Raw genomic sequence first — 57,671 nt, 5'->3', positions numbered from 1 at the left:
TAATTTTAAGTTTGCGTTTAGTGCGCTTGTCGCCCGACATATTTTGGAACATGCCTTGCAATTGATTGGTCATTTCTTCCATACCAGGAGGTGCCATGATTTCAACATTGGGCTGTGCTTGCGCTACATCAATATCGATTTCTTTGTCATCTAACTGACCTTCACGTAATTTTTTGCGAAAAACTTGACGAGTCGACGAGCCTTCATCACGCTGGTTTTCACCAAATGAATCTTTTGCCGGTGGCAGTAGGGCATCTAAAATGCGTTCTTCTGCGGCTTCTTCAGCGCGGTGCTTAAATTTTTTGGTTTGTTGTTCACGTGTCATTTTGATTGATACGTCAACTAAGTCACGAATAATCGTTTCTACTTCTTTACCTACGTAGCCCACTTCAGTGAACTTCGTTGCTTCCACTTTAATAAAAGGTGCGTTGGCAAGTTTAGCTAAGCGACGTGCTATTTCAGTTTTACCTACGCCGGTTGGGCCGATAAGTAAAATATTTTTTGGTGTTACTTCAGCACGCAAATCTTCATTTAATTGCATGCGGCGCCAGCGATTACGAAGTGCAATAGACACGGCTTTTTTTGCTTTTGCTTGGCCAATGATATGTTGGTCAAGTTCATGGACGATTTCTCTGGGAGTCATAGCAGACATAGCAGTTCCTATTACAATTCTTCGATGGTTTGGAAGTTATTTGTGAATACACAGATATTGCCGGCAATTGTTAGGCTTTTTTCTACAATTTCATGGGCACTTAAATCGGTGTTTTCTAATAATGCGGTGGCGGCGGATTGAGCAAAATTACCACCGCTGCCGATTGCTATTAAGTCATTTTCTGGCTGCACTACATCACCGTTACCTGTAATGATCAGTGAGGCGGTTGAATCTGCAACAGCAAGGAGGGCTTCTAATTTTCGCAGCGCGCGGTCACTTCGCCAATCTTTAGCCATTTCTACTGCGGCTTTGGTTAGGTTACCTTGGTGCATTTCAAGTTTGCTTTCAAAACGTTCGAATAGGGTAAAGGCATCAGCAGTGCCGCCAGCGAAACCAGCGATCACTTTGCCATTATAAAGGCGTCGAACTTTGCGGGCATTGCCCTTCATTACGGTGTTGCCAAGCGAAACTTGGCCATCGCCACCAATGACGACTTTATCGCCGCGACGTACACTTACAATAGTGGTCATGTTATTCCTCATCATCGAGCCGCAGGGGCGACTCGTTAAAAGCGATTGATGATGAGTTAATATGGGTTAATGGGCTAAATTCAAGTCCAAAGCCAAATTCCGCAGCCAGTTATTTTGCTACGCTTGAGTTTGTTTTTGTCGCTTTCAGCTAAGCGCTTGGTTTTATAGGGGCCTAAACGTACTTTATACCAAATACCATTGGTGCCAGTGGTTTCACGTATCTCAGCAATTAAACCTGCAAAGGCAATTTTAGCTTTGAGGGTTTCAGCTTGACCATGGGTTCTAAAAGATCCGCATTGCATGACATAAGGACCTTTTTGCTCAAGCTCTTTTACTTCAACTTGAATTTCGTGTTCTTTTATTTCTTTAATAAACTCAGGCGGACGCGGTTTTGCGGGCTCAACTTTTACTGTGGGTTGCGTTGGATTTGCCTGCTGCTCTACAAGTTTTGGATCTGCATTATTTTTTACGTACCACAGGCCAAAACTAAAACCACCAACAAGAAGCATAGTTAGCAATACTAACAATACTGGAAATGGCTTTTTTGGTGGGGCTTGTTTTTTACTGGAACGTTTGCCTGGTTCTTTATTGATAAAATCGTGTCGTGCCATGGCTTTTTGTTTCTTACCTTAAATCATATCTATTGGGTCTACATCTAAGCTCCAGCGCACCTTCTGTGCTAATTTACTGGTGCTTAAATAATCGACCATCTGCGCGAGATATTGGTGTAAAAGAGGGCGATCGTGCGCTTGAATGTGTAATTGAAAACGATACTTACCTGCTACTCGCTCTAATGGAGCAGGAATTGGACCTAGCAATTGTATACCAGTTAGACCATGCACTGGAACTAAATCTGTTAAAAAATCGACGACTTGTTTTATGCTGTGTCCTTCTGCTCGCACAATTGCCATGTTGGTAATGGGGGGCAATAGTGCGTCCTCACGTTCTTGTATCGCAAAGCGGGCAAAATCTTGATAACCATTGTTTACCAAATCTTGTAATAGTGGGTGTTCAGGAAAATGAGTTTGTAGTAATACTTGCCCAGGCTCCCCGCTGCGTCCAGCTCGCCCAGCTACTTGGGTAACTAGCTGTGCCAAATGTTCTGTAGCACGAAAATCACAGGAATATAAACCGCTGTCTACGTCTAAAATCAGCACTAAGCTTACATCCGGGAAATGATGCCCTTTAGCGAGCATTTGTGTACCAACCAAGATGCGTGAGCCGCCTAAGTTAATTTCATCAAGGGCTTTTTCTAGGCTGCCTTTTCGCCGTGTTGAATCGCGATCGATGCGGCTTATCGGTGTATCTGGAAATTCACCTGTTAAAAATTCTTCAATTTGTTCAGTGCCTTTACCGTTAGGGAATATTTGTGTACTCCCGCAATCAGGGCATTGATGGGGTACTGGATGTTGTTCACCGCAGTGGTGGCAAATCATCTGACCAATTGCTTTATGAAAGGTTGCGCTAGTGCTACAGCGCGTGCACTCACTTAACCAGCCACATTCATGGCAGATTAGCGTGGGCGAAAAACCACGGCGATTTAAAAACACCATGACTTGTTTGTTGCGCTTTAAGTGTTGGCGAATGGTTGCAAGGCTTGCATGTGCAATGCCTGCTTGATCTGGTTGGCCTTTCATATCAAGCAATTGAAATTTATTATCGGTACTGGTTTGTGCGCGCTGAGTAAGGCTTAGTAATTGATATTTATTATTAATCGCTTTATGCAATGTTTCTAGAGCTGGCGTAGCAGAGCCGAGTATGAGCGGTATCTTATGCTGAAAAGCGCGATACGCGGCTAAATCACGAGCGTGATAGCGTAAGGTGTCTTGTTGCTTGAAAGAGCTATCATGTTCTTCATCAACAATGATCATCCCAAGTTTTAAAAAAGGCAAAAAAATGCTCGAACGAGTACCAATTACGATTGCGCAGCTGGCTTTTTCACAAAACCGCCAGGTTTGCAGGCGTTCGTTATCGGTTAATGCTGAGTGCCATAGCATAATAGGCGTGTCGGGAAAGCGACGGCGAAACCGGTTGACTGTTTGTGGTGTTAGGCCAATTTCAGGCACTAAGACGAGTGCTTGTTCTGCGCGTTTTAACACCTCTTCAAGGCACTGTAGGTAAACCTCTGTTTTCCCGCTGCCGGTCACGCCTTCAAGTAAAAAACTATTAAAGCCAGTGCTTTGATTTATTGCTGTGCAGGCGACTGCTTGTTCTTTATTCAGCGTTGGTTTAGTACCGACTGTTGGTGCTTGCTGCTGCCACAAGTTGTCGTGCTCAATGCTTTGATTAATGAGCTCTTTGCTGATCAGACTATCAATGGTTTTTTTATTAAACCCTAACGCTTTTAATTCTGTTAAGGATGATTTACCTGATTGCGCTAATTGTTTAAGTAAATTTAATTGGCTTTTTGCTTTTAACGAAGGAAGTTTGGCACCTTTTTCAGTTAACGCGACCATAGAAATACTCGTTTTATCAGGGCAATGGCCTTGGCGTAGTGCACTTGGCAACGCTATATGGATTGTTTCACCTAGTGGGTAGCAATAATAACGAGCAGTAAATCGTAATAGATCTAGGTGGCTTGTGGTTAATATTGGCGCGTCGTCAATAACTTCAAAAATACTTTTTATTTTATTTAAAGGCACCTCGGTTGTGTCTTTAAGTGCTAAAACCACCGCAACCTTTCGTTGATTACCAAAAGGGACTAATACGCGTGAGCCAACATGTAGCTGTGAATTCAACCCATCAAGTTGCTCAGGTAGGCGATAATCAAAGGTGCGATGTAATGGCACCTTTATAGCAACTTCAACAAAACTCATAACAACTCAAATAAAAGCAAGTAAGAGTGATAATGTACTAAAATTGCAGAAAAAAGCCTACCAGCAAATAGGCTGTTTATTTTTTTTGTTTATATTATTAGCAAATAATGTATTTAAAGCTTGTCGTAGGCAGGGTTGTTGCTTAGAATACGCGTCCTAATTATTTTGATTTTAACGACGTATGGTGCCAGACTTCGGGTTTGGAGAGCGATGCGGCCTTAACTAGAGGTTTCTATGAAAGAAGGTATTCACCCTAAGTACGAAGTAATTTCAGCATCTTGTTCATGCGGAAATAAGTTCGAAACTCGTTCTACTTTGTGTAAAGACATTCACCTAGACGTATGTTCTGCGTGTCACCCGTTTTACACTGGTAAGCAAAAGATTTTAGACACTGGTGGCCGTGTTGATCGCTTTAACAAGCGTTTCGGTGCACTTAGCAGCAAGTAATTATTGCTGTTGTGTCGGAAAAAGCACCTTAGGGTGCTTTTTTTATGCCTGCAATTTAATTAAAACTGGTTAGGGCGTGTGACCTTTCGTGATTAATTTTGCAGACTGTTTGGTATTTAAGCAAGGCAGCGCCTATAGTAGTGTGGTGTTCCCCACAAATAGGCGATAACGCAGTATAAATGCCAAACATGCGCTGCCCAAAGAGTTATTCCTTGGGGCGATTAACTCTTTGTTACCTACATGGGGGTAGGCAAGGGGCGTGAGCAGGACGCGGAAGCTTTGCTCGGTTTTTACTTAGCCCACTCGATTCCAAACCTCGCGCCGCGATTAAATCGCCCCTAGATTGAACAAATTTCAATCCACAAAGGACAACACGCCCAAGTATCAGCGGTTAAATTCACCCTTTTTTACCCCTGCCTAAAGTAACCATCATTTTTAGTTTTTATAGTGACTATAGCCACTAAATAACAGACAAACAGTTAGATTTTAACTATATTCAGTAATATATTTTGTTTAATTAATTGATGTTATGTTGATAAAAAGTCATTTAATGAGCCTAAATGACGCTAACGTCGTATATTTATATCTTTTATAGGGAATGTGTATTTTAGGTGTAATAAAGTACTATTTAGATGATTTTAGAACAGGTTTTTTGATGCTTTCTTGGCGTGTTATTGCTGGATTTTGAGGTTTTTTTACAAAACTGGTCGATAAAACGCATAAAATTAACAGATCTAGCTTATAACAGGATAGACCTGATATTGCTTGAATTTAATTGTAATATAGGTATCGTTCCAAGATACAGACTATAGAATAGAACTGCTTACTCTCACTTTTAACTTACTTGCAGGATAAAATCGCGTTATGTCAGACTTTCGTGAACAAGCTTTACATTACCATTCGCACCCCGTTCCAGGAAAAATCAGTGTTGAGCTTACTAAGCCAGCCGAAACCGTACAAGATCTCGCTCTAGCTTATAGCCCTGGTGTGGCTGAGCCTGTGCGTGAAATTGCCGCAGATCCAGCTAATGCTTATAAATATACTGGCAAAGGTAATATGGTTGCAGTAATTACCAATGGTACTGCTATTTTAGGCCTAGGTAATTTAGGACCTCTTGCTTCAAAACCAGTTATGGAAGGCAAAGCTTTGTTGTTTAAACGCTTTGCTGGCCTTGACTCAATTGATATTGAAGTAAAACACACAACCACAGAAGATTTCATCAATACCGTTGCAAATATTGCTGATACTTTTGGTGGTATCAACCTAGAAGATATTAAAGCCCCAGAGTGTTTTGAAATTGAAAAAGCATTGATTGAGCGCTGTAGTATTCCAGTGTTTCATGATGATCAACACGGTACAGCTATTGTAACTGCTGCGGGTATGATTAACGCACTTGAAGTGCAGGGTAAAAGCATTGAAGATGCGATTATCGTTTGTTTGGGTGCCGGTGCGGCCGCTGTTGCATGTATGGAGCTATTAATTAAGTGTGGCGCATTGCGTGAGCACATTTATATGCTTGATCGTAAAGGTGTTATTCATACGCGTCGTGATGACTTAAATGAATATAAACAGTTGTTTGCTAACAATACAGATAAGCGCACTTTGCAAGATGTTATTGCTGATGCTGATGTATTTGTTGGTGTATCAGGACCGAACCTGCTTGCACCGGAAGATCTTAAGCTGATGGCTGATAGGCCAGTTGTTTTTGCATGTTCAAACCCAGATCCAGAAATTGCACCTGCGCTTGCTCATGGTGCGCGCGATGATTTGATTATGGCAACGGGTCGTTCTGATTATCCAAATCAAGTAAATAACGTGTTGTGTTTCCCGTTTATTTTTCGTGGTGCATTAGACGTACGTGCGAGCAAAATAAATGATGAAATGAAAATTGCCGCCGTTGAGGCAATTCGCAGTATTACTAAAGAGCCAGTGCCTGCTGAAGTATTAAAAGCAGCAGGTGTTGATAAACTTGAATTTGGACCACAGTATATTATCCCTAAACCAATGGACCCGCGTTTATTACCGCGCATTGCAAAAGCAGTGGCGCAAGCGGCTATTGATTCAGGTGTTGCACAAATTGATATGCCTGAAAACTATATGGCGTAATAGGCACTATTTGGCAATAAAAAACCTCAATTCACTGAATTGAGGTTTTTTGTATCCAAATCATTGCCTGAAACAGGTGCACGTTATTTACAGGTGAAGATCAGTCTTCATTCAGGATAGGCACTTCTAAACCCATCTCTTGCATAATCTTTTTAACTTCTTCTGGTACTTTTTCTGGATTATCTTTACGTAAGTCTTCATCGTTTGGCAATGGTTGGCCAGTAAATGCGTGTAAAAATGCTTCGCAAAGTAATTCACTATTTGTTGCATGTCTAAGGTTATTAATTTGACGGCGAGTACGCTCATCAGTTAAAACCTTTAATACATTTAACGGGATCGAAACGGTGATCTTCTTAACTTGTTCTGATTTTTTCCCGTGTTCTGCATATGGGTGAATATATTCACCATTCCATTTAGCCATAAGATGTATCGTTGCCTCAGGTTGTTAATTGTTTGCGCGACCATTTTGTAGCGCAAAGATGCGGAAATTCTATCGTTTTAAAAAAGATAGTCAAATACTAGTTATTTAGCCATCTAGGGGTATAAATGTTTTGACTTCTTAAATTTGATCATCTAACCTTTTAGACGTCTAAACATCCAGTTAATATAGGTGACGGTATGAGCAAAAAAAATAAAGCGACAATCGCAGTACGTAATGGCATTGATGCTGATAAACATCACGGTGCTGTTGTGCCTCCTATCCACCTATCGACCACCTATTCATTTGCCGATTTTGATACTAAGCGCGAATATGATTATGGCCGTAGCGGTAATCCTAATCGTGATCTACTTGGCGAAACACTCGCAAAGCTTGAAGGCGGTGCCAAAGGCATTATAACTGCTACCGGCATGGCGGCAGTACATTTAGCAACACAATTACTAAATAGTGATGATACGTTAGTCATTCCACATGACTGTTATGGCGGCAGCTACCGTTTGTTTACTTCGCTTGAAAAGCGCGGCTTATTAAAATTAGTGGTTCTAGATTTAACAAACGCTGAAAACCATCAAAAAATACTTGAGATTAAACCTAAGCTAATTTGGATTGAAACACCAAGCAACCCAATTTTACGTTTAACTGATATTAAAGCGATTACGACAATTGCAAAGCAGTGCGGCGCTTTAGTTGGCGCAGATAACACGTTTTTATCACCGGCCTTACAAAACCCAATTGAATTTGGTGTTGATATTGTTGTGCATTCAACCACTAAATATATTAATGGCCACTCCGATGTTGTTGGCGGCGCTGTCATTGCAGCAACACAAGAGCTGGGTGACGAGCTTGCTTGGTGGGCAAATAATATTGGTATTACAGGTGCACCATTTGATAGTTATTTAACATTACGTGGCCTGCGGACTTTAAATGTACGTTTACGTCAGCACCAAGAAAATGCCTTTATCATTGCGCAATATTTAGAAAGTTCACCCTATGTGAGCCAAGTATATTACCCTGGTTTAGAATCTCATCCACAACATCAGTTAGCAAAACAACAACAACGTGGTTTTGGTGGCATGGTAAGTTTTGATATTGCTGGTGATGTAAATGATGCAGCAGCATTTTTAACGAGCCTAGAAGAATTCAGTTTAGCGGAATCGTTAGGCGGTGTAGAAAGCCTAATATGTCACCCTGCAACGATGACTCATGCTGGTATGGATGCAACAGCTCGCTTAGAGGCGGGTGTGGGTGATACGTTGATCAGAATTTCGGTGGGTATTGAAGATGTAAAAGACTTAGTTGCTGATTTAGAACGTGTGTTTAACAAAGTTAAGCCAGGCCAAGGTAATTGTAGTTCGACGACTACTAAGAGTAACTCGACGCAGCAAAGTACAGAGCAAACAAATTCATTCAAATTAACGCCTGCACATACGGCTTTGTGGTAATAGAAAATGGTAAATATAGTTCATAAATTTGGCGGTTCAAGCTTAAGCTCCGCGGAGCGTTATCAAGCCGTAGCAAATATTATTTTAGCACACACCGAAGCAGGTGACTGTGTCGTTGTGTCGGCAGCAGGTAAAACAACCAATACGTTGGTTAAGTTATGGCAAAGTTATCAGCAAGGTGATCAACAAGCCGTAAGTGATATTTTATTACAGCTTGATAATCATCAGCGTACTTTGATTGAGCAGCTATTAAGCCCAACAGCGCAATACGACGCAATTGATGTGTTAAAGCAAGAGTTAGCCTTAATAGCACAGCAAGCTCAACAGCAAAGCTTACAGGAAGCTTCATTGCTTGCTCACGGTGAAGTATGGTCAGCCCGTTTATTGGCTGCTTATTTACAGCAACTAGGACTTGAGGCGAAAGATATTGATGCGCGCCAGTTATTTACACTTAATGACGGGCAGTTGCTGCACCAAAAAAATCAACAAGCATGTGCAGACTTGGTTTCGGCTAACTGTATTAATGTTGTAACCGGTTTTATTGCGTCAGATTGTCAGGGCAATACGATTACTCTCGGGCGCAATGGCAGTGATTACAGTGCCACTTTATTAGGGAGTTACTGTCATGCTAATCAGGTGTCAATTTGGACCGACACGCAAGGTGTATTTAGTACTGATCCGCGTAAAGTTAAAAAAGCGCTTAAGTATTCTAAGGTCTGTCGTGGTCAAGCTAATTTACTTGCGCGTTTAGGTAACCCTGTTTTACATGCTAAGACGTTATCACCTTTGAAAAATACCGACATAAAACTAGTGGTACGCAGTAGTTATGATACGGATGCCAGTGCCACAGAAATTGTTAAAGAAGGTTACAGTAAAGCTAAACGGTTTATTACGACGTTGGAGAATATTGATTTACTGCGCATTGATCAGCTTCGTGCTGGTGAAGTGGGAGAGTTAAGTCAGTTAATTCAACATAGCCTGCATCATTTTATTCAAAATGGCGATACATACCTATTAGTACCAGCAGAAGCGACGCATCAAGTCGTCAGCCACCTGCAAGGGCGAGCTAATATTATAGAATCAAATTTACATGGTTGTGCGGTTGTTGCGCCACGCAATGATGTAACTCAGTTACTTGAGCAAGCAACGCAGGTGCTGAGTGAGCAAAGTTTAGCGCCGCGTTTTAGTCATCAAGATAATGATTATTTGCTACTGCTTACCGATCAATCTATTGATAGCGATGTACTTACATTACTGCATGACAAGTTAATAAATAAAGGTCAAGAGCTCGCGATCATTGTTGCTGGTATTGGTAATGTAGGTGAGGTATTTATTGATCAATTAAGTCAGCAGCTTAATCGCTTACAGCAGCATTTTAGTGTCAAGCTCGTTGGTTTATTGCGTTCACGTTCTATGTTATTTAGCCCAAGTGGTATAACACTTGAACAGTGGCAAACGCAATGGCAAAACGAGGCTGTAGACTACCAAGAAGCAGATCTGTTAGCACATATTGGTGAATTAGATTACGAACATAAAGTAGTGATTGATATTACAGCGAGTGAAGCGTTTAGTAAGCTTTACCCTGCGTTTGTTAATTTAGATTGTCATATGATTAGTGCTAATAAATATGCCGGTACAGCAAATAACGACTGGTATCAAAGTTTGCGTCAAAACTTAGCTGAGCGTAACTTATTGTGGCGTTATAACACCAGTGTGGGTGCCGGTTTACCGATTAACTTCGCATTAGCTGATTTACAAAACAGTGGCGATTGTATTACTCATATCGAAGGGGTTTTTTCGGGTACTTTATCTTGGTTGTGCAGTAGCTATGACGGTAGTGTAGCATTTTCAGATTTAGTATTAGAAGCGCAGAAGATGGGCTTTACTGAGCCTGATCCGCGCGAAGATTTATCTGGTCGCGATATGCAGCGCAAGTTGCTTATTTTAGCGCGTGAGCTTGGACTTACGCTTGAGTTAGATGATATCGCATTAACACCGTTAATGCCTACAGAGTTAGCACAAGGGGATTGGCAGTCATTCTTGGATAAAAAACATTTACTTGATAATTTTATTGCTGAAAAAGCGCAAGACGCGGCCAAAGATAATAAAGTACTGCGCTACACTGGCGCATTATCAATTCTTGATGGCAAAGTAACGGCTAAAGTTGGTTTAGCCTATGCAACACAAGGCGATGCACTTGCTAATTTAACACCAGGCGATAATATTTTTGTGATTAACAGCCAGTGGTATAGTGATAATGCGTTAGTTATTCAAGGCCCCGGCGCAGGTAAAGAAGTCACCGCTGCGGGTGTGCATTCTGATTTATATTGGTTAGTACAAAACTTAAAGTGATGCCAAGTTAAGTTATGAGAAACATAACAAAAAAGCGCCAAGTTGGCGCTTTTTTAGTTTAAAAGAGACTATATTCTGTTTAAAATAGCTCTTCTTCCGTTTTCGTGTCTTCTTCAAATATATTTTCTACATCTTGCAGTACATATTTAGTAGGTGCAGTACCTTTATCAAAATATTCAAAGCGGCTAGTGTAGTCATTCTTTTTACTTAATAGTCCTGTTGCTAAGTCGATACGTACCGATACTAGATCTTCAGGCGGTTCGATCGGCGCCTCAGGCTTACCATCAAGCGCTACACGCATAAAATCAACCCATGCAGGCTGTGCTGTTTTTGCACCAGACTCAGCACCGGAGATTTGAGCACTGGATAAGTTATTGTTGTAAGTTGAGCGTCCAAGTGGATTGCCTGGATTATCAAAACCTACCCAAACGGTTGTTAATACGTTTCGATTGAAACCACTAAACCAAGTATCAACAGAGTCATTGGTTGTACCAGTTTTGCCAGATAAATCGCGTCGATCTAATGCTTGTGCGCGCCAACCTGTACCACTCCAGCCTGTTTTATGACTCCAACTGCCACCACCCCATATAGCGCTGTTCATAGCGTCAGCAACTAAGAATGCATTTTGTTTAGAAATGATACGCGGAGCACAGCGAGGGAGGGTGGGTATATCTGCGTTATTTTGTTCGTGTTGATTTAATTGTGTCGTTGTTAACGTTTGATCTGCAAATAGCTCATTTTCTATAGCATCACAGGTTAACAAAGGCTCAGTTTTAAATAGTATTTCACCAGTAAAGTCTTGGATTTCGCTTATAAAATAGGGTGAAATCAAATGGCCACCGTTTGCAAATGCACTCATACCACGGGCAAGTTCTATCGGTGTTATTGAAGCACTGCCTAATGCCAAAGATTCACTGCGATTGATATCTGTATTTTGAAAACCAAACTTAAGTAAATGATCCGCTGTACGCTGCAAACCAACACCACGTAATAAACGCACTGAAATAACGTTTTTAGATTGTGCTAAGGCGCGGCGAATACGAATAGGACCATTATATATCGCAGGGCTATTTTTAGGTCGCCATGCAACACCTAGGCTTTTATCCCACTGATTAATTGGCGCATCGTTTAAAATTGAGGCCAGCGTATAACCACTGTCAAGCGCAGCAGAGTAAATGAAAGGTTTAATATTTGAGCCGACTTGTCGCTTTGCTTGAACTGCACGATTATATTGGCTTTGTTCAAAGCTATAGCCGCCGACAATGGCCTTAATTCGGCCATCATTAGGGTCTAAAGACACTAATGCACTTGATGCTTCAGGAAGTTGGCTAAGTACATAGCTATTGTCTTTATTTTTGCGAAGCCAAATTTGCGCGCCTGGGTTGAATATATCGCTTACTTTTTTAGGCGGAAAACTTTGGCGGTAGCGCGTAATGTATTTACGCGCCCATTTTAAACCATCCCAATCAAGCGTCACTTGTTCGCCATTTTTGAGTAACGCAGTTGCTGTTTTTTCATCAACGCTCAGTACGGCTGCTGCCAGTAATGGGCCAATTTCCTTTACTGATTTGAGTTTATCTATAATATCAGCGTGGCTTAATGCGGTTTGAGTCTCAAAATCCCACAGTAACTGCGTTATACCTCGGTAGCCGTGGCGCATATCGTAAGCATGTAAATTATCAACAATTGCTGTTTGAGCTGCTTTTTGTACATCAGACTCAACGCTGGTATAAACTTTAAAACCAGTGTTGTAAGCGCGTTCATAGCCATAGCGTTCGACCATTTCTGCGCGTACCATTTCAGAGATGTAAGGTGCGTATAACTCAATCTCAGCACCATGGAAACGGGCTGTAATTGGCTCGTTAATCGTACTTTCGTAGAGTTCACGCGTTATGTGTTTTTCATCAAGCATTCGGCCAAGTACAACGTTTCGTCGAGCTTTAGCACGTTCAGGATTACGAATAGGGTTTAAGGCAGAAGGGGCTTTTGGTAAACCTGCTAGCATCGCCATTTGTGCTAAAGTTAATTCCTTCAGTTCTTTTCCGTAGTATACTTGAGCTGCAGCACCAATACCGAAAGCACGATTGCCTAACTCAATCTTATTAAGATACAAAGCAAGTATTTCATCTTTGGTTAGTAAGTTCTCAATATGCAGTGCAATGAAGATTTCTTTAACTTTACGAATATAGGCTTTTTCTCTTGTTAAGAAAAAGTTACGAGCAAGCTGCATTGTAATAGTACTTGCGCCTTGTTTTTTCTCGCCAGTTGAAACAAGCACTAGCGCTGAGCGTACGATACCGATAGGATCAATGCCTATATGATCGTAAAAACGGGAGTCCTCAGTAGCCAAAAGTGCGTCAATTAATGGTTGAGGGATCTCATCTATCGTAACGGGAATACGTCGTTTTTCACCAAATTGGTTGATGAGCAGCCCGTCGCGAGAAAAAACTTGCATCGGTGTTTGCAGTTGTACATCTTTTAAAACTTGCACACTGGGGATGTCAGATTTAACGTAATAATAAAGGCTTAGTAAAGTAATAAGCCCAAGAAATGTGCAAATGATAAAAAATTGTAAAGTTCGTTTGAATAAAATCACGTATATTTTCCCGAAATGGACTCCCAATTAGAATCGTAGACTGATAGTATATATTGATTAAAAAATGAATAATATTTTTTCAGACAAAAATTATAACTTGTTTATTATTAAAACAAAGGCAAAGTTGCAAACATGTTAAGCCAATTCTTTAATAAGTCGTCATCTGTGATGATAGGGATAGACATCGGTTCACACGCTATCAAAGCGGTGTTACTGAATGAAACGGACAGTGGCTATCGGCTAGAGGCGTTAGCAATTGAGCCCATGCCCAAAGGCGCAATGTCCGAACGTAGCATTCAAGATATTGAAGCTATTGGGAACATTATAAATAAATTAAAACGTAAATTGCCTAAGACGGTTCAATTTGCGGCGGTTGCAGTATCTGGGCAAACCGTTATCACGAAAGTGATTTTTATGGATGTTACGCTCAGTGATGCCGAACTGGAATCACAGATAGAAATAGAAGCAGATAGCCTTATTCCCTATCCACTTGATGAAGTTAGCCTTGATTTTGAAAAACTGGCAACTAATGAAGCGGACCCATCAAAAATGAACGTATTGCTTTCAGCAGCTCGAACAGAGAGTGTTGAAGCGAGGGTTGGTGCTCTGGAGACCGCAGGTTTGATTGCCAAGGTTGTAGATGTTGAAAGCTACGCGTTAAGCCGTGCTATGGACGTTTATTATCAACAACTACCAAGTGATGCATTTAACAAATGTGTTGCTGTGGTTGATATAGGTGCAGTGTTGATGTTGGTCAGCGTGGTGCTCGGCGGTGAAACAATCTATACACGAGACCAGGTTTTTGGTGGTGATCAATACACAAATAGTATTGTAGCTTACTATAACAAAAGCTTTGATGAGGCCGAGATAGGTAAAACAACGGGGGATTTACCACCTAATTATACCTTTGAGGTTCTAGCGCCTTTTCAAACTTCGTTGTTACAGCAAGTTCGACGTGCTGTACAAATGTTTTTAACCACCAGTGGCAAAGATCAAATAGATTACATTGTTTTGACTGGTGGCACAGCCATGATAGATGGTCTTGATAGATTGTTAATTGAAGAGTTAGGTATACATACTATTGTTGCTGAGCCTTTTGAGAATATGGATGTTTCACCTAAGGTTGACCGCAATGTGCTCAAGCGTCATCGTACGCAGTTTGCAATTGCAACAGGACTGGCATTAAGGAGTTTTTCATCATGCCACATATAAATCTGCTGCCATGGCGTGAACAGCAACGAAAGCAATCACAAAACAAGTTTGCTACGATCTTATTTTTGGTGGTGTTTGTGAGCTTTTTGAGCATGTATATGCTGAGCACGTATTATGGCAATCTTAGAGATGGTCAAAATATTAAGAATAATTATTTAAGTACTGAAATAACTCAGTTAGACATGCGGATTCGTGAAATACGAGAGTTAGATAAAAAGAAAGAAAGCTTGCAGCAGCGTATGCGACTAATTGAAGAGTTGCAGAGTAACCGAAATCTTGGCACCCAAATTATGGATGAAGTTGCCAAAATTGTACCAGCCGGAGTTTATCTAACGAAGTTAGAGCGCCGCGGTAATACAATTCATGTGGTTGGGCGTAGTGAATCTAATAATCGTCTATCGACCATGCTACGCGAAGTGCAAGGCTCCTATTTATTAGAAAAGCCCACCATGCAAGGTATTGTTGCGGGTGAAACGTCATCACGTCTGTTGAGTGATTTTAATATGGAATTTTATGTAAAAGCCTTTGATAAAATTGGAGAGGTTAAGCAATGAGCCTTGATATCAAAGCATTGACAGAAATCGAATGGAATGAGATCGAATTAGAAAATATTGGTGATTGGCCAATTGTAGTGAAAATAATTTGCTGTGCATTTATTGCTGCCTTAGTCTTGTTTTTTAGCTACAGCTTATTGGTTTCTGATGAGATTGACAGTTATCATAGCTCTGTTTCGCAAGAAGTTGAGCTACGAAGCACTTATCGTGTTAAGTACGCTGTAGCCAGCAATTTAGAAATTTATCGCCAACAAATGGTTGAAATGGAAGAGAAGTTCTCTCTACTTTTAAAGCGATTACCCACCTCGAATGAAACGCCTGGTTTGCTAGATGACTTATCATATGTAGGCACTACAAGTGGTTTAACCTTTTTAAAAATTGGTTGGCTACCAGAAGTTGAAAAAGAATTTTATACCGAGTTACCGATTAAAATTGAAGTGGTAGGGACTTATCATGAATTTGGAGACTTTGTCGGAAAGGTAGCTCAACTGCCGCGTATTGTAAGCCTGCATGACTTTTCTGTTAATAGTTTTAGCTCAGGAAAGCTAATATTTAGTGTTGTAGCGAAAACATACCGCTACGAGAGTGAACCCAAAAAAGTAGGGGCTAAAAAATGAAAAAGTTAGCGCTTATCTTTTTTGCCACCGCACTGATCACAGCATGTAATGATGATACCTCTGAACAAAAAGAGTTTATTGATCAGGTTAAAGCCAGTACAACGCCAAAAGTTGAGGCAATCCCTAAGCTAATTCAGTTTGAGCATTTTGAATATAACTCGCGACAACTACGTAGTCCTTTTGTTGCACCACAGCCTGAAATTATTCAAAATAATATGATACAAGTAAAAAACTGCCTACACCCAGATCCAAAGCGTATGCGTGAACCTTTAGAAAAATACCCTTTGGATAATTTAGCGATGAAAGGAACATTAGGGTCAAGTGGTGAAATGTGGGCATTAATAAGAGCCGCAGACGAAACCCTGCATAGAGTGACTGTTGGGGATTATTTAGGTTTGTATCATGGCGAAGTTCAAAATGTTAAAAGTGATTTTATAGAATTGTTAGAATTAATTCCCGATGGGTCTGGTTGTTGGAAAGAGCGCCTGACGAAGCTTGAAATGTTAGAGGCGCCAAAGAATGACGCGAGTTAAAAATCAAAAAGGTAAAAATAAAATGTATAAGGGAGTATCTTGGAGTCGTCGCATTCATCATGTCATGTTTGTTGTTGTAGCCCTGTTTATAACACAGTCAGCGATCGCAGCACCGCTGTTATATGATATTCGTTATAATCCTTTATTAGCTGGAGAAACGGAATTACAGCTAGTATTTGACGAAGAGTTAAAACAAGCACCTAAAGTTCAGGTGTTTAATAACCCAGCTCGCATTGAAATGCGTTTTAACGCAATGGATGTTGACGATGATCTTGGTGACGTGCAAATCAACCAGTCAGGTATAGTGAAAGTTAGCAGTGTTGCCACTGATGGTAATTTAGTTGTTACTGTTCACTTAGAGCGATTAAAAATTTATCAAACTAAAGTAAAAGATAACCTTTTATCACTGCATGTTTCAGATAACCCTTTAGCAATAGAGGCGACTCCAGAAGGTGAGGCTAGTGACGCCAATGGCAGTTATATAAACAGTATTCAATCGATTGATTTTCGCCGTGGCGAAAAAGGAGAGGCGCGCGTTCTTGTCTTCTTAAAGGATACTCAAGCGGCTATTGATGTACATGAAAGTGGTGGTAAGATTATTGTAGACTTCCATCATACAGATATTCTCGATGAGCTTTTGTATGAATTGGATGTGCTTGATTTTGGTACGGTCGTCAGCTCAATTGAGACATTTAAAGAAGGTAGTGTAAGTAGAATGGTGGTTGCACCTAATGCAGCTTTTAAATTTACTTATCAGCAAATAGAAAACATTCTTACTTTAAGTGTAGAAAAAGATAATACTCAACGTTCATATTTAGATGGTGGCAAGGAATATCAGGGTCGTCCTATGACTCTAAATTTTCAAGACATCTCAGTACGCGCCGTTTTGCAAATTATTGCAGGGTACAACGACTTTAACTTGGTAACGAGTGATTCTGTTGAGGGAAATATTACTTTGCGCTTAGATGGCGTTGCCTGGGATCAAGCCTTAGATGTAGTCTTAAGAGTTAAGGGCCTAGATAAGCGTATGGATGGTTCAATCTTAATGGTTGCTCCATCAGAGGAATTTGCAGAGCGTGAAGCGAAAGAGCTTAAAGCAAAGCAACAAGTTGAAGAGTTAGAGCCGTTATACAGTGAGTACATTCGTTTAAATTATGCAAAAGCAGAAGAGTTTGCTGATTTATTAAAAACGGATACTAACAGTATTATAAGTCAGCGCGGCAGTGTATCTGTTGATAAGCGTACTAATACGCTTCTAATTAAAGATACGGTTGGTAGTATTGAAAGTATTCGCCGAATGGTTGAAACGCTAGATATCCCAGTAAGACAGGTTTTAATAGAATCTCGTATGGTAACAGTGCGTGATAATGTAAAAGAAGATTTGGGTATTCGTTGGGGATTCAGTGATCAGCAAGGCAGTGATGGTATTTCAGGGACTTTAGAAGGCGCTAATACAATTTCTAATGGCACAATACCAGGTGTATCCGATCGCTTAAATATCAACTTACCTATTGCGAACCCAGCGGGCAGTATTGGTATGCACGTTGCTAAACTGGCAAATGGTACTTTGATAGATTTAGAGTTAACGGCGTTGGAAGAAGAGAATCGCGGTGAGATTATCGCAAGTCCACGTATTACGACTGCAAACCAACAAAAAGCGAGGATTGAACAAGGTACTGAAATACCTTATGTCGAATCAGCTTCAAGTGGTGCAACAACCGTAACATTTAAAAAGGCAGTACTAAGTCTCGAGGTGACGCCTCACATCACACCAGATAATAAAGTGATACTCGATTTAGTAATTACCCAAGATACACGTGGTGATACAGTACAGACGGGAACAGGCCAAGCGGTTGCTATTGATACACAGCAAATTAAAACGCAAGTATTGGTAGAAAATGGCCAAACAATTGTACTGGGTGGAATATTCCAACAACAAATCATTAATTCAACCAAAAAGGTACCATTATTGGGCGATATTCCTTATTTAGGCGTATTGTTTAGAAGTACCAGTGAGTTTAATGAGAAAAAAGAGTTGTTGATATTTGTAACACCTAAGATTCAAGTTGATTAATTTCGCTCTCGACTTGTGTTAGTTTAATATTTTTGTAGCGTTTTATTTTTTAGTTGGTGCGTACTTAAATACTCACCAACTTGGATTTTAAACGGCTATAATATGAGAATGTTTTTACCCATATTGAAATGTAAATGTGGGTAAAAATAGAGAGAATGGTGGAAATATTGTGTTATTAAGCCATAGAAAAGTTATGGCTTAGGTATCACACCACAATAAAAGCACTTTGGGTTGGATGTTTTTTGACCGCAAAATGTTAGCCGAACCTATTTTTGGTCGGTTTTTTCTTAATCAATGAGCATTTATTCACTTTAATTGCTCGTTAGTTGGCTTTTTGTTCTATTTGACTTGAAATACCTAATCAATTACTGAGATAATCCCCTCCTTAATTTTGGGGCCAGGTCGTTAGGCGGGGTTTTATTTCAAATTTTAGAGTTCGTTTGTACTAAAAGATATGGCTGAGAAACGTAATATATTTCTAGTTGGTCCTATGGGGGCTGGCAAAAGCACAATTGGTCGTCACATTGCTGACCAATTGCACCTTGAATTTGTCGATTCTGATCAAGAAATCGAACGCCGTACCGGTGCAGATATTGCCTGGGTGTTCGATCTTGAAGGTGAAGAAGGCTTTCGACTTCGTGAAGAAGGCGTCATTGGTGACTTAACCGAAATGCAAGGTATTGTACTTGCTACTGGTGGTGGTTCCGTGATGAGTAAAGAAGTTCGAAATAAGCTTTCGGCTCGAGGTATCGTTGTATACCTAGAGACACCTATCGAAAAGCAAGTTGCACGCACGCAGCGCGACAAGCGTCGCCCATTACTGCAAACAGAAGAAGCACCTCGTGATGTATTAGAGCGCTTAGCTGAAGAACGCGAACCGTTATATAAAGAAGTTGCTGATTTTACTGTACGCACTGATGAGCAAAGCGCTAAAGTTGTTGCTAATCAAATCATTGAGAAATTAGATTTTTAAATACCAATAAGAAAGGATGCTAGCGATGCTTGAATTAACTGTTAATTTAGACGAGCGAAGTTATCCTATCTATATTGGTCAATCTGCACTTCAACAGACTGACAGGCTACTTCATCATATTGGTGATTGTCGACCTATCATTATCACTAATGACACCATTGCACCTTTATACTTAAGTGATGCAATGGCGTTATTAGCTGATTTCAATCCGCTAAATTTTATAATTCCAGATGGTGAGCAATATAAATCACTAGAATGGTTTGAGAAAATTTCAGCATTCCTACTTGAAAATAATTGTGGCAGAGATACCTGTTTAATCGCTCTTGGTGGTGGTGTTATAGGTGATCTTACTGGCTTTGTTGCTGCGTGTTATCAACGCGGTGTTCCGTTTATTCAAGTACCAACTACATTACTATCGCAAGTTGATTCATCAGTTGGCGGTAAGACAGCGGTTAACCATCCTTTGGGTAAAAACATGATTGGGGCATTTTATCAGCCACAAGCTGTGTTTATCGATACTAAATCATTGCATACACTCCCTGCTCGTGAATTTGCAGCCGGTATGGCTGAAGTCATAAAATATGGTTTAATTTACGATACTGAGCTATTTGGTTTTTTAGAGAACAATGTTGCTCAGTTACAAGCTTTGGATGAAGAAACAATTCAGCATGTTATTTTTCGTTGTTGTGAAATCAAAGCGTTAATAGTTACACAAGATGAAAAAGAAGCAGGTCTGCGGGCTTTACTTAATTTGGGTCATACATTTGCTCATGCAATTGAAGCTCAAATGGGGTACGGACAGTGGCTACATGGCGAAGCTGTAGCGACAGGTATGGTATTAGCTGTGCAACTTGCACATACGCGAGGTGATTTAACCGAGCAAGAAGTGACAAGAGTGTGTGACTTGATTACCAAGTATAATTTACCAGTTGTGATCCCTGAGATTATGACTAGTGAGCACTTTTTGCATCATATGCGTAAAGATAAAAAGAATAAAAAAGGGACTATTCGTTTTATTTTACCTACTCAATTTGGCCAATGTGCATTGGTTGATGATGTCTCAGATCAGCAAGTCCGAGATTTAATAGGGCGCTAATGCAATCGCAAATTTTACCAAGCCGTGCGGCTTTGGTTGATCGTATTGCCCTTCAGTTTGAATACGGGCAAAGTCTTATTGCTCTGCTAGGCTCTTCAGGGCTTGGTAAAAGTTACCTTCTAGAAACCTTCATTACAGATAAATATAGCGACTTTAATAAAGCATTTGTTCAGCTATCGGCTCGAATGACCGACGTTCAATTAATGGGTGAATTACTTGAACAGAGCTTTCGTGCACCATTAATAGATCAAAACCTTAGTTTGTCAGAGAATTTTTATCAGCTTGCGAAGCAGCAAAATTGTGGTGCGTGTTTATGGGTTCTCGATGGTGGAAGACACCTGTCAGATGAAATGGCTGAAGAGTTAGTTAAACTTGCAAAGCAAAGTCCCACTACGTTGTATATCTTAGTTGCCACACAGGTTGTGGCACAATTTAGTAGTAGTGTAGAAATTCACCTTGAAGCGTTATCAATTGCTGAAAGTAAGCAGCTTATGAGCTGGTATTTTAAAGATCTCCCGATAAATGAAGATCCTGTTTTTCAAACTTTTTTGCATGAAACTCACGGTAATCCTAGTTTACTCTTAGCTTGGGAGCCGACCCTGCATAGCGCAAAAGTTGAACCAAAAGCGAAGCCATCATGGCCAATTCATTTAGTAACATTAATGCTGATTATTATGTTATTGATTATTGGTTTTTTATACCAGTCAGATATGACCCGTTGGTGGAAAGACGTTTATCAGGTGCAGCCTGAGCAAGCAATTCCTACCGCATTAAGTGTTAACACGTTTAAATCAGGTGCTGAGGATAGACAGAACACAGATGTAATTACATTGGCCGATAATACGGATAGTGAGCAGTTGCTTGTAGATGAAAGTATTGAAACAAAGAGTAGTAAAGTTAATGCTATCGCCAACGATACACCAATTGAGCTTGATGCAATTGAGTCACCCTCTGCCACTCATAAAAATAACGTAGCGGCTATTTTAGATAGTTTAGCCATAAGTGAGCAAAAGAAAGATCCAGTAAATATTGTTGAACAACCAAGCAAGGTAATCGACGTTTCGATTGCAGAATTACCAGCAGATAATGCGTGGTATTTATCACAAACGGACAACAATGTAGTTATTCAATTATTAGCCGTTACTCAGCAGTCTGTTAGTGAGCAATTTATTGCCCAACAGCAATTACAAGCAAATGCTAAAGTGTACCAAACATGGCGTAATGAAAAGCTGTGGTGGGTTGTCACCTATGGTAATTATCCAAGTATGCAAGCAGCGCGCGCTGTGTTACCAAGCCTACCCGAGCAAGTTCGTAAAAATCAGCCTTTTTATAAAAAAATTGCCAAAATAAAACAAGAAATTGCATTACTAGATCAGTAAATTAGTACTGATTAGTGTAAAATTGCGATACACACGTTTGAAGTAAAGAGCCGATGCAGAAAAAGACCAGAGCCTTCCTTAAATGGGCCGGCGGAAAATACAGCTTAGTTGAAGATATTAGTGCCCGTTTGAATCTAGCGAGCAAGCATGCTGACACATTAGTTGAACCGTTTGTGGGTGCTGGTTCAGTATTTTTAAATACTGATTTTAAGCATTATATTTTAAATGATATAAATGCTGATCTGATCAATCTTTATAACGAATTAAAAAGTTCGCCAGATGAATTTATAAGTGATGCAAAAAAACTGTTTGTAGATCTTAATAACCATGCTGATGCTTACTATGATTACCGTGTGCAGTTTAATCAAAGTAATGACATTTATGAGCGTGCTATTTTATTTTTGTACATGAATCGTCATGGCTACAATGGTTTGTGTCGTTATAATCTGAAGGGAATTTTTAATGTTCCATTTGGTAAGTATAAACGTCCTTATTTTCCTGAAAAAGAAATGTACTTTTTTGCTGAGAAAGCGCAGCAAGCCACATTTACCTGTCTAGGTTATGATGATGTGTTTAAGTTAGTACCCAGCAATGCGGTAATTTACTGCGATCCACCGTATGTGCCTTTAAGTAAAACAGCGTCATTTACCTCTTATGCTAAAGGGGGCTTTAATTTAGATGATCAAGCGAACTTAGCGAACTTAGCTGAGCAAGCAGCCTTTGAGCAAAAGACACCGGTATTGATTTCGAACCATGATACTGTCTGGACGCGAAAAATATACAGTCAAGCAACGCTGAATGAAATTCAAGTAAAGCGGACTATCAGCCCAAAAGGTGGTTCACGCAATAAAGTAAATGAACTAATGGCTATGTATTTAGCACCCAAGTCACCACGCCATAAATAGCGGCTACAAAAAATACAAATAAAACAATAGCGATGAGAATAATACTCAATGGGGAGTGTTGTTTGAAGTCAGATTGGCGCTTTTTTTCAGATTGCACACCAAAAAAAGCCGCTACGACACTTTGTAGAGCATCGAGTAGTTGTCGCATTTAATTAAAAGTTCGGGCTAAGTGAGCGTGCTTTTTTTGGTTCATCTGAGCTGGTAAGCAATTCTAATAAATCTAAGTAATGAAATTGTGCACTACGGCTGTCGCCAGTGATCCAAGACATCCAACTAGACTCTTGTTCAAGGTGCATACAGTGAACAGGTACGACAGAGATAACCTCTGCATTGTTTTGGCAATGATTGGCAGCGATGATTACATCATCATTTTGAGAAAAATAGGTTACTGTTAAAGTAGTGACAACAGTAGCAATTAAGATCCCAGTTTTAAAAGCACGCATTTTATCTAACCCAAAGTGGTATGACTTACCCAAGCATACATAAAGAATGCTTAAATAACAACCTTAATTTATACTTAACAAATATAAATGTTTAATATAATTAATAGCTTAAGGTAAATGTAATGTTTTAAAAAAGTTGTTTTTTAATTGCTCTTTAGATATCTGCAATAGAGCATATGTTCTATATTGGGATGATCCTTGGGGATCTTCGCTATTTGGGTTACATTAGGCACATACATGCAATTTAGGCTGTGACTCATAAAGAGTTAGCCACAATCGAATCTATGGGTTTGTTTATGTTAGATACTTTGCCAAAATATTTAATCGCTCCGTCAATTTTATCAGCTGATTTTGCGCGATTAGGAGAAGATGTTGATCGTGTTTTAGCCGCAGGTGCGGACGTGGTCCATTTTGATGTCATGGATAACCATTATGTGCCAAACTTAACCATCGGCCCTATGGTTTGCAAGGCGTTGAGAGATTACGGTATTACAGCGCCAATTGATGTGCATCTAATGGTAAAGCCGGTAGATAGCTTGATCCCGCAATTTGCCGAAGCTGGCGCATCCATTATTACTTTTCATCCAGAAGCAAGTGAGCATATAGATCGCACTTTACAGTTGATCAAAGATCACGGCTGTCAAGCGGGCTTAGTATTCAACCCAGCTACGAGCTTAAGCTATTTAGAGCATGTGATTGACAAACTCGATGTGATCTTACTTATGTCGGTTAATCCAGGGTTTGGCGGACAGAGTTTTATTCCTCATACTTTGGAAAAGTTACGCCAAGCACGAAAAATTATTGATGATTCAGGCCGTGCAATTCGTTTAGAAGTTGATGGTGGTATTAAAGTCGATAATATTGGTGCTGCTGCAGAAGCTGGTGCTGATATGTTTGTTGCGGGCTCTGCAATTTTTAATCAGCCAGATTATAAAGTGGTTATTGATCAAATGCGTGAGCAATTACAGGTTGTTAAATAATGAAATATGAAGCCGCTTTGTTTGATCTAGACGGCACCCTTGTCGATAGTGTGTATGATTTATATATAGCGATGAATCTGACTTTATCTGACTTAGCTTTTCCGATTGTAAGCCAGCGTTTAGTCGAAAGTTGGGTGGGTAATGGCATTGATGTTTTGGTTAAACGAGGCTTAAGTGGCGATATGCAAATAAGTGAGCATTTAGACTCAGCGCTTGCAGATAAAGCGATTGCACTTTTCTATGGTCACTATGAACAGCAGGTCGGCGAGTACAGCGTATTATATCAACATGTAGAAACAGGTCTGGCGGCATTACGCGGTATGCCAAAAGCGTTAATCACTAATAAAGCACGACGCTTCACTGAAAAGCTACTTGATAAGTTGGCTTTAACAAGTCATTTTGATGTAATAGTATGTGGTGATGATATGGCTAAAAAGCCGTCACCTGAGCCACTGTTGTTTGCTTGTCAGCAATTAAATGTACAAGCGAGCCAAGCAATTATGATCGGTGACTCAAAAAGTGATATTTTAGCGGCGCAAGCAGCCAGGATAGACGTGATTGCGTTGACTTATGGTTATAACCAAGGGGAGAGTTTAAGTGATTATAATCCGCAGTACCTCTGCGGTACATTCTTAGATATACTACCGGTGCTTAATCAGCGGTAAACGACATTTAATTTTAGTATTTTAATTTTAGCAATATAAAGGAACATCATGAGTAAACCAGTAGTGTTAAGTGGCATTCAGCCAACCGGTGGTATGACAATAGGCAACTATGTTGGCGCTATTAACCAGTGGCTTAAGCTACAGGAAGACCACGAAAGTTACTTTATGCTGGTTGACTTGCATGCGATAACAGTACGCCAAGATCCAAAGTTGCTTCGGTCACGTGTATTAGATGGCATCGCGCTTTATGCCGCATGTGGTATTGATCCAGAAAAAGCCGCGTTATTTGTGCAATCACAAGTGCCAGAGCATGCACAATTAGGTTGGGTATTAAATTGTTATGCGCAAATGGGCGAGCTGAATCGCATGACCCAGTTTAAAGATAAATCATCAAAGCATGCTAACAATGTGAACGTTGGTTTATTTGCTTATCCGGTATTACAGGCCGCTGATATTTTGCTTTATCAAGCAGATCAAGTACCAGTGGGAGATGATCAAAAACAGCATTTAGAACTTACGCGTGATATCGCGACACGTTTTAATAATTTATACGGCGATGTGTTCACAGTTCCTGAACCTTATATCCCTGAGTTCGGCGCGCGTGTAATGAGCTTACAAGATCCACTTAAAAAAATGTCTAAATCTGATGAAAATCCAAATGGTTACATCATGTTGTTAGATGAACCGAAAAAGATCGAGAAAAAGCTGAAAAAAGCAGTAACTGATTCAGACGAGCAGGCACGTATTTATTTTGATCGTACTGAAAAACCAGGTGTATCTAATTTACTTACTCTTATGTCAGTAGCAACTAAACGTTCAATTGAAGAGTTAGTGCCAGAGTACGAAGATAAAATGTATGGTCATCTGAAAAAAGACACCGCTGATGCTGTTGTTAGCATGATTGAGCCAATTCAAGCGCGCTTTAAAGAAATTCGTGAAGATCAAACATTGCTTGATAACATCATGAGGACAGGAGCCGAAAAAGCCAGCGCACGTGCAGAGGTAACGTTAAAGGCAGTTTACAATGCACTAGGATTTATACCACGCCCGTAATCTCGCTTTAGTCGATAAAAAACCGCTTTCGAATACTATTTCGAAAGCGGTTTTTTATTTTTAAGCAAATCGTATTCTATCTACACTAACATATTGGCTGTGTAGCTTTTATTAAACAGCATTATAGGTTATCGAGCTTATCTGATAATTCTTTGTTTATTTTTTTGTGTATGTCGCTCATTGATTTTTCTAAGCTCATATCTAGTTTTGTACTTAAGCTGCTTTGAAATGCTTGTTCTTTTGTATGTGAGTATTGTGTTATCGATTTAGGGAGGTGAGCACTGCTAAGTTGTTGCATTACTAACTCAGGCTTACCCGCCGCCATTGTCGCAGATGAAGTAAATGCCGCCGTGATAATTAATGCTGATAGTGTTTTTTTGATTAAATTTTTCATAATAGAATCCTATTGTTTATTTAATATATAAGAGCAAAAGTTAACTGCGAATAGTTTAGCGGTTAGGTTTGCTGTTGACGGTGATAAGAATAGCGCTAGGATTTACTAAAGTCGCTTATCTAGATATAAGCAATTAATTGATAAGGTTCTTTGTTTTATTATCATTTAAAATCATGGCGTTACTTTTAAATGTTATATTTATAGATAAGGTTTCACTACATAATTTCTCGTCCCTGTGCTAGGGTTGCAGCATACAAAAAAAGAAATAATGATTATGAATTATCAAATCGGACCTTGGCAATTTATTGAAAGTCGCTGTGTTGTCGTTGCAGAAAATATAGAACGAGAATTAGATCCGTTACTGGTTAAATTACTCATGCACTTTATTAGTAAGCCGCAACAAATTATTGCTCGCCAAGAGCTGGTTGAGCAGGTATGGCGGCAAAGTTTTGTTGATGATAATGCCATCAACCGCGCTATTTCAGAGCTTCGTAAGCAACTATCTCACCCTGTAGAAAAAGCACCTTTATTAAAAACTCACTATCGTAAAGGCTATAGCTTGAGCGTTGCGGTGACATTGTTAACGGCAACGGAATTAACGACAACTGAGCAAGCGAAAATAGGGCTGCCCTCAAAAACAGCTATAAAGGAGTCCTTAGATAGCAAAAACGTAGGATCCACGGTTATAGAAACGCTTACTGAGCACAATAATCTAGAATCACTTGATGTTGTGAAGTCGAATAAAAGTAAGCAATACGGCCTGTATGGCTTGGTGTTAATTATCTTCTTTACTCTTACCGTTATAGGCTGGTTTGTAATACAAAAGCCAGTTAAATCAGAGGATATAGCGCAATTTAGTGTGATTAACACCAACACAAAAATCACCCCAAGTACTTGGAATATAGGGGCGGAATCAGTGCCTTTACTGTCCTTTGATAAGCAGTTTTTAGGTTACAGCAATAGCGATATGATGACTCAGCAATCTCGCGCATATGTGAAGCGGATAACGGATCAACGAGAAATCCAACTTGATTACAAAGATTACGATGTGTCTATATTATCCTGGCAGCATAAGCAGCACAGTGTATTGCTACAAGCGACTAAATTAGCAGAACAACAATGTTTAATGGTGTTAATCGATTTACATGAGTTTCCTAATGTAGGTAGTAAACAAGTTATACGTGACTGCGATTTACGCTATACAGGTTATGCACAGCTTGATGAAAGCGGTAAGTTTTTATATTATTCTGAATATAAAAACAAGCAAGGCGGAGCGGGGCTTTACAGATATAACACCTTTTCAAAACAAGAAACAACGTTAGTGCCAAGTTCTGAAGTGATGTTTGGTGTGCTGATTCCACGCATTTCTCCTTCAGGTAAATATGTAGGCTATATTCAAGCTACGCAAGGACAACCTTTTTCACTTTTTGCCTACAATTTGCAGACAACAGAGACTAAACGCTTGTTCCAAGCAGAGGCGAAAAGTATTAGCTTCGCATTTGATTGGATACCTGATGAAGAAAGTGTACATATCTCTGAAAATGACAGATTAACCACTGTCAATATAGCTGACAATAAAACAACTGTTCGTAAGATATCACCTTATATTTCACCTTATTATATTGCAGCTCAATCTTTAAATAGCTTTTATTTTTCTCCATCACAAACACAGCAATTTTCGATTTTCAAGGTAACCGATTTATTTTCGCAAAAGATGCAAGGACAGCGGTTATATGAATCACAAGGTAATAATTATAATGCGGCTCCCTTTAATAAGGATGGGTATGCAAGTACATTATTCGTCTCTAGTCGTTCAGGAAGCGCCCAGTTATGGTCAGATACACAAGGGCAACAAACCCAACTAAGTGATTTTACTGTTGAGCATGGCACGCCTAGCTTTGGCTTTGTGCGAATGTCAGGGAACGACAAGTTTTTACTATTAAAGATCAATAAAGAGTTAACATTTTTCGACCTTCAGACTAATAAGCTACATGCAGTAGAGGAGTTAAAAGGATTAAAAATTGTTAGCTATGCTTGGTCAGATAATAGCGAGAAAATATGGTTTATTGAGCAGCAGGCTACAAGCTATCAATTATGGCAGTTTAACCTGCTAACGCGTGAGCTAAATAAACGTAATGATATAGCCCCTTACACTTTGATCAATAATAACCAGGGAAAAAGCTTTGCTGTGACGAATGAAGAACTAGTAAGATTAGCAGATAATAAACGTTGGCAGATCCCCAAAGCACAGCAAGCGACTTCGTTTCACGCAATTAATACAGAGTATTTATATATAAGCGATGGCATCTCGCGCGTGGCTCGATTTAATTTGGCGAATAGTGAAACGGAAGAAGTGCACGTTAATTTTAAATCATTTTCTTTTAACGTAAACGACAATAACGAGCTGTTATTTAACCGCCGTGATGTTAAAGACACACAGATAAAGTTAGTGAGTTGGTAGCTCGTCGCCTGCAGCCAGTTTTTACGTGTTTTGCTGCTATGGATACATCTGATTGTTCGACACCTTAAAAGTAAAGTGTCAATGATGAAGCTATTTTTCTTATCTTTTTTTTCATTAAGTATCAGCCTGTTCCTGCTTTTACTTGGTAGTTACTTTGATGTGTTGATACACAATAGTGCACATTCAATTGCTAAATTTATGCGGTTTGGTTTTGAAGTAACGCCGTTTCCAATCGAAATGGCAATAAATTTTGTAATAGTGTTTTTTGCTATGCTTTTATTGCAAGTATCAATGTATGTCGCTGCATTGCCTTTCAAAGCAAAAAGACATGCTACAGAAATTAAAGCTAAAACAAATAGGCCTTAACTTTGACAATAGACAGTTGTGTTCTTTTTGACCGCCTTGCTGTGACGGTCAACTCTCAATCGCCAATTCTAAATAAATAAGCAAATTTGGTTACTTGGCCAACCTTAAGAAAGTAGTTTACTACAAACATAGAGTGATGTTTTCTTATTGTGGCCTGCTTTATGGGCTGTCAAAATAAGACTGCCACAATTTTTAAAACCCTTATTTTAATAATAAGGGCTTTAAGTAATGGCCCGTATGTGAGCGCTCACATTCAGCGACTTCTTCCGGCGTACCAGCAATGAGAATTTCACCACCACCGGCGCCACCTTCAGGACCTAAATCAACAATCCAATCTGCTGTTTTTATCACATCTAAGTTGTGCTCAATGACAACAATCGTATTGCCATGGTCACGTAAACGATGCAAAACGACAAGCAGTTGTTCAATATCGGCAAAGTGTAGCCCTGTGGTTGGCTCATCAAGAATATACAAGGTTTTGCCGGTATCACGCTTTGATAACTCTCGAGCGAGTTTAACTCGCTGTGCTTCACCGCCAGAGAGTGTGGTAGCAGCTTGACCTAAACGAATATACGATAAACCAACATCCATCAATGTTTTTAGTTTGCGTGCAATTGCTGGTATTTTATCAAAGTAGTCATGCGCATCTTCAACAGTCATTTCAAGTACTTGATGAATATTTTTGCCTTTGTATTGTACTTCTAAAGTTTCGCGGTTATAACGCTGCCCTTTACATACATCACATGGGACATAAACATCCGGTAAAAAGTGCATTTCGACTTTGATTACGCCGTCACCTTGGCAAGCTTCACAGCGTCCGCCTTTAACGTTAAAGCTAAAACGACCTACTTTATAACCACGAGAACGTGACTCTTGTGTGCCGGCAAACAACTCACGAATACCTGTAAATATACCGGTATAAGTTGCAGGATTTGAGCGCGGAGTACGGCCAATTGGGCTCTGGTCGATATCAATGACTTTATCAAAGTGTTCAAGGCCGCTAATTGATTTATATGCAGCGGCTTCTGCGGTTGTGGCACCATTGAGCTCAGTATGTGCAAGCTTAAATAAAGTGTCGTTTATTAGCGTTGATTTACCTGAGCCAGACACACCCGTAATACAGGTCATTAACCCAAATGGAATTTTTAAATCTACATTTTTAAGATTGTTGCCTGTAGCGCCAAATAACTCTAACCACTTATCATTAATAAGGTGGCGTTGTGCGGGTACTTCAATTTTACGTTTACCAGATAAAAACTGGCCAGTGACAGATTCTTCGCTTGCTAAAATATCATCACGAGTACCTTCAGCTATAACATAACCTCCATGCACACCAGCACCTGGACCAATATCAATAATATGATCAGCCGCACGAATAGCATCTTCATCGTGTTCTACGACAATAACTGTATTGCCTAAATCACGTAAGTGAATAAGGGTTTGTAATAGGCGGTCGTTGTCGCGTTGATGTAAACCAATTGAAGGTTCATCAAGTACGTACATAACACCGACAAGACCTGCACCAATTTGGCTCGCTAGGCGAATACGCTGTGCTTCACCACCTGATAAGGTATCGGCGCTGCGCTCAAGTGAGAGGTAATTTAAACCAACATTGATTAAAAATGACAAACGATCGCGAATTTCTTTTAAGATCTTTTCTGCGATCTGGCCTTTTTGACCCGTTAAGCTTAGCCCTTCAAAAAAGGCCATGGCTTCACCAATACTCATTGAAGTAATGGTTGGTAAATTAGTTTGACCTATAAATACGCTACGCGCTTCTTGGCGCAATCGTGATCCCTTACAGCTTGGACATGCTTGGCTTGTTTGGTATTTTGCTAGTTCTTCGCGTACAGAGTTTGATTCTGTCTCGCGGTAGCGGCGGTTCATATTATTGAGCACGCCTTCAAACTCATGGTTACGGGTAATTAAATCACCACGGTCATTACGGTAGTTAAAAGCGATTTTGGTATCGCCAGAGCCTTCAAGAATTATTTTTTTAGCATCTTTAGTGAGTTCTTGAAAAGGGACTTCTAAATCAAATTTATAGTGATCGGCAACGGCTTGCAGCATTTGGAAATAATAAAAGCTGCGTTTATCCCAGCCCTTTATAGCGCCACCTGACAAACTAAGTTCCGGGTTTTGTATAACGCGATTAGGATCAAAGTACTGACGAACGCCTAAACCATCACAGCTTTGACATGCTCCTGCGGGATTGTTAAATGAGAACAGGCGCGGTTCAAGTTCACTCATTGCATAGCCACACGTTGGGCAAGCAAAATTAGCAGATAAAAGCAGCTCTTCGCTATCAGGGTCATCCATTGAGGCAATAGTTGCAACGCCTGATGAAAGTTCTAAGGCTGTTTCAAATGACTCAGCTAAACGTTGTTGTAGGCCATCTTTTACTTTAAAGCGATCAACCACAACTTCTATCGTGTGCTTTTTATGTAATTCTAAAGTTGGGGGATCTGATAGGTCACATACTTCACCGTCAATACGGGCACGAATGTAACCTTGGCTCGAAAGCTGCTCAAGTAATTTTACGTGTTCGCCTTTACGCTCTTTTACTACGGGAGCAAGCAACATTAATTTACTGCCTTCAGGAAACGCTAAAACAGTGTCGACCATTTGGCTCACTGTTTGCGCAGCAAGGGGTAAATCATGTGTAGGGCAACGCGGCTCACCAACACGGGCAAACATTAAACGTAAGTAATCATATATTTCGGTAATGGTACCAACGGTTGAGCGTGGGTTATGCGACGTTGATTTTTGCTCAATTGAAATGGCGGGTGATAAGCCTTCAATATGATCAACATCGGGTTTTTCCATTAAAGATAAAAATTGTCTGGCGTAGGCCGATAAAGATTCAACATACCGACGTTGCCCTTCTGCATATAACGTATCAAATGCTAAAGACGATTTACCTGAACCAGATAGGCCAGTGATAACAATTAATTTATCACGGGGGATGGTTAGGCTGATGTCTTTTAAATTGTGCGTTCGGGCGCCTCGGACTTCAATGTTTTCCATGCTATCTCGTTTCATTACCAAATTGATTTACTGAGTATCTCATAATACGACAGAAGATTAATCCTTGATCAATGAAAAATCATCGCTTAGAGGCGATTATTTATTAGCGAGCTTGTGGTAGAATCCCTGCTCGAATTTTAATAGACAGCAAGAACACGCGAATCATGACAGCATCTTCACTCAATTCACGAGAAAAACGCGCCGCAGTTTCCCTAGCGAGCGTGTTTGCATTTCGTATGCTTGGCCTATTTATGTTAATGCCAGTACTGGCTATTTATGGGCAAGATTTATCTGGTTTTTCACCGCTTTGGATTGGTTTTGCAATTGGCGCGTATGGATTAACGCAGGCTGTATTACAAATTCCCATGGGTTGGCTTTCCGATAAAATCGGCCGCAAAAAAGTTATTGTTGGTGGCTTATGCGTATTTGCTTTGGGCTCTGTTATTGCAGCCATGGCTGATTCTATGCAAATGGTTACCGTAGGTCGTGCATTACAAGGTATGGGAGCTATTGCCAGTTCTTTACTTGCCTTTGCCTCCGATTTAAGCCGTGATGAACAACGTCCTAAGGTGATGGCTGTGATTGGTATGAGTATTGGTATGAGCTTTGCTGTAGCCATGTTACTTGGGCCGATGGTTGCTGCTTCTTGGGGAATTGCGGGGGTATTTTGGCTTACCGCTATTTTGGCTGTTGCGGGTATTTTTATCGTACTGTTTTTAGTCCCAAAAGCCGTAAATAAAGCCCCGAAGGGCGATACATTGGCAAGCTTCACTGATATTAAAAAATTGATTAAACACCCCCAATTAGCTCGTTTAGATTTAGGGGTTATGTTGTTACATTTAACGCTTACGACTATTTTTGTTGCATTACCAGGACAACTAATTGCCAAGGGGTTAGCTGCACAATCACATTGGCAAGTGTATATTCCCGTACTCATATTAGCATTTTTATTAATGGCGCCAGTGATGATTATTGCCATTCGTAAAGAAAAAGAAAAACAAGCGTTTATTGGCTCTATCGCCTTACTGGCACTGAGCATGTTGGCAATGGCGTTTGGCGTAAACTCAGTAATAGGCATGGCGTTATGTATGTTGGCATACTTTATTGCGTTTAATTTTTTAGAAGCCACCATGCCCGCCTTGGTTTCGCGGTTAGCGCCAGCTAATCAAAAAGGATCTGCGATGGGGGTATTTTCATCGGGGCAGTTTTTTGGTGCATTTTTAGGTGGTATTTTAGGGGGTTACGTTGCGCAATCAACAACCCCGCAAGCAGTGTTTGCCGCAGCCGCAGTTGTTGGGGTAATATGGCTTATCCTTGCGTGGAATATGCAAGTCCCGCCAAGAAGTAAAATGATAAGCTTAATGACAGAATTAAGTAACGAGGAGCAAGCGCAATCCCTCGCTTCTCGTTTAGTTGCTTTGCCGGGCGTAATTGAAGCAACAGTAGTTTGTGATGAAAATCGCAGTTATTTAAAGATTGATGACAAAAAATTTGACCTAGACCAAGCCCGAAAAATGGCTGGTTTAATCTAACGTTTATAGGAGAGTAGTCCATGGCACGCGGTGTAAATAAAGTAATCTTGGTTGGTAATTTAGGTCAAGATCCAGAAGTACGTTATATGCCTAATGGCAACGGTGTAGCGAACATTACTTTAGCTACTTCAGATAGCTATAAAGATAAAAATACCGGTCAAATGGTTGATAAAACAGAATGGCACCGCGTAGTATTTTTTGGCAAGCTAGCTGAAATTGTAGGTGAATACTGTCGTAAAGGTTCGCAAATTTACGTTGAAGGTAAACTTCAAACACGTAAGTGGACTGATCAACAAGGCCAGGAAAAATACACGACAGAAATCGTTGTTGATGGTTTCACTGGCCAAATGCAAATGCTGGGCGCACGTGGCGGCGACCAACAAAGTGGTGGCTATCAAGGTGGCCAGCAAGGCGGTGGTCAATCTCAAGGTGGTTATCAGCAGCAAAATGCACCACAACAAGGTGGTTATAACCAACAAGCAAACGCACCAGCAGCACAACCACAACAAAGCTACTCACCTGCTCCACAGCAAGCACCTGCGGCTCGTCCACAGTCAGCGCCTGCAGCAGCACCACAGCAAAGTAATCAATATCAAGGTGGCCAAGGTGGCGGATATGCTCCACAAGGCGGCGGACAGCCGCAAGGTGGGTTTGCACCTAAACCACAAAGTGCCCCACAAGGCGGCGCGTCAAATCCGATGGAACCACCAATCGATTTTGACGACGATATCCCGTTCTAAATGATATAAAGTTATTAGTGTTAAGTTAATCTTAATTTACAATTAGATTTAGTGCTTATAAAACAAAGAATTAGATTGAATTGAAAGCCTCTTTTAAATGTTAAGTTTAGAGAGGCTTTTTTATTATTTAATAAAAAGTAAACTTAAAAAATCGTATAATAAATATATTGTAAAGTTATCTATTTTCTACTATCTTTAGTTTAAAGTTAGGAGAGATTATGAAAGTAGAAATTATTACACATGAATCAGGAGATTTACTCCCATTGCTACTTGATAGTAACGGCATGCCCATTCCTGCACCTAATGAATTTATTATAAGTCGTCGGTCATTAAGCCCAAACACACTTGTTCGTAACCTTCGAGAGTTATCTGTTCTTTATCTTTGGCTTGAAAGTGAGAGCATTGATTTAGAGTTACGTATTACAAGTAAGAAATTTTTTAATGAAGCTGAGATTAAAGGTGGATTGGTTGAGTATTTAAAGCGGGATCATGAAAAACGTAGAAAGGTAAAAAAAATAGTTGTTACACCAAACACCTTCAATCAAAGGTTAACAACAGTAAGGCAATTCCTGTCTTGGTATATTGATGTAGTTATGGGAGCAATTCCTTTTTCATCTAGTTCATACGAACAAACCCTTGCTAATAAGCAAATATTACTAGAGTTCTTAGAGACTTCATTCATAAATGCCCCTCCAGTTAATAGATCACAAAGCAAAGGTTTAAATGGTAGAGAAACTGATTTCTTACTAACGATATTGAGCCCAGATAATAAACAAGCATTTGGCAGAGATCCTGCCGTGAAATATCGTAATTATATACTTACCTCGATAATGCTCTATTACGGTTTAAGGCCCGGTGAGTTACTTAGCTTAAGAGTTGAGGATATTACTATTGGAGCTATATCATCAATTCGAGTGGAGCGAAGACGGCCTGATCCGCAGGATACGAGAAAACCAAGACCACAAATAAAACGTAATGGGCGTATTCTACCAATTGAAGACCCTAACTTCGCTAAAAACATAGATATTTATATAACTGAATGGAGAGATGTACTGGAAGAAAAGTCAGAACAAGAATCTGATTATCTAATATTAAGCGATGATGGAGAGCCTTTATCTCAATCATCTATTACTCAGTTTTTTCAATTATTACGCAAGAAATATTCAAATGATCTTCCTTCTCATTTAACGGCAAAGGCTTTGAGGCATAGTTTTTCATCACAAATGGAAAGAACTCTTCGCTATTCTGGTATGGATGAAGATAAACGAAAGCAAGCATTGGCGTACCTTCGGGGCGACAGTAGTTTATCGTCACAAGATGTCTACATTGCTCAAGAAGTTGAAGAACAGGCTAAAGTAGCCTTACAAAAATATCAACGTGATTTAATAATGGAGGACATACCTTGGTGAGAAAGTTAAATATGCAAGAACTTATAAGCTCTCAAGGTTGGCAAGGAATCCCTTCACCATATTAACTCGGGAAGGATTACCATTAAATGCATCAACGGATAAATGGGATTTACCCTATACAATGAGGGGGAATTCGACTCTCGATTTTTCAAAAATAGTGTTAGATGGAGTTCGCTGGGGTCTTAAATTCTATATTAAAGACCGTATTGAGCGAGTTTCAACGCATGCAGGTTATGCTGCTTTTCACGATGTATGGAGAGAGTTTCTTCGTAATGATACTTTGCTACTTCAATCAGCAGGAAGCAGCTTACAAGATAGGCTAATATCTTTAATAGAGTCATCTATTTCAATTGCAAGAAAAAAACACCGTCTTTGGGCACTTTATAGACCAATACAATGGTACATTTATTGCGCGGAGAATTATCCAGAACTTGGCTTTAGCCCTGCTTATGCATTAGAGCTTGAGGGTATGAGTATTCCCGCTAATCCAAAAGGTGAAGCGGTCAGAATGGAAGATCCTGATAAAGGGCCACTTCATCGTTCACTCGAGTTACCTCTTCTCATAGCTGCGCTGAAAAATGATACAAGCCAAGAGTTAGAACACTTACAGCAAAAAGCAGCGGTTGCATTATCAATCGCCTTTGGTCGAAATCCTGCAAACCTCACGTATTTACGTGAAGAAGACTTTATTGATTTAACTCCTGAATCTAATGAGCGCTGCTGCATCTTGAAAATGCCAAGAATCAAAAAAAGGCAACTAAATCCACGTGATGATTTACTAGATGAGTACCTTGAGCCTTTGTACGGTAATTACATAATGGAGTTAATCCAAAAGAACTCCTCAACTAATGTAATGCTGGAAGACGAGGGTGAGGCTATTCCAAACCCTAGGCCTCTGTTTTTGAATCAAAAAGGTAACAGTGCAGCTATAGCATCCAAAGACTTTGAGAATGCGTACAATGTAACTAGCTCTGATATAACAACTCTATTAAAGAAGTTTGTTATAAGGCATAAAATTATATCTCCTGTTACAAACAGCTTGTTACAAATAAGTACTCGACGATTGAGGTATACACTAGCAGTAGGGTTAGCCTCAGAAGGCATTAGCAAAAAAGAGCTAGCTAGAATATTAGATCATACGGATACCCAACACGTTCTCGTTTATTTTGAAATGGCAGGTAAGATTGTGGAACATTTAGATAAAGCCGCAGCGAAAGGGCTATCAAGTTATTTGCAGCTTTTTAAAGGGCGAGTAATAGATCTTGATGAAGAGGCTGTTAATGGCAACCGTGTTGATAAGCACATTGCTTTCGTTGATGAAGAAAACCCTGAAGAACAAGCTGAAATTGGAGTTTGTGGCGAAGGTAAACTATGTCATTTAGACCCTCCTTATTCATGTTATTTATGCCCTAAATTTCAACCATATCGACATGCTGACCATGAATACGTACTCGAATGCTTACTGCAAAACAGAGAAAAAAGACTCGAAAAGTATGAGAGTTCACGCTTAGGAGTTCAGTTAGATGATGTAATTGCCGCAGTCGCTCAAGTAACTGAGTTATGTTCGGAGGCACAGTAATGGCTGATGGACGCTCAAAAAGAAAAAGTAAAGTAATTGCTTTCATTGACCGGCTTGGACAAGACCGTAATGAAAACTTCAATACATTAATATTAAAAGCAAAAATGTTGGAGTTAGAGGGGTTTGATGCAATAACTTGGAAGGATGACACTTGGAAAATAACAGCTGGAAGACTAACTAAGCTAACAGGAAGGAATACTAAATCATCATCATTTAATTTTATATATTCACCAGCATTAGGCGGGCGGACTATCACTGGTAAATGGGCTGATCTAGCAAAAGCGTTGTTTATCGTGAGGTTTCATCGCAAACACCAATCAGCACCAAATCAAAGAAACTTTATAACTGCTTTAGGTTATATATCTAACTCGGCAAATTTGCTAAATCAAGATCTTCAAACATTGACTCCTGAATCGCTTGATCTCGCTTGTAAAGATATCTCCATGCATTACAGTGATGGGGTTGCATACAATCTTCACAAAGCCGTAGCCGAAATTGCAGGTCATTGTGATGCTAATGGATTGTGTAGAGTAACCTTTAAATATAAATACTCTAAGATGAAACGTCCTGAAAGTACTGGAGGAGTAGGTCATAAAAGGCTTGATGATCCTAAAACAGTAGAGACAAAAAGTGATAAATTAATAGAGCCTGCTGTATTTAAAGTTTTAGGGGAGCTGTACCAAAAGGTTCCAAAGGAACATAAATATCGATTCTACATATTACTACTAACGCTCCTCGCTTGTTTAGGAAGGCGTTTTAGTGAAATTGCACTTCTACCGCATCAAAAAGTTAAAACGGATTCTGACGGTCGAGAGTACATTGAATATTTCCCAAGAAAGATATCGCAAGGTGACGTTTTTACGCCTAGGCGTAAGCTATATATGCCAAGTGACGTGCTACCTATAGTAAGGGAAGTCATGGATGAATTGGATAAGCTCTGCTTTGCTGCTCGTGATACAGCAGCTGAGATACTTCGAGTTAACGGAGCAGACATTAGATTTTTAAGTACACTTTGTGAAGATCAAAAATTATATAAATCGGATCTCAAAGCTTTGGGTATATCACCTACAGTAATTGGTGTTAATGGATGGATAAGAAAAAATGGTTTGGCAGTCAAAGATACACAGAAACTGACAAGCGATGGAAAGGTTGCATCCCGGCAGCCCTTTTATACATTTAAACAAGGAATAAAAAAGTATTGCGAAAAAGATTATGCAAGCGAGCTGATAGTACCAATTCATATAGATCAAAATGGCACAGAGTATTTTCTTAAAGATTTAATGCTCGTAAGGCATCAGGGACTTTCTAGCGGAAGCTATTCTCATTGGTTAGCGACGCAATGTACTCATTCAATGTTGACTACTTTTTTGCGCTACTTTCCTAAATTAGCAGAAGAGTATGCGTCATCAAGTATAGAAGTCGATTTCACCAGCCACCATTTTAGACATACATTAAATACCCTTCTAGATGAAGGTGGTTTAAGCGACCTACTTCAAACTGAATGGTTTGGCCGTTCAAACCCCAAAGATACAAAAGCTTACCAACATACTAGCCGTGAAAAACGTGCATTAATGTTAAGAGAAGATATAAAGAAAGGCCGTGTAGGTGGAAAGCTTGTTGAGCAAATTATGGCTATACCTGTGACTATTCAAGATACGGTTCTCAAAGCTCGTATTCAAGCTGTTCATGATGTTGGCACTGGTATATGTGTTCATAACTTCTCTCAGACGCCATGTGAGCGTCATTTACAATGTTCGGCAGATTGTGGCGACTATGTATGGGCAAAAGATGATAAAGGCAGGTTAGAAGAGCAGAAAAGACAGTTTGCATTGACAAGCTTAGCTAGGGAAACAGCAGAACAGCGCTTAAATACTAAAAAGCCTAAAAAAAGCAGTGATTGGCTTGCGCACAACGATAAGAAAATTAAAACGCTGAAAGCCCAACTTAATGATAATGGGGTGGTTAATTTTGATCCTAAAGAATACCTTGAGGAGTTAGCTGGTGACAAATAAGCGATTTCGAAGAATGAGTGATAGCGATATTAAAGGTATTATTGCAGATTTAGACCGTTGGGCATTAGGACATTTAGGTTCAAAACTGACGTGGTCTATTTTGGAAGAAAGGTTTGGTTTTTCTAGGCAATCATTACAAGCAAAATCTGAGATAAAAGCGGCATATGATAATGCTAAACATGCATTGTCAGGCGGTCTAGTTAAGTCGAGGGAGCAAACAGGTAAAGAAAACGAACAATTAATTTGTGAAATTGAACGTCTAAAAAAAGAAATTGAAGAATTTAAACGTAAGGAAATTAACTGGAAAAAACGATGGCAAAGAATCGCTTTTCATATAAGACAAAAAGGTATGCAGGTAGCTGCGATTGATCAAAGTATTCCAGAAAGTGCTGATGAACCTACAGAAAGAGAAACTACAAATATATTAAGGCCGTTCGACAAGGATATTCCACCTTCAGGGAGAGTTTAAAATGAGTTCAGAGTTAAAGAAACAAAGCAATCCATTTTCTACTGGAGGTGGTGGCGTCAATTTTGAAACAAGGGTCCAAGCCGCTTTTGCGCTCTCACTGTTAACAAAATCTCGTGTGCCTTGTTTATCACAAAATATGAAAGGCAAAGAACTGAAGTTTCAGAACAAATATGATGGTGTAAATACTGATGATTTTGTTTTGGTTGCGACAGATAGAAATAATAACGAAAGTAAACTTTATGCGCAGATTAAGCATGAAATAACTATAAGTGAATCTATTGATTCAATGTTTGCGGAAGTTATTAACAGTGCATGGAAAGATTTTAATAGAAGCGATTTTAGTATTGAAAATGATTCGATAGCACTAATTACAGGAGTGTTACCTAAGTTAGATGTTAATAATACCCTTCCAATATTGGAGTGGGCTAAGTATTCATCAGATTCTGCTGACTTTATAAAAAAATCAAAAACCAAAGGTTTTACCAGTAACGCGAAGATTAAAAGAATAGATATATTTAGGACACAACTAACTAACGCTAACGAAGGGAATGCTATTACTGATGATGAATTATGGCGTTTCTTAAAGATATTTCAGGTTATCTCTTTAGATTTAGATGCTAAATATTCAGTTGTCGCAAACTTACTGTGCTCTTTAATTCAATGTTATTCAGATGAATCACCAGCCCTAGTTTTAGCTAAGTTGGTTACTTGTGTGCAAGAGATTAACCAGAATGCGGGGGTTCTAACTCAAGATAATGCCCCCCAAGAAGTTAAATTATTATTTGGGTCGCCAAGTAAAGTAAATTTTGAAAATGATTTTTTAAAGCTTAAAGAGCGTGGAGACCATATATTTGATGGAATATCGAGCTCTATTAATGGTTTTCATATAGATAGGGCTGAGCAGATAGCAGAAATATCTGAACTGTGCGAGGTAAATGACTTTCTTTTTGTTACTGGCGCTAGAGGTGTTGGAAAATCTGGAGTTGTAAAAGACTTTATCTCAACGAAAGGTAAAGATGTTCCTGTTTTCTATTTAAGAGCTGAAGACTTAGATAAAAACCATCTTAACGATGTATTTACATCTATCGGAATGAGTTCTACGTTAGGGCAGATTGAAGGGTACTTCTCGTTACTTAAAGAAAAAATACTTGTTATTGAGTCTCTAGAAAAAGTTTTAGAGTTAAATTATCAAGATGCATTTATTGATTTACTTCAATACATAAAAAAACAAACGGGTTGGACCATTATTGCAACGGGCCGCGATTATGCATATCAACAACTTACTTTTAATTATCTTCAACCTAGTACTATCCAGTTTGACAGTGTGAATGTGGAAGAGTTTACTACGGATCAAGTTGCACAAGTCAGTGAGCATATTCCTGAGTTAACAGGGCTTATATCTAATGACTCGTTAACTGAATTGCTTAAAGTACCATTCTTTATCGAGATTGCAGTAAGAGCCATTGGTAATGGAGCACTATTTAAATCTGGTGATACTGAAGTCGATTTTAGAAATACTGTCTGGGCAACGGTGATTTCAAAAGAGGCAGATAGAAAATCAGGAATGCCAGATAAGCGAAGAATAACTTTTATTGATATTGCAAAACAACGAGCGAAAAAAATGTTGTTTGGTATCAGAGCTAGTGAGTTTGATCCTGAAGTCGTTGCTAAATTGGAAGAAGATCATTTAATTCACCGTGATCAGAGGTCTGCCACGATCAGCCCAATGCATGATGTATTAGAGGATTGGGCATTAGAAGAATACATTGAGAGCGAATACGTTGAAAATTCACATGATGTAATTAATTTTTTATCAACTATAGGTAATGAACCTGCAATCAGTAGGGCTTTTAGGCTATGGCTATATAGGAAATTAAAAGCTGGTGATATATTTACTGGGTTTGTTGCAGAAGTGTTAACTTTGGATGGTGTAGAAAGCTACTGGAAGGACGAGGCTATAGCAGCGATAATGCAACACAGCTCGCCAGAAGACTTTATCTATCCTCTAAAATCTCAGCTTCTTAAATATGATTGTGCGCTACTAATTCGCTTTTGTTTTATTCTCAGAATAACCTGCCAAAGACCAAACTCATTATATAGCGATTTACTGATTAAAGATGAAAAATCAGGGATGTTAAAGTATTTGTTCTTACAGCCTTATGGTAATGGTTGGGAAGCATTGTTTAATTTTATTTATGAAGTTAAGCATAATTTGAGTAATTCTATGAGTAATCAAATTGTTGAATTGATAAATGAATGGTGTGGTCTCATTAATATATATGATGATCTGCCAAAAGCGTCTCGTAAGGTTGGCTTATTGTGTTTATGGTTGCTTGAACAGGTTAAAGATTCTTATTGTGATAAAGGGGGGAGAAAAAAAATACTTAATGCTCTATTAAATGTTTCAACAGCAGTTAAAGAAGAGTTTGATGTGTTAATGACGCAGGATGTTTTTATATCCAAGGTAAAGTCTAGAAGATTAACCTATGTTGACGAGCTGGCTAGTTTAGCCCTTATAGGCACTAACGTTCCTATGTTATGCAAACTTAATCCTGACTTTGTTGTTAAGCTTTCATTGCATGAATGGCTACTGGAAACACCAGAAGAAGATGAGTTTGGCTATAGTTCTTATGGTCGACTTGATGTTGAAGAATCCTTTGGTTTAGATAAAGAACGAGATTTTTTTCCTGCAAGTGGTTCTAAAGGACCTTTTAAGTACCTTCTCCAATCAAAACCTAGGCTAGCGTTAGATTTTATTATTAAATTATGCAACCTAACAGCGCAAAAATATTCTGAATCTGAATTCGCTAAACCTTATGATAACGAAGAAGACACTATTTATGCCTACGAAACAGTAGCTAAACAAGTCGATATAATCCTCAATGATGGCACAGCAGTGAAACAGTATGCTTCTCCCCATCTTTGGAAGGGCTATAGAGGACAGTCTACGTTACCATACTTATTGCAATGTGCTCTTATGGCATTCGAGGGCTGGTTGGTTGAGTACGTTGACAACTGTAGCGAAAATAATGAAATAGATTGGATTTTTGACTATGTTCTTCGCTCTAGTAATTCAGTAATGCCTACATCTGTTTTATCCTCTGTGGCAACAGGCTTCTCAAATAAAGTAGGAGAAGCCGCCTTTCCTTTACTTAGATCTGCGGCTTTATATCATCTAGATATTATTCGAATGGCACAAGAAATGGGCAGAAACGAAATCCATTTCTTTGGTCATGATAGGGATGCATTGTCGAAAATCTATATAGAGGAGAGAAGAGAGGCTGCACTTAGACCATGGAGAAATGAGTCATTAGAAACATTGTTAACAAGGCTTCAATTCGTAAATGAGCTAAGGGATGAAGCTTTAAAAATTGTTGATGAGTTGATAGGTGAAGCGACTGCTAGTAATGAAAAAAAACTTCGGTATATGGTACACAGAGTTGATACAAGGACTTGGGAGGCTGTTGAAGATAAAGATAATGAGCGAATATTTCTTCAAAGCTCGTCTGAGCTTCCGGCAGATTTAAAGCAAGATCAACAAGAGTTTAATAAAAAGCATATAATTGATAACACCATAACTAGTTTAAATTTATGGGGACGAAAATTATTCGAAGAGAAATTACTCGAAGAAAGATATTTCTCCTCATATCAAGATGCATTAATAGCAGCAAAAGAATTACTCATTTCGCTCCAAAAAGGTGAAATTCGCAACTTTGCCAATATGGCTGTTGGTACAATAACAACTGTTGCTGCCGTTTGTGTCCGTGATGTTCTTTTAAGCTTAAGCGATGAAAATAAAGAGTGGTGCCTAGGAATTATCTTAGAGTCAATACATATGCACGCAGATAATTTGAATGGAACAACAGCCCATGATAAGACTGATTATTATGGCTCTGGAGCGTGTGCATTTGTTTTGCCTAAATTATTTGATTTAGAGCTAGATTTAGAACAAGAAGAGCATTTGAAGTTTGCTTTGGCAACAGCATTAACCCATGAGAACCTTAATGTTAGTGCTTATGCTGCTAAGGGAGTAAGGGAATTTCTTTGGTCAAGAGACGCTGAATTAGCATCCAGTTGTATAGGTGGAATAGTTGAGTATGCCAGATTACGAAGAGAAGATAGTGTGCAGCGTAGGTTTTACCATCTACAAGGTGATGAGTTGCAAGCAGCTATCGAAAAATGGAATGCTCTTATAACAACATTTCGCAATGAATTAGTTGATGGAAAATTTAAGCTTTCGGTTAACGATATTTCTTTGGAAAGCCATTGTTCATGGTTTCTTCATTTACCAATGTTAATGGTTCCATATTGCACTACGGATGATATTCAGATTAAGTTGGTTAACAGGTTAGTGAATTTTGTATTTGATACTGAATATCAAAATCATCATTCAAGTGGTGAAGAAAAAATAAATCATGACATAAAAAAACAGATGCAAGATTGCCTTTCGGAGCATGTTATTTATTCAAGAAATAATAATTTTGTGCCCTTTAAAGAGTTATTGGTCTTGGGGTGTTCAAAAGCCCCCAGCTTTATTTATTCGTTAACACTCTCATATCATGTCGCTGTGGAAAAAGAAGATGATTATGATGCTATATGGACACTTTGGAGCTTGTTAGCACCAGAAGCACATAAGATAGCTTTGAATGATGTTAATGATCGTTATATAGGTTTGCAGAATGATTTAAATCAGCTATTACGTGGAATGATGTATGCTGATTGCCCTTGGCAAGGTAACGAGAATGAAGAAAGTGATATGAAACGAGGAGCACATTATTTATTAGAGTTTGCAAATGAATCTGCAAACAATAGTCATGTATTTGAAGCATTAGCATCATTAATGTATCAATTTCATGGGGTGTTCTTCGATAAAGGTATCCACTTGTTAGCCTCAAAATTTGCTGATAACTCAGGCCTTATAGCTAGGCAAGTCAATACAGCTTATTATTTGGAAATGGCAATAGGGCGCTATTTACAGGTTGAGAATAGAGGAATATTAAACCGAAAAATGTATAGCTCATGCCTTGAGTTACTTAATGGAATTGTAGAGACTGGCTCTGCTAGGGCTTATTACCTTCGAGAACACATGATTCGGTCAAGAAAAATATCAACTTAAAATCAATTAACTATAAAGTGATGAAATAATTTAATGTCAGAAATTTGTACCTACTATTTTTTATTAGATGACGAGCAAAAAAACAATAACGAGTTTTATAAAGCTATTTGGTTAGGTCATGAAAGATCAGAGTATATTTCTGAAGCTTTGATCCCTAAATATGTAGAAGATGGCCCTATCGTTTCTTTTGTAAAAGTCTTTGATAATCATCAGTGTAAACGTTGGAAGGTTTTATTGGTTGAGCGAGATACTAAGAATGTGTACGTATACCTGACGCACCGAAGCGGTTCTTTTAAAGAAGAATACTTATCTACTACTCATAAAAACAATCATTCGGTTACAAGTAGGCTTCAGTTGGGAACATTAGTGGAGGTTGACTTTGGGCATATTCCAGAGGTCTATTGCAGTAATGGTTACAGTAAACAAAATTGGTATTATTTTGATTCAATTCATCCGGGTGAAATGCATAAAAGGCGATTATGCGCAGTAATAAAGGCTCAAGCAGGCTCTGTTCAAGTAGTACCTATTACTTCAAAAGAGCCTAAGTCATCAAGTGATAAATCTATTGTCGAAATTGGCTTTGACTCTTTAAGCTCACTTTCAGGGTATAATGATCCTAAAATAAGAAGTTATGCCATATGTAATATGGTTATGACGGTTGCATCTTCGAGGGTGCTTCCTCCCAACGCATCTCATAATAGTCCTCGTGTTTTTCGGGATATTAAATATCCATCAAAACTATTGTCTATAGACAAAAGGAACCTAACTGAAGCGCTTTGTCACTCTATTGGCTTCGGTGATTACCTTTCATTAAAAGATAAAGTTAGTAGATATTTTATTGATAATGGAGAATTGGTAAGTGAAAATACCCGCTTACAAAGCCTGTGTAATACTCTAGAGTTGGATAACCAAAGGTTAACTGAAGTTGAGAGTAAATATAATGCTCTATTTGAGATAATGGTAGACTGGAAAAGGAGTTTAAAAGATTACTCCGCTGAGGAAGCTGTTGCGGATATAAAGGGTGAAATTGAAGACTACCGAACGATCCTTGAAGAGTAAATCGTGATTGACAAAACATGAATTCATAGCTAGAATTCACTATAACAGGTAAGGGGACTGGAACGGCTTCCAGCCTTACGACGCTGTAAAAAGCTCAGCCGACTAATTCAAATTAGATAAAATAACCGCTTTTAGCGGTTTTTTTATGCCTAAAAAATATTCTATACAGTTACATACCACGAACGGTGGTATGTAACTGCCTATCAAGCTTTAAAATGATTGACGCTCATATTGGGTCATTCTTGAATTATCAATAAAACTAAAAGGGTTAGATAAAAAATCTTCAGGTAATTCAAATAGTCCAGCATACTTGCTCTGTCTTCAGGAAGTTTTTTTAAGCCTTCAATAATACTTTGATCGAAGAACTCTAAATCTACATGGTTTATTAATCCGTTTTTCATTGATTGAATCAATTTACTCTTATCTATTAGTTCAATAACATTTATTAGGCTAGGTGATACAGCAATGTATAAAGTGACATCATCATTACCACTGCGAAGTCTAGAGATACCAGTAGTCAAGTTGATATGTTACTCTTTGAAAATTATACTATTTATCAAAAAGAATCGTAATGAAATTATATAGAGGTTTAGGAAGTCCCAAGGAAGACGGTATACACAAAAACTGGTATTTGGATAAAGCACGTAAGCCAAGAGATTCATATACCAACGTCCATCAAGTTGCTGATGATTGGTTTAATAAAACTTTTGGTATAAAGGCTAGGAGCCAGACTATTTTTTGCAGTACCTATATTGGGCAAACCAAAGATTATACAGGTACGCAAGGGTATACGGTTGAAGTTACAATACCAGATGATGAATATACATTAGTCTACAGTCCTAATGTACACGACTTTTGCGAAATTGAAGACAAGATAAGCAACCTCAATAATGATGATGAAATAATTACGTGGCTTCAAAAGCAGGATTATAGAAGGATAGAAGACATACATGAATTACCTAGTAACTTTAAGGGAGAAGTTATGCTCTATTGTGAAAGATATTCAATTAAGAGGGTCTGAAATGGATGGTAATAGACAGCTCCTTGGAAAACTTGGCTTACTAGAGATTAACGGTTATAACTATGAAAAATCGCTTGGAGGAGGAAGTGCATTAAGTAGTTTGTATGTAAAAGGAGGTGAAAAAGTTGTCTTTAAATTTCTAATTGCTCAGAGAAATGATATTGAACTAGAGAGGTTTAAACTTGAGTATTCTGTTCTTGAAAAAAACAAACTAAATTATGTTCAAGGTGGAGAAGGGTTATCAGTTGAGCAGCTATTCCATGGCCCAATTGAAAGTTATCCATTACCTTATATTGTGGAACCATTAACGCACAAAATATCTAATATGGTGAGTTATTTTGGCTATAAATATGAAGAGGGAGTTTTACTTAGTGATCTTGATACTTCAGAGTATACAATGGAATCAAAAGTAGCTCTTCTGTATCGATTAGCTTCAGCGCTAAACTATTTCAACCTTACAGGCTATTCGCATAGAGATTTACATAAAGAAAATATCTTGCTTTTATCAGAGCCTGATATGTGTAAATTTGACCGGGATACGACAGATAATAATCCAAAAATAAAGTTCTTAGACATGGGGAACTGTCAAAGGATGGATAACGCTCACGGCTTTTATATCCCTATTTTACGAAACCTAGACGAAGAAGCTGTGTTTAAGGATAACAATCGAAGATGTCTGGCTTCATTTGTTTCAATGCCCCCTGATTTTTTAGAAAAAGGAAAAGACATTGAAAATTACGATACATGGGGAATTGGAGTATATGCATATGAGCTTCTGTTTGGTGAACTTCCTTTTGATGCAAATGAAATAAGTGATATTACTTCACTGAGAAATCACAGGCAGTTTTCTGCTAATTACCAGACAAACTTAAATTCTGTAAGTTTAGGTTTAAAGTTAATTTTGAACCATCTTTTATCTCCAAAAGGAGAAGAAAGACCTAAATTAGAAGCCATCGTTCGCTTATTTAGTTGGTTAGTACATAGAAAAGAAGAGTTTATAGATAGAAAGTTTATTAATCAGGTTATACATGGAGAAGGATTCGATCCTAATCATGATCCGAGAGACGATTATTACTAATTCTTTATATGAAAAGTGTAAAGTTAATTGTGTATTTATTACCGAAATAAGATGTAATAACGTGGTTAACTTTACATTACTTTTGATATGCCATTTAAGTTGCTGTAAATAATCGCTTTTATATTTTTTATATGAACTACCGTTCTAGCACACAGTTAAAGTAAGAATGTTGAAAAATTCTCTAGAAAGCCGCTAATAAGCGGCTTTTTTAGTTTTATTAGAAAGTAGTCATACCGTATGAGCTCCGCTTTGCGTAAACCCAAATACATGACTGTGGTTTAACCCCGCAATATAAACCTGCCACAGTATCTCCTAGGAAATTTCTTTAAATCCAGCTGTAGCCTTGTGTTAATAAGGATCTTGAACAACACTTTAGCTATTAAAAATAATAGCGAAATAATAAAAGTGATTGAATCGAGGAATGCACAAATGCGTATGCTGAGCATCTATGTGATTGCTTTTACGCTGTTACTTGGCATATTTAATATTATGCTAGGGGAAGTTTTACATCAAAAAGTTCACCACTCAGGTGGGCAGTTGGCAAAGCAAGTTTATGATTTAAAAATAGATGTTATTACTGAACGAGATGTAATAGCAGCGCTTGCTGAAAATCATGGGTTTATGCTCGAACCACACGAGGCACCACTGCACTTTTCTGCATTCATGGCAGAGGAAAGCGAGGTGTTCAGTTATAAATCAGTGAGCTTAAAGCTATACCATTGGCCTTCATGGATTGTTGAAAGTTATTTATTTATCTTATTGAATCTAATATTAATAGGAGTCGCTGTATGGAGTTATCGCTGGTGGTGTGTTTTATTTAAAAGTAAGCTTAAGCCTGTTTTGAGTGCACCTCAAGATGATTTACCATTTACATTAGCTAAGTCTGTTGAAGATAAAATTGAAGAACCGCATATAGATAAAAGTAATCAAGAGCTTAAACAACTTCCGCCAGAGAACGCGCTCACAACCTTGTATGCTATACAGAATAATTATAATCATCTTTTTGCGTTATTTTACTGTGGTCAGCCATTTCCACATAATATTGATTTAGAAAACCACTTTAAGCTCGTTATTGTAAAAGGCTTTAAAGAACTGTCTAAAATTTCAGTAAAACTTCTGCCTTCAGGCGGTTTGGCTATTACCTTAGAGAATATTTCCCAGACAGATGTTGATAATTATATGAAGCGCTTACATCAAATAATATTCCAAGCTGCGCTGGTATACCGTGGTGACTTGTCCCGTAAAGATGTAAAAGTAGGTGTGTGTAATTACCGTGATGGTGCCGATCAAACGATTGTTTATCAATTAACTAAATCTGCATTAATGCAGGCTAAACAAAGTGCGTGGCAGCATATTCAACGAATTCCATTTAATTATACTCGTTCAATCGAGTTAGCTGAAGGTGCGGATACATTACCTGATTACATAACGAAGAAAAAGTTTATGTTGTTTTTTCAACCTTTGTTTGATTTGGCAACAGGCGAAATGTTACAGCATGAGGCTTTAATACGCATTAGACATAAGTCTTTAGGAATGCTATCTGCTCGACAGTTTATCCCACAGTTAACGAATGAGACAGCGATAGTGCAATTGGATCAGGCGGTTGTTGAGCAGGTAATTAAATTATTGGAAGCTGAGCCTAGCTCGTTAACGGTGAGTATTAACGTGCACCCACTTAATTGGTTTAGTCGTCAATTTTGGTTATGGTTTGATAAAAAAATGCGTAGCTTTAAAGGCTCGAATAAGCTTCAATTCGAGATTTTAGAAGATGATTTTTACCAACATCTCCCTAAACTAACGTCTGCATTGAGCGCTATTAAAGCCATCAGTGGTACTGTATTAATTGATAATGTGACCACCAGTAATAAAATAGGTTTACTGGAGCCTTATAAAATAGTGAAAGGCTTAAAGCTTAGTTTTGAGCTGATCCATAATATAGATAGTAATCTAAAACAGCAAAAAGCTGTTCGTCAAATTGTTTTGCAAAGTACACGTATTAATCTACCCGTATATGGAGTGGGAGTTGAGACACAATTGGAGCTCAATACATTAAAAAAATTAGGCGTAGTGGCGGCGCAAGGCTTTTATTTTACTGAACCACTGCAAGAATTTAATCAAGTAACATCTAGTTAGGTGTTACTTATAGAACACCCTTAAAAGTACATCAATTCGAAAAATGATTTAAATGAGTTTTCGATAGCGCAAACCCTTTAACCCCTGAAGTCCACCAGTATGTATAGCAATAATTCGACTGCCTGCGGGGAAAAAATCTTGTTCTATTAATTGCCAAAGCGCATACATCATTTTACCTGAGTAAATTGGTTCTAAAGGTAGCTGATACCGCACTTGCATCGCCTGGCAAAACTGCCAAAGTTCAGGCGTGAATTTTCCATAACCACCACCATGAAACTCAGTTAGTAATTGCCAGTTATTTTGTTCTCGTGCGGCTTGGCTGAGTATTTTTATCTCATTTATTAAATATTCCGCTTGTTTTAGCACCGCAATACCTAATACTTTAGTGGTTTTATTACTGCCTTCAATGAGCCCCGCTAGAGTGCCGCCACTGCCCGTAGGGCAAATAATATAGTCGGCCACTGGTAGGGATTGTGCCAATTCTTTTCCTCCTTGAAGGGCTGCTTTGTTTGTTCCTCCTTCCGGTAGGATGTAGGCGTTTGGGAACTGTTTTTGAAGTTGGGTAATATAATCTGTGTTATTACGCTCTTTATATTCTAAGCGGGTAACTGCATGTAATTGCATGCCGCAGTGTTGAGCAAACTGCAATGTAGGGTTATTTAGATCGAGTTCAGGACCACGAATAATTCCGCGTGTCTTAAAGTTTAGAAGCTTCCCAGCTGCTGCGCATGCATGGATATGATTTGAGAAAGCCCCACCAAATGTAAGTAATTCGTTTTTCTTTTGAGCCTGCATAGCAGATAAATTATATTTTAATTTACGCCATTTATTGCCATTTATAGAATGGTGCAGCAGATCGTCACGCTTAATACTTAAAAATAAATTTCTTTTTTTTAAGTTATCTCCATCTATTTGTTTTAACGGTGAGTTTTCATTTATCGTGCTGAGTTTTAACATTATTGCCTCTTTATTTCTTTGCAATACTTGCGACCTAGGAAATATATACAATACTTAGAAAATCGTACTAATATTTAAGTAGCTATATGAAAAAAAGGCTTTTTTCATTATTTCCATGGTTGCAGCAAGGGATAGATCCTAACTGCATAATAGGTGTTGCTACATATGCTAAAACCGTGAATGCAGTTTGTTTGAAGCAAATACAAGGCTTGTGGCAAATTGAGAAAACACATACAGAATACGTGACAGACCTTCGTGATTATACAACGGCGATTACTACCTGTACAAACGAAGTAAGTCGCCAAACATGTGCTGTTAATTTGGTAGTACCACATTATTTTTATCAAATCTTGCAGATGGAAAAGCCTAACCTGACAGATGAAGAGATTATTCAGTCACTGCCGTGGACGAGTAAAGATCTAGTTAATATCGCCCCAGAAAATATTGTCGCCGATTTTATTGATTATCCAATTGCTTTACCGATGCAAAGTAAAAAAATGAATGTGTTTATAACTGATAAGCAGCAAATAATACCGCTTATCAATTGTTTTATAGATACAGACGCCGTATTACGTTCGCTCACTTCTGAAGAAATGGTACTGCTTGCTTTATTTGGTAAAAACAAAGATGCACATATGTTGGTGGTTCAACACGCAGATACTGAACCAAGAATACTCATTGTACGAGATGGTCAGTTAGTTTTGGTTAGGCGCTTAAATGGCTTTATTGGTATTACAGATAAAGATAGTGCAGTTGTTGATGCATTAGCTTTAGAAATACAGCGTTCAATGGATTTCTTTGAATCGCAATTAAAACAACCTCCGATCCGTAGTGTGCAATTACAGTGTGACAGTTTGTCTTCATTAGCGGTGCGTGCAGAGCTTGCTGAGTTATTACAAACTAAAGTCGTCGACTTTCAACCTAATTCAGATATGGCTAAAGGTGTTGAAAAGCAGTTCTATTATGCTTTAGGTGCGGCTCTATTGATGACTAATAAGGATTAATCAGGTGAAGAATAGGATTAATTTTTATCATAAATCATTAAGAAAGCGTCGTGACTTGATGCCACTCCAAGGTGTTTTAGTTATATGGACTATTGTTGCTTTTATAGTGACAGCTAGTTGGGGAGGCTTCACATTACAAACACAACATAATAAAACTGAAAAAGATGGAAGCCAGCAACGATTAGATAGTCTGTATGTAGAGCTTGAGGCAATAAAAATTAAGCTGGCAGAAAAACAAAATAAAGACCGGTTAGTTACAAAGTTAAAGTTAATCGAGCAAGAAATAGCTCATAAGCAGCAAATATTCAGTTATTTAAAAGTAGTTAACGAATTATCGGGCACTGATTATAGCCGAATAATGATTGATTTAGCGCGTCACCATGAGCCGAGCATTTGGTTAACTGAACTGATATTTGCAGGGAAAAAAATTACCCTCAAAGGGCAAACCTCCGAATCAAGTCAACTACCTATTTGGCTAAGTAATTTAAAGCAATCACCTTACTTTGCAGGGAAAGAATTCTCAGTATTGGAGTTTAATAAAAAAGAGGATGGCATTAATGAATTTAATGTTTCATCTGAGTTAGTTGTTAAAGGGAATTCGCTATGAAGACGAATAGTAAAAAAAGTCTACGTAGTTGGCCTTTATGGGTGAAATATCAAACACGATTTGAAGCACTACAGTTACGCGAAAAATATGCCGTATTAGCTGTTGGTTTATTTTTGATTATTTATTTAGGTTGTTGGTTTTTAGTGCTTCCACAGCAAGAGTCGGCAAAATTACAGCAAGACTCGTTAAAGGCCATTAAGGTTGAGTTACAGCAGTCTCAAGTTCAGTTTGCAATGTTAGAGGAGGCGTTAAATACCGACTATACAAAAGCGCTTCGTCAACAAATAATCAATGCAGAACAAGCATTAATCGATACTGATGAGAGGTTGAGTGCGTTTAGCCAAGGCTTTGTAGCTGCTGAGAGTGTGCCTGACATGTTAAGAGGATTATTAAAAAGTCATCCGAATGTCAAAGTATTGAGCTTTAAAGTGCTACCAGCAAAAGGGGTTGATGTTGCAAAGCTAGGTGAGCAAGACGCGCAAGTTTTATTTTTTGAACATCAAATGATTTTGACGTTAGAGGGCGAGTACTTTGGTCTGCAAAACTATCTTGAATCACTTAAAAAAAACCAAGAAAAGTTGTTGATCCAAGAGTTTAATTATCAAGTGACAGCATATCCAAATGCTCAATTAACCATACAGTTAGCAACGGTAAGCGCGAATGAAAAATTTCTTTCACTGTAGTTTATGGCTGATATCAATATGCGCCAGTGTAGCTGCGGTTGCACAAACTTTAAAAGATCCGACTAGACCGCAAACCATTACAACAAAGGGAAGCGGGAATGTGTTGACTGGAAATTTGATATTGCAGTCAATAATAAAGAAACAGCAAGGGTATAAAGCAATTATTTCTGGGCAATTATATGCCATTGGCGATCAGATAGATGGCTACAAAGTGCTAGCAATAAACTCTAAAAGAGTCGTACTAGCGAATGATAACAAGCAAATAAAATTAGATTTATATGACTATGACATTAAAAATTAATTTTCCCCACAAGTTGGCTGTTTTATTGCTGTTACCTATTATTTTAAATGGTTGTCACAGCTTTTCACCAGGTAAAGGGATCAAGCCTCATATCGAGCAAGAGTTAAAAGCACTTCCAAATAAGACGCCTACAGTTGCACCGTTAAATGTACCTGAGGAGCTAGCTCAAAGCCTATTATCTTCAGTGGGCCCTCAGCAGAGTTTAAATAACGAGCTTTCGGTGAAGCGTTTTGAAGTATCTGCTAATAATGTTGATATACGAGCCTTTTTTGCAGGTCTTACGGACGATACACCTTACAGTGTTGCAGTACACCCAGAGGTAAGTGGAACAATTAGCTTAACCTTAAAAAGCGTAACATTTGATGAGGTTATTACCGTTATTAAACGAATGTATCCGCTTGATATTATTAACGAAGGGCGAATTGTACAGGTACTTCCCGCAAAAATGCGCACCGAAACTATTCCGGTTAATTATTTAATGATGAAGCGAAGTGGCCAATCTACAGTCAGTGTTGTTGCTGGTGGTGTGAGTCAAATGGCGGGAAATAATAGCTCAAGATCAAGTAACAACTCAAGTGATAGTGACCAGCAAAATGGCCAATCCAGCAATAATCAGAATATTGAATTGAATGGCTCTCGTATACAAACCACAAATCAAAATGATTTTTGGAAAGACTTAGAGATCGCTTTAAAAACACTGGTTGGTACTGGAGAGGGGCGTTATGTTATTGCCAGCCCTCAGGCAAGTTTAGTGACTGTAAATGCCTTGCCAAGTGAAATTATGCAATTGAAAGATTTTTTACGCCAAAGCCAAGAAAACTTGCAACGACAAGTTATTTTAGAAGCGAAGATTGTCGAAGTGACTTTGAAAGATGAATATCAACAGGGGGTTAATTGGAATGAAATTGCAAGCTCTATAGGTAGTACGAGTTTGTCATTTGCAACAACGGCCGCAGGGCAAATTAGTAACAGCATTTCAGCCACGCTTGGTGGTGTTTCAAATTTAGTTATCAATAACGCTGATTTTACAGGTGTGATTAGCTTATTAGAAACCCAAGGCGATGTACAAATGCTATCAAACCCAAGGGTAACAGCAACTAATAATCAAAAAGCAGTAATTAAAGTCGGTCAGGATGAGTACTTTGTTACTAATGTTTCAAGTACGACGGTTACAGGTAATGCAACAACAACAACACCAGAAATTGATTTAACACCATTTTTCTCAGGGATTGCATTAGATGTTACACCGCAGATTGATAAATACGGCTCAGTCATTTTACATGTTCATCCGTCTGTAACACAAACAGAGGAACAGCAAAAAGTAATTACTTTGAATAATGACGAATTTATCCTACCGCTGGCGCAAAGTAATATTCGTGAATCTGATACGGTGATCCGTGCTCAAAGTGGTGAAATTGTGGTGATCGGTGGTTTAATGCAAACGATCACAACGGATGAAGAATCAAAAACACCGCTACTAGGCGACATACCATTATTTGGTAATCTTTTTAGAAGTGTGCGTAAGCGTCAAGAGAAGAAAGAGCTAGTTATTTTATTAAAGCCAACTGTTGTAATGCCTGATACGTGGAAGAAGCAACAAGCTCGCAGTCGCCAATTACTTAATACTTGGTATGAGAATTAATCATGTATTTGAGCTTTTTCAATCTAAGTGAAATGCCTTTCACCTTAACCCCAAATACCGAGTTCTTCTGTGCTCTGGCACCGCATAATGAAGCGATGCAAGTGTTGCTTACGGCGCTAGAAATGGGGGAGGGGTTTATTAAAGTGACGGGCGAAGTTGGCACTGGGAAAACGCTTTTATGTCGTAAATTGTTAAATCAAATAGAGCAAGATTTTACGGTAGCCTATTTACCAAACTCTTACTTAAACCCTGATGAACTACGCTGGGCATTAGCTGTTGAGTTAGGGATGGATCTAAATAAAGAGCTCGATCAGCAAGCCCTAAGCCAATTAATTAATCATCATTTATTAAGTCTGCAACAGGCCGGGAAAAAAGTGGTGTTACTGATCGACGAAGCACAGTGCTTGAGCTGGGATACGCTAGAAGCATTACGTTTATTTACTAATTTAGAAACCGAGAGTGAGAAGCTAATTCAGGTTGTACTATTTGGGCAACCTGAATTGGATGAAAAACTAGCGAATAGCCGTGTTCGTCAGTTGCGTCAACGGATTGGTTTTTCCTATCAATTACGTGCAATGACACCTGCTGAAGTTGTGTATTACATAAATCATAGGCTACAAGTTGCAGGTTTTAATGGGCCACAACTATTTACGCAGCAGTTAGGGTTACGCATAGCAAAAGCTAGCCGTGGGGTCCCGCGTTTGGTTAATGTGCTTTGCCATAAAGTACTGTTGCAAGCCTACGGTGAAGGGGTGAATGAAATAAAGATGCTGCACATTTACAGTGCGGTAAAAGACACTGAAGATTGCCAAAATACGCACTTAATAAATTATTGGAGTTACATAGTTGCCAGCTGCAGTATGTTAGTGATTGCAGGTATTTGGTTTTGGAGGCAGTGGCTATGAGTGTAATTAATTCGATGCTTAAAAGCATAGAGCAGCGTGAAAGTGGTGCAACACTGCCGTTTGCGCAAAAAAGTATTGTCGTTGCCCCCATTTATGATTACCAAACAATTGCACTGAAGTGTGGGGTCGTTTTAATCGCAATCACAGCAATTGTATTGGCTTATATTTATCTACCAACGGCTGATAAAAAAATTAAGCGTGTAGATTCAATTGTAGAGAGATCAGCAACCAAAGTAGCTATCGATCCATTAATTAAGAGTGAGGTATTAGATAAACCTAACACGTTAGTCACCGCTGGTAAAAATAAGCTTATGAATTCGGCATCTTATGTAGAGGAAAAAGCATTAGTTAATGATAGTGGGGCTAATCAGGTTACACGTTTTCAAAAGCCAGCAATAAACCAACAGCCAATGATGGAAAGTAATAGTGAGTCAGGGGGGCCTGTTGCAGCCGTAGTATTGAAAAGCAGTGCACCTGAAATAGTGAATGCTGCAATCAGTAAACCGATGATTAATAGCTCTGAAGATACCTTTAGCATCAAAAAGGCTTCAGTAATAACGACCATGGATCAGCAAAATTCAGCCTTGTTGGCACAAGCCAGAAATGCGCTAGAGTTTGGTTTACAACAAGAGGCTACGGATGATCTGGTACTTATTTTGCAGCGTGACCCTGAGCATATTGAAGCGCGTAATTTATTGGCGGCAAGTTACTTTTTACAGCAGGACATTCTTGCTGCGCAGAGTATTCTAGAAGAAGGCATAGGGTATGATCCTAACGTGTTGCACTGGCGCGTATTGCTCAGCAAAATTTACATTACTCGACGTCAGTACAGTATGGTTTTACAGCTTCTTGGCGATGAGTTTGAACCGCAAGCAGATAATCAATTTTGGACTTTAAAAGGCACTGCTGCGCAGCAACTAGAGGAACATGATGTTGCATTGCGATGTTTTGAAAAACTAACTCGATTACAGCCGCAAGAAAGTAAGTGGTGGTTAGCACTGGCAACCTCTAAAGATGCGCTTGGGGATTACCAAAACGCAAAGCGTTATTATCAAACAGCTCTTAAAATGGGAGGGTTGAGTCCGGTAATACAAAGCCATGCAGAGCAACGCTTGTTAGCGATCAAGGAGGTATCATGAGACCTAGTTTAAGAATGCGTTTGGGGGATCTTTTAGTTGATGAGCAGATGATCACAGAAGCGCAACTAAGTGAGGCTCTTAATGCGCAAGCTGCAACGGGGCGTAAACTCGGTGCAACGTTAATCGCACTTGAGTTTATTAGTGAACCTCAGTTACTACGATTTTTAGCCCAG

The 57,671-nt window shown here is 38.9% G+C and carries 48 protein-coding genes (2 of these 48 cut by a window edge); 37 read left to right on the top strand and 11 right to left on the bottom strand.

The window, feature by feature from the left end; genetic code table 11:
- The 4 genes from hslU to priA form a co-directional block, all read right to left on the bottom strand.
- On the bottom strand, positions 1–652 hold the start of the coding sequence (gene hslU, locus A7967_RS14115) for an ATP-dependent protease ATPase subunit HslU (RefSeq protein ID WP_054204889.1). It extends 677 nt beyond the left edge of the window; only the first 652 of its 1,329 coding nucleotides appear in the window; it begins with the start codon at positions 650–652; the stop codon falls past the left edge of the window.
- Positions 653–663: 11 nt separating this feature from the next.
- On the bottom strand, positions 664–1,182 hold the full coding sequence (gene hslV, locus A7967_RS14110; protein ID WP_054204888.1) for an ATP-dependent protease subunit HslV: 519 nt from the start codon (positions 1,180–1,182) through the stop codon (positions 664–666).
- An 80-nt stretch (positions 1,183–1,262) separates the two neighbouring features.
- Positions 1,263–1,793 carry an SPOR domain-containing protein gene (locus tag A7967_RS14105; RefSeq protein ID WP_054454770.1) on the bottom strand — a complete coding sequence of 177 codons (531 nt, stop codon included), beginning with the start codon at positions 1,791–1,793 and terminating at the stop codon, positions 1,263–1,265.
- 18 nt (positions 1,794–1,811) lie between these two features.
- A complete protein-coding gene (priA, locus tag A7967_RS14100) occupies positions 1,812–3,998 on the bottom strand; it encodes a primosomal protein N' (RefSeq protein ID WP_064435814.1) in 2,187 nt (728 codons plus the stop codon).
- A gap of 234 nt (positions 3,999–4,232) precedes the next feature.
- On the opposite strand from priA, the gene rpmE reads away from it, so the two are divergent.
- Positions 4,233–4,445, top strand: a complete 213-nt coding sequence (rpmE, locus tag A7967_RS14095) for a 50S ribosomal protein L31 (protein WP_054204885.1) — start codon at positions 4,233–4,235, stop codon at positions 4,443–4,445.
- A gap of 864 nt (positions 4,446–5,309) precedes the next feature.
- A complete protein-coding gene (locus A7967_RS14090) occupies positions 5,310–6,551 on the top strand; it encodes a malic enzyme-like NAD(P)-binding protein (RefSeq protein ID WP_054204884.1) in 1,242 nt (413 codons plus the stop codon).
- Between the two features lie 100 nt (positions 6,552–6,651).
- Here A7967_RS14090 and metJ read toward each other — a convergent pair whose 3' ends face one another.
- The gene (metJ, locus tag A7967_RS14085) at positions 6,652–6,972 is read right to left on the bottom strand and encodes a met regulon transcriptional regulator MetJ (protein WP_054204883.1); all 321 of its coding nucleotides are present in this window, start codon (positions 6,970–6,972) and stop codon (positions 6,652–6,654) included.
- Between the two features lie 197 nt (positions 6,973–7,169).
- On the opposite strand from metJ, the gene metB reads away from it, so the two are divergent.
- Together metB and metL are read left to right on the top strand one after the other, a co-directional pair.
- Entirely contained in the window at positions 7,170–8,432 is a 1,263-nt protein-coding gene (gene metB, locus A7967_RS14080; protein WP_054204882.1) for a cystathionine gamma-synthase, read from the top strand.
- A gap of 6 nt (positions 8,433–8,438) precedes the next feature.
- A complete protein-coding gene (gene metL / locus A7967_RS14075; RefSeq protein ID WP_054204881.1) occupies positions 8,439–10,784 on the top strand; it encodes a bifunctional aspartate kinase/homoserine dehydrogenase II in 2,346 nt (781 codons plus the stop codon).
- Positions 10,785–10,863: 79 nt separating this feature from the next.
- Here the strand turns inward: metL and A7967_RS14070 are convergent, their stop codons facing one another.
- A complete protein-coding gene (locus tag A7967_RS14070; RefSeq protein ID WP_054204880.1) occupies positions 10,864–13,380 on the bottom strand; it encodes a penicillin-binding protein 1A in 2,517 nt (838 codons plus the stop codon).
- A 132-nt stretch (positions 13,381–13,512) separates the two neighbouring features.
- On the opposite strand from A7967_RS14070, the gene A7967_RS14065 reads away from it, so the two are divergent.
- The 9 genes from A7967_RS14065 (at position 13,513) to A7967_RS14025 (ending at position 22,723) form a co-directional block, all read left to right on the top strand.
- Positions 13,513–14,592: a pilus assembly protein PilM gene (locus tag A7967_RS14065; protein ID WP_054204879.1), complete on the top strand. Its 1,080-nt coding sequence runs from the start codon at positions 13,513–13,515 to the stop codon at positions 14,590–14,592.
- Complete coding sequence (locus A7967_RS14060; RefSeq protein WP_054204878.1) at positions 14,580–15,146, top strand: PilN domain-containing protein; 567 nt, start codon at positions 14,580–14,582, stop codon at positions 15,144–15,146. Before A7967_RS14065 ends, A7967_RS14060 begins: the two co-directional genes overlap by 13 nt.
- Positions 15,143–15,763, top strand: coding sequence for a type IV pilus inner membrane component PilO (locus A7967_RS14055; protein WP_054204877.1), 621 nt, complete (start codon positions 15,143–15,145; stop codon positions 15,761–15,763). The genes A7967_RS14060 and A7967_RS14055 overlap by 4 nt, the downstream gene beginning before the upstream one ends.
- A complete protein-coding gene (locus A7967_RS14050; protein WP_054204876.1) occupies positions 15,760–16,296 on the top strand; it encodes a pilus assembly protein PilP in 537 nt (178 codons plus the stop codon). Before A7967_RS14055 ends, A7967_RS14050 begins: the two co-directional genes overlap by 4 nt.
- Before the next feature lie 22 nt (positions 16,297–16,318).
- Complete coding sequence (locus A7967_RS14045) at positions 16,319–18,370, top strand: type IV pilus secretin PilQ (protein WP_405633184.1); 2,052 nt, start codon at positions 16,319–16,321, stop codon at positions 18,368–18,370.
- Positions 18,371–18,824: 454 nt separating this feature from the next.
- The gene (gene aroK, locus A7967_RS14040) at positions 18,825–19,343 is read left to right on the top strand and encodes a shikimate kinase AroK (RefSeq protein ID WP_054204874.1); all 519 of its coding nucleotides are present in this window, start codon (positions 18,825–18,827) and stop codon (positions 19,341–19,343) included.
- Positions 19,344–19,368: 25 nt separating this feature from the next.
- The gene (gene aroB / locus A7967_RS14035) at positions 19,369–20,439 is read left to right on the top strand and encodes a 3-dehydroquinate synthase (RefSeq protein ID WP_054204873.1); all 1,071 of its coding nucleotides are present in this window, start codon (positions 19,369–19,371) and stop codon (positions 20,437–20,439) included.
- Positions 20,439–21,818 (top strand): AAA family ATPase, encoded by a 1,380-nt coding sequence (locus tag A7967_RS14030; protein WP_054204872.1) that lies wholly within the window; start codon positions 20,439–20,441, stop codon positions 21,816–21,818. Before aroB ends, A7967_RS14030 begins: the two co-directional genes overlap by 1 nt.
- A 53-nt stretch (positions 21,819–21,871) precedes the next feature.
- Positions 21,872–22,723, top strand: a complete 852-nt coding sequence (locus tag A7967_RS14025) for a Dam family site-specific DNA-(adenine-N6)-methyltransferase (protein ID WP_054204871.1) — start codon at positions 21,872–21,874, stop codon at positions 22,721–22,723.
- Here the strand turns inward: A7967_RS14025 and A7967_RS22430 are convergent.
- Complete coding sequence (locus tag A7967_RS22430) at positions 22,686–22,871, bottom strand: DUF2970 domain-containing protein (RefSeq protein ID WP_082355688.1); 186 nt, start codon at positions 22,869–22,871, stop codon at positions 22,686–22,688. The genes A7967_RS14025 and A7967_RS22430 overlap by 38 nt on opposite strands.
- 4 nt (positions 22,872–22,875) lie before the next feature.
- Positions 22,876–23,166 carry a hypothetical protein gene (locus A7967_RS14020; RefSeq protein ID WP_054204951.1) on the bottom strand — a complete coding sequence of 97 codons (291 nt, stop codon included), beginning with the start codon at positions 23,164–23,166 and terminating at the stop codon, positions 22,876–22,878.
- A 296-nt stretch (positions 23,167–23,462) separates the two neighbouring features.
- On the opposite strand from A7967_RS14020, the gene rpe reads away from it, so the two are divergent.
- Genes rpe through trpS form a run of 3 tightly spaced genes read left to right on the top strand, consistent with a single transcriptional unit; the run spans position 23,463 to position 25,864 of the window.
- Entirely contained in the window at positions 23,463–24,146 is a 684-nt protein-coding gene (gene rpe / locus A7967_RS14015) for a ribulose-phosphate 3-epimerase (protein WP_054204950.1), read from the top strand.
- Positions 24,146–24,811, top strand: coding sequence for a phosphoglycolate phosphatase (locus tag A7967_RS14010; RefSeq protein ID WP_054204870.1), 666 nt, complete (start codon positions 24,146–24,148; stop codon positions 24,809–24,811). Before rpe ends, A7967_RS14010 begins: the two co-directional genes overlap by 1 nt.
- Positions 24,812–24,859: 48 nt before the next feature.
- Positions 24,860–25,864 (top strand): tryptophan--tRNA ligase, encoded by a 1,005-nt coding sequence (trpS, locus tag A7967_RS14005; protein ID WP_054204869.1) that lies wholly within the window; start codon positions 24,860–24,862, stop codon positions 25,862–25,864.
- A 121-nt stretch (positions 25,865–25,985) separates the two neighbouring features.
- On the opposite strand, the gene A7967_RS14000 is transcribed toward trpS, so the two are convergent.
- Positions 25,986–26,258 carry a hypothetical protein gene (locus tag A7967_RS14000; RefSeq protein WP_054204868.1) on the bottom strand — a complete coding sequence of 91 codons (273 nt, stop codon included), beginning with the start codon at positions 26,256–26,258 and terminating at the stop codon, positions 25,986–25,988.
- A gap of 274 nt (positions 26,259–26,532) precedes the next feature.
- Here A7967_RS14000 and A7967_RS13995 point away from each other — a divergent pair, with 274 nt between their 5' ends.
- Both A7967_RS13995 and A7967_RS13990 read left to right on the top strand, forming a co-directional pair.
- The gene (locus A7967_RS13995) at positions 26,533–28,719 is read left to right on the top strand and encodes a winged helix-turn-helix domain-containing protein (protein ID WP_054204867.1); all 2,187 of its coding nucleotides are present in this window, start codon (positions 26,533–26,535) and stop codon (positions 28,717–28,719) included.
- 81 nt (positions 28,720–28,800) lie between these two features.
- Positions 28,801–29,085: a hypothetical protein gene (locus A7967_RS13990; RefSeq protein WP_157601486.1), complete on the top strand. Its 285-nt coding sequence runs from the start codon at positions 28,801–28,803 to the stop codon at positions 29,083–29,085.
- A gap of 201 nt (positions 29,086–29,286) precedes the next feature.
- On the opposite strand, the gene uvrA is transcribed toward A7967_RS13990, so the two are convergent.
- Positions 29,287–32,112: an excinuclease ABC subunit UvrA gene (gene uvrA / locus A7967_RS13985; protein WP_054204865.1), complete on the bottom strand. Its 2,826-nt coding sequence runs from the start codon at positions 32,110–32,112 to the stop codon at positions 29,287–29,289.
- 164 nt (positions 32,113–32,276) lie between these two features.
- Between uvrA and A7967_RS13980 the strand changes: the two genes are divergently transcribed.
- From A7967_RS13980 to A7967_RS13925, 11 genes are all read left to right on the top strand, one after another.
- On the top strand, positions 32,277–33,644 hold the full coding sequence (locus tag A7967_RS13980; protein WP_054204864.1) for an MFS transporter: 1,368 nt from the start codon (positions 32,277–32,279) through the stop codon (positions 33,642–33,644).
- Between the two features lie 20 nt (positions 33,645–33,664).
- A complete protein-coding gene (gene ssb / locus A7967_RS13975) occupies positions 33,665–34,384 on the top strand; it encodes a single-stranded DNA-binding protein (RefSeq protein ID WP_064435813.1) in 720 nt (239 codons plus the stop codon).
- Between the two features lie 218 nt (positions 34,385–34,602).
- The gene (locus tag A7967_RS13970) at positions 34,603–35,793 is read left to right on the top strand and encodes a site-specific integrase (protein ID WP_054204862.1); all 1,191 of its coding nucleotides are present in this window, start codon (positions 34,603–34,605) and stop codon (positions 35,791–35,793) included.
- 37 nt (positions 35,794–35,830) lie between these two features.
- Complete coding sequence (locus tag A7967_RS13965; protein ID WP_054204861.1) at positions 35,831–37,372, top strand: site-specific integrase; 1,542 nt, start codon at positions 35,831–35,833, stop codon at positions 37,370–37,372.
- Complete coding sequence (locus A7967_RS13960) at positions 37,372–39,384, top strand: integrase (protein ID WP_054204860.1); 2,013 nt, start codon at positions 37,372–37,374, stop codon at positions 39,382–39,384. Before A7967_RS13965 ends, A7967_RS13960 begins: the two co-directional genes overlap by 1 nt.
- Before the next feature lie 13 nt (positions 39,385–39,397).
- On the top strand, positions 39,398–39,853 hold the full coding sequence (locus tag A7967_RS13955) for a hypothetical protein (RefSeq protein WP_054204949.1): 456 nt from the start codon (positions 39,398–39,400) through the stop codon (positions 39,851–39,853).
- 1 nt (position 39,854) lies between these two features.
- Positions 39,855–44,969, top strand: a complete 5,115-nt coding sequence (locus tag A7967_RS13950) for a P-loop NTPase family protein (RefSeq protein WP_054204859.1) — start codon at positions 39,855–39,857, stop codon at positions 44,967–44,969.
- A 33-nt stretch (positions 44,970–45,002) separates the two neighbouring features.
- Positions 45,003–46,028, top strand: a complete 1,026-nt coding sequence (locus tag A7967_RS13945; protein ID WP_054204858.1) for a type II toxin-antitoxin system PemK/MazF family toxin — start codon at positions 45,003–45,005, stop codon at positions 46,026–46,028.
- Positions 46,029–46,599: 571 nt separating this feature from the next.
- Entirely contained in the window at positions 46,600–47,049 is a 450-nt protein-coding gene (locus A7967_RS13935) for a hypothetical protein (protein WP_054204856.1), read from the top strand.
- Entirely contained in the window at positions 47,021–48,127 is a 1,107-nt protein-coding gene (locus A7967_RS13930) for a protein kinase domain-containing protein (RefSeq protein WP_167349704.1), read from the top strand. The genes A7967_RS13935 and A7967_RS13930 overlap by 29 nt, the downstream gene beginning before the upstream one ends.
- Positions 48,128–48,487: 360 nt before the next feature.
- A complete protein-coding gene (locus A7967_RS13925) occupies positions 48,488–50,260 on the top strand; it encodes an EAL domain-containing protein (RefSeq protein WP_157601484.1) in 1,773 nt (590 codons plus the stop codon).
- Between the two features lie 48 nt (positions 50,261–50,308).
- On the opposite strand, the gene A7967_RS13920 is transcribed toward A7967_RS13925, so the two are convergent.
- Complete coding sequence (locus tag A7967_RS13920; protein ID WP_054204853.1) at positions 50,309–51,217, bottom strand: 1-aminocyclopropane-1-carboxylate deaminase/D-cysteine desulfhydrase; 909 nt, start codon at positions 51,215–51,217, stop codon at positions 50,309–50,311.
- A gap of 86 nt (positions 51,218–51,303) precedes the next feature.
- Here A7967_RS13920 and A7967_RS13915 point away from each other — a divergent pair, with 86 nt between their 5' ends.
- The 8 genes in view from A7967_RS13915 to A7967_RS13880 are tightly spaced (at most 4 nt apart) and all read left to right on the top strand, a layout consistent with a single transcriptional unit that may run on beyond the window.
- Positions 51,304–52,221, top strand: a complete 918-nt coding sequence (locus A7967_RS13915) for a hypothetical protein (protein WP_054204852.1) — start codon at positions 51,304–51,306, stop codon at positions 52,219–52,221.
- Between the two features lie 4 nt (positions 52,222–52,225).
- Positions 52,226–52,828, top strand: a complete 603-nt coding sequence (locus A7967_RS13910; protein ID WP_152960621.1) for a PilN domain-containing protein — start codon at positions 52,226–52,228, stop codon at positions 52,826–52,828.
- Positions 52,825–53,511 carry a type II secretion system protein M gene (locus tag A7967_RS13905; RefSeq protein ID WP_054204850.1) on the top strand — a complete coding sequence of 229 codons (687 nt, stop codon included), beginning with the start codon at positions 52,825–52,827 and terminating at the stop codon, positions 53,509–53,511. The genes A7967_RS13910 and A7967_RS13905 overlap by 4 nt, the downstream gene beginning before the upstream one ends.
- On the top strand, positions 53,489–53,812 hold the full coding sequence (locus A7967_RS23225; protein ID WP_064435812.1) for a hypothetical protein: 324 nt from the start codon (positions 53,489–53,491) through the stop codon (positions 53,810–53,812). The genes A7967_RS13905 and A7967_RS23225 overlap by 23 nt, the downstream gene beginning before the upstream one ends.
- On the top strand, positions 53,796–55,454 hold the full coding sequence (mshL, locus tag A7967_RS13895) for a pilus (MSHA type) biogenesis protein MshL (protein ID WP_054204849.1): 1,659 nt from the start codon (positions 53,796–53,798) through the stop codon (positions 55,452–55,454). Before A7967_RS23225 ends, mshL begins: the two co-directional genes overlap by 17 nt.
- Positions 55,455–55,456: 2 nt before the next feature.
- Positions 55,457–56,359, top strand: a complete 903-nt coding sequence (locus tag A7967_RS13890) for an ExeA family protein (protein ID WP_054204848.1) — start codon at positions 55,457–55,459, stop codon at positions 56,357–56,359.
- Entirely contained in the window at positions 56,356–57,498 is a 1,143-nt protein-coding gene (locus A7967_RS13885; RefSeq protein ID WP_054204847.1) for a tetratricopeptide repeat protein, read from the top strand. Before A7967_RS13890 ends, A7967_RS13885 begins: the two co-directional genes overlap by 4 nt.
- Positions 57,495–57,671 carry the beginning of a GspE/PulE family protein gene (locus A7967_RS13880; RefSeq protein WP_054204846.1) on the top strand. 1,551 nt of this gene lie beyond the right edge of the window, so only the first 177 of its 1,728 coding nucleotides appear in the window; its start codon is at positions 57,495–57,497; its stop codon lies off the right edge, out of view. The genes A7967_RS13885 and A7967_RS13880 overlap by 4 nt, the downstream gene beginning before the upstream one ends.

This window comes from Pseudoalteromonas neustonica (assembly GCF_001653135.1).
Lineage (GTDB): Bacteria > Pseudomonadota > Gammaproteobacteria > Enterobacterales > Alteromonadaceae > Pseudoalteromonas > Pseudoalteromonas neustonica.
The sequence above is the reverse complement of the archived record's forward strand: the minus strand, read 5'-3'. Positions and strand labels throughout refer to the sequence as shown.

What these genes read in the sequence shown, in the direction of transcription:
- A7967_RS14065 (WP_054204879.1), top strand. Translation starts at nt 13,513, where the DNA reads ATGTTAAGCCAATTCTTTAATAAGTCGTCATCTGTGATGATAGGGATA.
- A7967_RS14105 (WP_054454770.1), bottom strand. Translation starts at nt 1,793, where the DNA reads ATGGCACGACACGATTTTATCAATAAAGAACCAGGCAAACGTTCCAGT.
- A7967_RS13950 (WP_054204859.1), top strand. Translation starts at nt 39,855, where the DNA reads ATGAGTTCAGAGTTAAAGAAACAAAGCAATCCATTTTCTACTGGAGGT.
- A7967_RS13995 (WP_054204867.1), top strand. Translation starts at nt 26,533, where the DNA reads ATGAATTATCAAATCGGACCTTGGCAATTTATTGAAAGTCGCTGTGTT.
- A7967_RS13980 (WP_054204864.1), top strand. Translation starts at nt 32,277, where the DNA reads ATGACAGCATCTTCACTCAATTCACGAGAAAAACGCGCCGCAGTTTCC.
- A7967_RS14055 (WP_054204877.1), top strand. Translation starts at nt 15,143, where the DNA reads ATGAGCCTTGATATCAAAGCATTGACAGAAATCGAATGGAATGAGATC.
- priA (WP_064435814.1), bottom strand. Translation starts at nt 3,998, where the DNA reads ATGAGTTTTGTTGAAGTTGCTATAAAGGTGCCATTACATCGCACCTTT.
- A7967_RS14010 (WP_054204870.1), top strand. Translation starts at nt 24,146, where the DNA reads ATGAAATATGAAGCCGCTTTGTTTGATCTAGACGGCACCCTTGTCGAT.
- A7967_RS14045 (WP_405633184.1), top strand. Translation starts at nt 16,319, where the DNA reads ATGTATAAGGGAGTATCTTGGAGTCGTCGCATTCATCATGTCATGTTT.
- A7967_RS13920 (WP_054204853.1), bottom strand. Translation starts at nt 51,217, where the DNA reads ATGTTAAAACTCAGCACGATAAATGAAAACTCACCGTTAAAACAAATA.
- A7967_RS23225 (WP_064435812.1), top strand. Translation starts at nt 53,489, where the DNA reads ATGAAAAATTTCTTTCACTGTAGTTTATGGCTGATATCAATATGCGCC.
- hslV (WP_054204888.1), bottom strand. Translation starts at nt 1,182, where the DNA reads ATGACCACTATTGTAAGTGTACGTCGCGGCGATAAAGTCGTCATTGGT.
- aroB (WP_054204873.1), top strand. Translation starts at nt 19,369, where the DNA reads ATGCTTGAATTAACTGTTAATTTAGACGAGCGAAGTTATCCTATCTAT.
- aroK (WP_054204874.1), top strand. Translation starts at nt 18,825, where the DNA reads ATGGCTGAGAAACGTAATATATTTCTAGTTGGTCCTATGGGGGCTGGC.
- mshL (WP_054204849.1), top strand. Translation starts at nt 53,796, where the DNA reads ATGACATTAAAAATTAATTTTCCCCACAAGTTGGCTGTTTTATTGCTG.
- A7967_RS13970 (WP_054204862.1), top strand. Translation starts at nt 34,603, where the DNA reads ATGAAAGTAGAAATTATTACACATGAATCAGGAGATTTACTCCCATTG.
- A7967_RS13885 (WP_054204847.1), top strand. Translation starts at nt 56,356, where the DNA reads ATGAGTGTAATTAATTCGATGCTTAAAAGCATAGAGCAGCGTGAAAGT.
- A7967_RS14000 (WP_054204868.1), bottom strand. Translation starts at nt 26,258, where the DNA reads ATGAAAAATTTAATCAAAAAAACACTATCAGCATTAATTATCACGGCG.
- A7967_RS13935 (WP_054204856.1), top strand. Translation starts at nt 46,600, where the DNA reads ATGAAATTATATAGAGGTTTAGGAAGTCCCAAGGAAGACGGTATACAC.
- A7967_RS13915 (WP_054204852.1), top strand. Translation starts at nt 51,304, where the DNA reads ATGAAAAAAAGGCTTTTTTCATTATTTCCATGGTTGCAGCAAGGGATA.
- A7967_RS13990 (WP_157601486.1), top strand. Translation starts at nt 28,801, where the DNA reads ATGATGAAGCTATTTTTCTTATCTTTTTTTTCATTAAGTATCAGCCTG.
- A7967_RS14025 (WP_054204871.1), top strand. Translation starts at nt 21,872, where the DNA reads ATGCAGAAAAAGACCAGAGCCTTCCTTAAATGGGCCGGCGGAAAATAC.
- rpe (WP_054204950.1), top strand. Translation starts at nt 23,463, where the DNA reads ATGTTAGATACTTTGCCAAAATATTTAATCGCTCCGTCAATTTTATCA.
- A7967_RS14090 (WP_054204884.1), top strand. Translation starts at nt 5,310, where the DNA reads ATGTCAGACTTTCGTGAACAAGCTTTACATTACCATTCGCACCCCGTT.
- A7967_RS13945 (WP_054204858.1), top strand. Translation starts at nt 45,003, where the DNA reads ATGTCAGAAATTTGTACCTACTATTTTTTATTAGATGACGAGCAAAAA.
- A7967_RS13960 (WP_054204860.1), top strand. Translation starts at nt 37,372, where the DNA reads ATGGCTGATGGACGCTCAAAAAGAAAAAGTAAAGTAATTGCTTTCATT.
- A7967_RS14050 (WP_054204876.1), top strand. Translation starts at nt 15,760, where the DNA reads ATGAAAAAGTTAGCGCTTATCTTTTTTGCCACCGCACTGATCACAGCA.
- rpmE (WP_054204885.1), top strand. Translation starts at nt 4,233, where the DNA reads ATGAAAGAAGGTATTCACCCTAAGTACGAAGTAATTTCAGCATCTTGT.
- A7967_RS13890 (WP_054204848.1), top strand. Translation starts at nt 55,457, where the DNA reads ATGTATTTGAGCTTTTTCAATCTAAGTGAAATGCCTTTCACCTTAACC.
- A7967_RS14030 (WP_054204872.1), top strand. Translation starts at nt 20,439, where the DNA reads ATGCAATCGCAAATTTTACCAAGCCGTGCGGCTTTGGTTGATCGTATT.
- A7967_RS13905 (WP_054204850.1), top strand. Translation starts at nt 52,825, where the DNA reads ATGAAGACGAATAGTAAAAAAAGTCTACGTAGTTGGCCTTTATGGGTG.
- A7967_RS22430 (WP_082355688.1), bottom strand. Translation starts at nt 22,871, where the DNA reads ATGCGACAACTACTCGATGCTCTACAAAGTGTCGTAGCGGCTTTTTTT.
- trpS (WP_054204869.1), top strand. Translation starts at nt 24,860, where the DNA reads ATGAGTAAACCAGTAGTGTTAAGTGGCATTCAGCCAACCGGTGGTATG.
- metL (WP_054204881.1), top strand. Translation starts at nt 8,439, where the DNA reads ATGGTAAATATAGTTCATAAATTTGGCGGTTCAAGCTTAAGCTCCGCG.
- metJ (WP_054204883.1), bottom strand. Translation starts at nt 6,972, where the DNA reads ATGGCTAAATGGAATGGTGAATATATTCACCCATATGCAGAACACGGG.
- A7967_RS14060 (WP_054204878.1), top strand. Translation starts at nt 14,580, where the DNA reads ATGCCACATATAAATCTGCTGCCATGGCGTGAACAGCAACGAAAGCAA.
- ssb (WP_064435813.1), top strand. Translation starts at nt 33,665, where the DNA reads ATGGCACGCGGTGTAAATAAAGTAATCTTGGTTGGTAATTTAGGTCAA.
- uvrA (WP_054204865.1), bottom strand. Translation starts at nt 32,112, where the DNA reads ATGGAAAACATTGAAGTCCGAGGCGCCCGAACGCACAATTTAAAAGAC.
- metB (WP_054204882.1), top strand. Translation starts at nt 7,170, where the DNA reads ATGAGCAAAAAAAATAAAGCGACAATCGCAGTACGTAATGGCATTGAT.
- A7967_RS13955 (WP_054204949.1), top strand. Translation starts at nt 39,398, where the DNA reads ATGAGTGATAGCGATATTAAAGGTATTATTGCAGATTTAGACCGTTGG.
- A7967_RS14020 (WP_054204951.1), bottom strand. Translation starts at nt 23,166, where the DNA reads ATGCGTGCTTTTAAAACTGGGATCTTAATTGCTACTGTTGTCACTACT.